Raw genomic sequence first — 56270 nt, forward strand, 5'->3', positions numbered from 1 at the left:
TCTCCCGCGCGGTCACCCCGGCACTGTCCAGCGGTACGACAAAACCGCGCACCCCGTCGTCGGTCCGGGCCCAGACCACCGCCAGGTCGGCCAGCGGGGCGTTGGTGATCCACATCTTGGTGCCGGTGAGCACCCAGTCGGTGCCGTCGCGGCGGGCCGTGGTCGCCATCGAGGCCGGATCCGAGCCGTGGTCGGGTTCGGTCAGGCCGAAGCAGCCGATCGTCTCGCCCGTCGCCATCGTCGGCAGCCAGGACTGCTTCTGCTCCTCGCTGCCGTACCGCCAGATCGCGTACATGGCGAGCGAGCCCTGCACCGACACCAGGGACCGCAGCCCGGAGTCGCCCGCCTCCAATTCCAGGCAGGCCAGCCCGTACGCGACCGCCGAGGCGCCGGCGCAGCCGTACCCGGTCAGGTGCATGCCGAGCAGGCCCAGTTTGCCGAACTCGACCGCCAGCTCGCGGATCGGCGCCTCGCCGGACTCGTACCACCCGGCGACGTGCGGGCGGACCCGGTCGTCGACCAGCCGGCGTACGACCGAACGGATCTGCCGCTCCTCCTCGGACAGCAGCGCGTCCAGGTCGAGCAGGTCCAGGGGCGGGGCGGGCGCGTTCACTGGGTCGCCCCGAGCACGAGCACCCGGGCGTGGATCTGGTTGCGCTGCTGCAACGCCGCACGGAGCGCCCGGTGCAGGCCGTCCTCCAGGTAGAGGCCGTTGTTCCACTGCACGACGTGCGGGAACAGGTCGCCGTAGAAGGTGGAGTCCTCGGCCAGCAGCTTGTCCAGAGCCAGCTCCCGCTTGGTGGTGATGAGCTGGTCGAGCCGGATCGGACGCGGCGGGATCTCCGCCCACTGCTTCAGAGTGAACTCGTGGTCCGGGTAGGGACGTCCGTCCCGAACCGCTTTGAAGATCACGACGGTACGCTCCCCTCCCCGTGGCCGAGCCGGCCCTGCCATGTGACCGTGCCAGTCTGACCGTGCCTCACCACGCCCGGTGACACCGGCACCAAACCGAAGGCCGGTGTCAGCCTAGCGACCGACAACGACATTGCGGTTTGTTCCCGGATGTCGATTTCGTTACTGCCCGTCCGGCAACTGCCGACCAACCGGTCAACTCCATTGACCGCGATGCACGACCTGTTCAACCGGGCGACGACCTCGATCCAACGACGGCGACCGATGGTCCGGAGCGCGATAACCGATGGTGATCGCCCCGATGGGAACAAATTCCTCCGGTACGCCGAACGCCTCCCGGTACGACGAAAGCCGCTCCGGCGGGATGCCGAAGAAACACGCACCGAGCCCTTCGTCAACCGCGGTGAGCAGCATCAAAAGAGCGGCGAAACCGGTGTCGACATACCAGTACGGCACCGGCCACCGGTTCTCGTCCCGATCGGCCCAGCCCTTGTCCGGTTCGGCGTACCGGTCCAGGTAGGCCGAGCGGTTGGCGTGCGGGACCACGATCAGCGGCGCCCGCCGCATCCCGTCGAGCCACCGCCCCCGCCCCGCCCGCGCCGGAGTCGCCGCGGCCCAGAACCGGTCCCGGTCCGGGGCGTCGGACAACACCAGGAAGCCCCAGCCCTGGGAGAACCCGGCCGACGGTGCCCGTACCGCGTGGTCCAGCAGTCGGTCGACCACCTCCGGCGGGACCGGTCGGTCCGGGTCGTAGTTGCGCACCATCCGCCGTCGCCGTACGACCTCCGCGAATTCCATCCGAGCGACCCGATGCCTATTCGGCGGCAGGGCGGATGCCCCAGCTCGCCCGCCAGGTCGCGCCGGGTGCCAGCACGATCACGTCCCGGCCGGACCGGAACGCGTCCGGCGGGCAGGTCATCGGCTCCACCGCGACCGAACGGCGGTACCGGTCCCCGATCAGGGTGTCGCCGGTGAACACCTGCCACCAGCCGAACGCCGGGTCCGCCCAGATGCTGACCGCCGGCTCACCGGCCGGGCCCGCGAGCGTCACGCTGGAGCCGTCCGGCCCCTGGTCGATGTCGCCGAAGGTGACGTCGAGCACCGCCTCGCCGATCCGCTGGGGCTCGGTGAAGTCGTACTCACTGCCGGTCACCTTCACCGCCCCGATCGGCAGCATCCGACCGTCGACGAGCAGCCGGCTGCGCCCCGGCACCCGCAGCCGCACCTCCTCGACCGGCACCCCCGGCAGCCGGAAGTACGGATGTACGGAGAGCCCGAACGGGCACTCCTGCGCGCCCAGGTTGGTCACCTCGTGCTCGGCGCGCAGCCCGTCCGGGCCGATCGACCACCGGGTGCTCAGCCGCAGCGGCCACGGGTAGCCGATCTGGGCCGGCAGCTCGCAGGCGACCGTGATCGCGTCCGGGGCCTGCTCGACCAGGTGCCAGGGCAGCCAGTTGACCAGCCCGTGGATGGCGGTGTGCTTGTCCGGCTCGGTCAGCGAGAGCTGGTACGCCCGCCCGCCGAAGCTGTACCGGCCGTCCCGGATCCGGTTCGGCCACGGGGCGAGCACATGCCCGGCACTGCCCGGCGAGACCTCGTCGTCGGCGTACCCGTCGAGGTAGTCCACCCCGCCGACCCGGTAGGCGCGCAGTCCACCGCCCACCTCCACCACGACGGCCTGCTGGTCGCCACCCGTGATCGTCCACTGTGTTCCGGACAGCGGGCGGGGCCCGGTCTCGACGTTGTCCATGCCGGGACGATATCGGTTGTCCCCGGCCACCGCCCGGTCACCCGCCGACCCGGCCACCAGCGAGTCAGTCCGCCGGGGTGGCCGGGGCCCGGTAGCGCAGCAGTGCAGGGAAGGCGAGCGCGAGCAGCGGGGCCAGCACGACAACCGCCAGCCCACCGCCGACCCAGGCGAACCCGACCCCGAGCGAGGAGGCCATCAGCCCGGCCCGCAGGTCACCGAGCCGGGGCCCACCGGCCACCACGGTGATGTTGACACCCTGCAACCGGCCGCGCATCCGGTCCGGTACGTAGACCTGCAGCATCGACTGCCGGAACACCGAGCTGACCAGGTCGGCGGCGCCGGCCAGGGCGAGCAGCCCGACCACCAGCCAGAGCTGGTGCGCCAGACCGGCCAGCGCGATGCTGATCCCCCAGCCGACCACCGCGACAACCAGGGCCAGGCCCTGGCGCTGGATCCGCCCGATCCAGCCCGAGGTGAGCCCGCCGAGCACCGATCCGATCGCGATCGCGCTGTAGAGCAGGCCGATCGCCGCACCGCCGCCGAACCGTTCCTCCGCCACCTCGGGGAAGAGGCTGCGGGGCATGGCCAGGACCATCGCGATCAGGTCGATGGCGAAGGAGAGCAGGAGCAGGGGCGTGGTGGCCAGGTAGTGGAAGCCGTCCGCGATGGTGCGCAGGCCGGACCGGCGGGCGGGCGGCGCGGCGGCGTCACCCTCGGTCGCGTCCTCGACCAGGGGCGCCAGCGACGGCAGCCGGTAGGTGGCCCAGAGCGAGACGGTGAACAGCACCGCGTCCACCCCGTACGCCAGCGGCAGGCCGGTCGCCGGGGCCCAGGCGGAGAAGATCAGGCCGGCGGTGAGCGGACCGGCGACCCCGGCGGCCTGCGAGGTGGTGAAGCCGAGGGTCAACGCGGCCGGCACCAGCCGGGTCGGCACCAGCCGGGTGATGATCGCCTGGCGGGCCGGTGAGCTGATCCCGAACGCGGCCGACTGGACCGCGACCAGGGCGAGCAGCAGCACCGGACTGCCCACCCGGAACACCGCCTGGAGCAGCAGGCCGAGGGTGGTGGCCCAGAGCAGGGTGGTGCTGACCAGCAGCAGCTTGCGCCGGTCGACCAGGTCGGCGACGGCTCCGCCCCAGATGCCGAAGATCACCAACGGCACCAGGGTGGCGACCCCGAGCAGGCCGACCCAGAGCGAGTCGCGGGTCAGGCTGTACATCTCCACCGGTACGGCGACCGCGGTGAACTGCATGCCGTACATCGACACGCCGTTGCCGATCCACAACCGGCGGTACGCGGGCACCCGGAGCGGGCGTACGTCGATCGCCCACCGCGACGGTGTCTTCTCGCTCTTGTCCGCCGCGAGCGTTTGCTTGTCTGCTGCGAGTTTCCGGTCTTCGAGGCTCTGCTGACCGCTTTGCGGGTCTTCGACGAGCTGCCCGGAGTCCTGCGCGGAGCCCGGTTCGGAACTCATGGTGCCAGTCGTTCGATGATCCACCCCTGTTCGTCGCCTCGACGGTAGCGCAGCCGATCGTGCAGCCTGCTGGTCCGTCCCTGCCAGAACTCCACCGTCTCCGGCAGCACCCGCAGGCCGCCCCAGTTCGGCGGCGGTGGAATCGGGTCATCGTCGCCGAACCGGTCCACAACCGCCCGGTAGCCGGCGTCGAGGGTCTCCCGGTCCGGGAGAACCCGCGACTGTGGGCTCGCCCACGCCCCGAGCCGGGAACCGCGTGGCCGGCTGTCGAAGTACGCCTCGGTCTCGGCCCGGTCCACCGGCTCCACCGCCCCGCAGACCACCACCTGGCGTTGCATCGGGAACCACGGAAAAACCAGGCTCGCGTACGGATTCGCGAACGCTTCGAGGCCCTTGCGCGACCCGTAGTTGGTGAAGAACACCAACCCGCGCTCGTCGTACCCCTTGAGCAGTACGGTCCGCCCGCTCGGCCGACCGGCGGCATCCGCGGTGGCGACCACCATCGCGTTCGGCTCGGGCAGGCCGGCGGCGACCGCGTCGACGAACCAGCGGTCGAACTGGGTGTACCAGTCGGCTGCCAGATCGGCGCGGTGCAGGCCGCGTTCGCCGGAATAATCGCGGCGAATACCCGCTGGTGGAACTGTGTCTCCCGTCACCCCGCCATCTTGCTGTACCCGCTTCGACCTGCGCGAACCGGCATCGGCCAGGTAATTTGCCGGCAGTCGATGGATCCGCGCCGGGTGCCCGGCCACACCTGTGTTGTGCGTAGCACAACCCGTTCGGGTCGCAAAGTTAGTTACTCACCAGGCAAGATGGCACGAAATACATCCCTGAGGGTCGCCTAAGGAGCTCCGGTTACGCCGATGAGCCCCGGGTGTACGGACGATGCAGATCCAGGAGAGCGAAATGTCCGACTTCAAGCCGGGGCTGGAAGGCGTGATCGCCTTCGAGACCGAGATTGCCGAGCCCGACAAAGCGGGTGGCTCGCTGCGCTATCGAGGCGTTGACATCGAGGATCTGATCGGACAGGTCTCCTTCGGCAACGTGTGGGCGTTGCTGGTGGACGGCCGGTTCGGCCCCGGTCTGCCGCCGGCCGAGCCGTTCCCGGTGCCGGTGCACTCCGGCGACATCCGGGTGGACGTGCAGTCCGCGGTCGCGATGCTCGCCCCGTACTGGGGTCTCGACCAGCTCCTCGACATCAACGACGAGCAGGTACGCGAGGACCTCGCCCGGGTCTCCGTCACCGCCCTGTCCTTCGTCGCCCAGTCGGCCCGTGGCCTGGGCCTGCCGGCGGTGCCGCAGAAGGAGATCGACAAGGCCCAGACGATCGTCGAGCGGTTCATGAAGCGCTGGCGCGGCGAGCCGGACCCCCGGCACGTCAAGGCGGTCGACGCGTACTTCATCTCCGCCGCCGAGCACGGCCTGAACGCCTCCACCTTCACCGCCCGGATCGTCGCCTCCACCGGCGCCGACGCGGCGGCCTGCATCTCCTCCGGCATCGGGGCGCTCTCCGGCCCGCTGCACGGCGGTGCGCCGTCCCGGGTGCTGCACATGATCGAGGCGGTGGAGCGCAGCGGCGACGCCGAGGGGTACGTCAAGGGCGTACTCGACCGGGGCGAGCGGCTGATGGGCTTCGGCCACCGGATCTACCGGGCCGAGGACCCGCGGGCGCGCGTGCTGCGACGTACCGCCAAGGAACTGGGCGCCCCCCGGTTCGAGATCGCCGAGGCGCTGGAGAAGGCCGCCCTCGCCGAGTTGCAGGCCCGCAAGCCGGACCGGGTGCTCGCCACCAACGTCGAGTTCTGGTCCGCGGTCGTGCTCGACTTCGCCGAGGTGCCGGCGCACATGTTCACCTCGATGTTCACCTGCGCCCGGATGGGCGGGTGGAGCGCGCACATCCTGGAGCAGAAGAAGCTCGGCCGGCTGGTCCGCCCGGCCGCCCGGTACACCGGTCCGGGCACCCGCAAGCCGGCCGACGTCGAGGGCTGGGACGCGGTCGTCCACAACGTGTGATCCCGACCACGCTGGTGGCCCATCCGACTCCGGTCGGGTGGGCCACCGCCGTTTCCGCCCCACGGTTGTGGCGGACGACTCACCGGGGCGGTGGGACTGCACCGGGTCAGGGGCTCGGGTAGTGCGAGGATGAGGGCTCGGCAGCGTCGCCGGACATCCATGGATCCGGCTCGCGGCGCCCCCGCTGCCCGTGCACCCGGAGCCCCCGCCTCCCAGGTCGGGCCGCGCCGGCCCATCGGAAGGATCGTCGATAACCGTGGCTGACCCATCGACCATCAGGATCCCCGACGAGTTGAAACCCGCCGACGGCCGGTTCGGTGCCGGCCCGTCCAAGATCCGCCCGGCGGCCGTCTCCGCGCTCGCCGACGTGGCGACGACGTTCCTCGGCACCTCCCACCGGCAGCGGACCGTACGCGACCAGGTCGCCCGGCTGCGCCAGGGCCTCGCCGACTTCTTCTCCCTGCCCGAGGGATACGAGGTCGTCCTCAGCAACGGCGGCACCACCGCCTTCTGGGACGTCGCCACCTTCGGTCTGGTCCGCGACCGGGCCCAGTTCGCCAACTTCGGCGAGTTCGGCGCCAAGTTCGCCAAGGCGGTCGGTGACGCACCGTTCCTCGGTACGCCGACCGTCCGCAAGGCCGAGGCCGGCTCCGCCCCGGCGCTGGTCGCCGAGGCCGGTGTGGACGTCTACGCCACCCCGCAGAACGAGACCTCGACCGGCGTGGCGGTGCCGGTCCGCCGGGTGGCCGGCGCCGACCCGGACTCGCTCCTGCTGGTCGACGCGACCTCCGGCGCGGGCGGGCTCGACGTCGACGTACGCGAGACCGACGTCTACTACTTCGCCCCGCAGAAGTGCTTCGCCTCCGACGGCGGCATCTGGATCGCGCTGATGTCCCCGGCCGCGCTGGCCCGCGCCACCGAGATCAAGGAGTCGGGGCGCTACATCCCGGCCTTCCTCGACCTGGTCACCGCGGTCGACAACTCCCGGCTGGAGCAGACCTACAACACCCCGGCGCTGGCGACCATCTTCCTGGCCGCGGAGCAGACCGACTGGATGAACAAACAGGGCGGGCTGGCCTGGGCTGCCAAGCGCACCGCCGAGAGCGCCGCCATCCTGTACGGCTGGGCCGAACGCTCCGAAGTGGCGACACCGTACGTGATCGACCCGGCGCTGCGCTCGAACGTGGTCGCCACGATCGACTTCACCGATCGGGTGGACGCCGCCGCGATCGCCAAGGTGTTGCGGGCCAACGGGATCGTGGACACCGAGCCGTACCGGAAGCTGGGCCGCAACCAGCTCCGGGTGGCGCTCTACCCGGCGGTCGAGCCGGCCGACGTGGAGGCGCTGACCGCCTGCATCGACCACGTGGTCGCCGCGCTCTAGCACCCGCCGGACCCCCACCGACGGTTCCCGTGGTCCAACCCGGAGTGCCCGGACGCGTACCCTACGAACGCGTCCGGGCCACCCGGTCGGCCGGGCGGGTGTCGGATGCCCGGCTGCACGGGGTGTTCATTGATCATTCGTGCAGCTCACCCACGACATGCGGGCGTGGCATCCCCCACGCGCGGGCGGACCGGCGTACCGTGTGGCGAGGACGCCCGGGTGGCTGGCTCGTGGCGTGGGCCGAGCAAGCGGGACGGAGGCAACGCGATGCGACCGGTACGCTTCGTCGCCCTCTCCGAGGACGGCCAGGCTTTGGTGCTCGCCGACGAGGTGGGCCGCCTGCTCGCGCTCCCCATCGACGAGCGGGTTGCCACGGTTCTGCACGCCGAACCGGGTGGCACTCCCCTGACGGTGGTCTCCCCGGCACAGGACCCGGTGGCCTCACTGTCGCCACGGGACATCCAGGCCCGGATTCGCGCCGGCGAGTCCGCCGAGGACGTCGCCCGGATCGCCGGGGTCCCGGTCGACCGGGTGCTGCGTTACGCCGGCCCGGTCCTGCAGGAGCGGGCGATGGTGGCCCAGCACGCGCGGCGTACCCGGCTGAAGAACTCGGAGAAGAGCGTTCCGCTCGCCGAGGTGGTCGACGGCCGGTTGGCCCAGCACAGCATCGACACCGAGAAGATCTCCTGGGACGCGTACCGGCGCGACGACGGCACCTGGCGGATCATCGCGAGCTGGCCGTCCGGCAAGGCCACCGCGCAGGCCGTCTGGGACCTCGACAAGACCCGGCAGATGGTGTCCCCGCACGACGACATGGCGCAGTACCTGTGCGCCGAGCGGCCGACGCCGATCCTCGGCCAGGAGCCGTCGCCGGAGCGGGGCGGACACGGGCTGCCCGGCCCGACGCGGGTCGAGCCGACCCGTGGTGGGCACGGTCTGCCGGCCGCCACCGGCGACCAGCACGCCCCCCGCCCGACCCGGGACCCGATCCGGGCCGGCCGGGACGCGCTGCTCGCCTCGCTCGACCGTCCACTCGGGTCAAGTGCCGGTCGCGGGCTCGAGCCGGTCTCCCCCGCCGCCCACACCAACTACGAGGCGCCCCGGCCACGGCCGGTCGCCGGTGGTGCCGCGGCACTGCTCGGCGGGGGCCAGGGTTCGGCCTTCGACGACGACGCGGACCTGCCCAAGGAGGTCCCCGCGGTACCGTCGCTGGCGGTGCTCCGGCCCCGTCGGACCACCGCACCGGCGGCCACGAACGAGACCACCGACCAGTCCGGCAAGCCCCGCAAGCGGCTCCCGAGCTGGGACGACGTCCTGTTCGGCAGCGGTCCCGCACAACGCGAAACCTCCTGACGGCACTCCCCGCCGCGCGCCGATCTTCTTGATCGACATCTACCGTTGGCGCGTGGCAGGGTAGGGAGATGGAATACACGACACTCGGCCGTACCGGCCTGTCCGTGAGCCGCCTCTGCCTGGGCACGATGAACTTCGGGCCACAAACCAGCGAACCCGACAGCTTCGAGATCATGGATCGGGCGCTGGAGCACGGCATCAACTTCTTCGACACCGCGAACGTCTACGGTCAGCGGCTCGGCGAGGGCTGGACCGAGCAGATCATCGGTCGCTGGCTGGCCCAGGGTGACGGCCGACGGGACAAGATCGTGCTGGCCACCAAGGTCTACGGCCGGATGGGTGACTGGCCCAACGAGCGCGGGCTCTCCGCCCGGCACATCATCCGCTCCTGCGAGGAGTCGCTGCGCCGGCTCCAGACCGACTGGATCGACCTGCTCCAGATGCACCACGTGGACCGGACCACCCCGTGGGAGGAGATCTGGCAGGCGATGGAGACGCTGGTCGCCCAGGGCAAGGTCCAGTACGTCGGCTCCTCGAACTTCGCCGGGTGGCACCTGGCCGCCGCCCAGGAATCGGCCACCCGGCGGCACTTCCTCGGGCTGGTCTCCGAGCAGAGCATCTACAACCTGTTCACCCGGGCGGTCGAACTCGAGGTCATCCCCGCGGCCCAGCACTACGGCATCGGGATCATCCCCTGGTCGCCGTTGCAGGGCGGGCTGCTCAGCGGGGCGATCCGCAAGCTGGCCGAGGGTGGGGCCGAGCGGTCCAGGGCCGAGCGGGTCACCGAGGTCCTGGCCCAGCACCGTACGACCATCGAGGCGTACGAGAAGCTCTGCGCGGACCTGGGCAGCGACCCGGCCGACGTCGCGCTCGGCTGGCTGCTCTCCCGTCCCGGGGTGACCTCGCCGATCATCGGCCCGCGTACCGTGCAGCAGCTCGACGCGAGCCTCGGTGCGCTGGAGGTCGACCTCTCCGAGGAGACCCTGGCCCGGCTGGACGAGCTGTTCCCGCCGGTCGGCAAGGGTGGCGCCGGCCCGGAGGCCTGGGCCTGGTAACGACGCCCACGGTGGCCTGGCCCTACAGCGACCAGGCCGCCAGGCGTTCGTAGACCGGCCGGGGGCCGGGGTGGCTGCGTACCAGCACCATCTCGGTCACCGGCCAGGTCGGGCCGAGGTAGCCGTCCAGCACCGCCCGGTCCGCCTCGACGGCCTCCGGGGAGACCCGCCTTCCCGGCCGGGCCAGGGTGAGGTGCGGGACGTACGGCCGGGGGTCGGACGGCAGCCCGATGGTGGCGAGTTCCCGTCGGGTGGCCAGGCTCACCGCGTGCAGGGCGTCGACGTCTCCGCGCACCCCCACCCAGAGCACGGTGTCCGGCGCCACCCCGAACAGACCGCCCCCGCCCAGCGACAACCGGGGTACGCCGACGATCTCCACCGAGCCGTCGGTGCCGAGTGGAGGCCGCCAGGTCCGGGCCGCCCGGTCCAGCGCCGACCGCACCTCGGATAGCCGGGTGTCGGCCACCTCGCCGATGAAGACCACGGTCAGGTGCAGTTTGTCCGGCGGAGTCAGCCGTACGTCGACACCGGACGCGTGTGCCGTACCGACCCGCAGCCGGGCCAGTTCCCCGGTCAGGTCGGCCAGCGCCTCCGGCGACGGGTAGATCGCTACGAACAGGCGCACCGGCGCACCCCGCTCGGTGCCGGCGCGCTCATGGCCGGGAGGGTCGGTCGGCGGTGGACAGGACCAGGCCGGCGGCCTGCAACTCGCCCTCGACCCGTACCCGTTCGATCTCCCGGTCCAGCCCGTCGAGGTCGGCCAGGTGCTCGGCCACCCCCAGGTAGCGGCTGGCCACCCGCAACTGCTCGTCGTACGCCCGCAGCAGCTCGCCGTGCGCCGACCGGGACCGGGGCGGCCGTCCCAGCCGCTCACCGCCGAGCCGGCGCAGGTCGGCGGCGACCTGCTCGATCGCGGGCCCGCCCGGCCGGTCCAACTCGGACGGATCGAGGTGATTCGGCCCCGCCCCGGCCCGGAACGTACGGTCGAGGCGGTCGAGTTCGCGCCGCTGCCGCCGCCCGGTACGCCGGTTGACCGCCTCAGCCGCCAGCCAGGTGACCAGTTCGTCGGCGAAGAGGACCCCGGCGACGAGCGCCGGAAGGCAGACCAGTGACAGGAGTGCCAGGGCCAGCACGAAAACCTGCACGACGGCCATCCTCCGACGCTAGGCCCCACGATCGGGGCACGCCACCGATTTGCAAAGTGAGCCGGGTCGCTACTGGGTTGCCGCGCCCAGGACGGCGCGGAAAGTGTCTGCCGCGTGGCGGTCACCGGTGCGGCGTACGGCGTGGTCGGGGGTGCGGCGCCAGAGCCAGAGCAGCAGCTCCTGCGGAGCGCCGCTGATCGTGGTGTGCACCGGTTGGTCCGCCGAACCCGGCTCGACCGTCGCACCGGTGGCGTCGAGACCAAGCAGCCAGCTCTGCTCGCCGGTGGTCACCAGCACCCGCAGCGCCGAGTCGGGCAGCACCTCGGCGAAGCCCTCCGGCCAGCGCCGGATGCCGTAGGCCAGCATCACCCGGAGCATCTCGTCGATCCCGTCGTGGGCGAGGTCGTCGGGGATGTCGGCGATGGAGGTCCCGGCGGCAAGCTCCGCGTCGACGCGGTGCACCACGGTCTCCTGCGCCATCCGGCGGATCCAGAACGCCACCGTCTGGTCCGGTTCGTACCAGGTGTACGCGGGCGAGCCGGGGCTGCGGGTGGCGAACTCGCCGCGCAGTTCCGCGTACGCCCGGTCGAGAAGGTCCAGTGGCGACTCGCCGGACAGGTCCGGCGGCCAGGCCTGCGGCGCGGACCCGGTCCGCATGCAGGCGACCTTGTGCAGGTAGACCTGGGCCACGTGGCGGGTCAGGTCCTCGACGCTCCAGTCCGGGCAGGTCGGCACCTTCTCGGCCAACCCGCTCGCCGCGACCTCGGCCAACCGCGCATGGTCGATCGCGAGACGCTCCAGATAGCGCGACGTTTCCATCACACCAACCAATCAGACACCTACGACAGTTCCCACCACCATGACGGTCGGGAAGGGCCCCTTCCGGTCCGGAATTCGGGAACCAGGGGCCCTTCCCCGATCAGTTGGCGTCGGCGGGTACGACGTAGAAACGGGGCAGCGGGGCGATCCGCAGCCGGAGCCGGGAACCGTCGTGACGCAACTGCCAGAGCACCGCCAGCAGGGCGGCGGCCAGCGAGATGAGCCCGCCGATCCAGATCGCGGCGTTGGCACCGGCGTGCTCGGCGACCCACCCGATCACCGGTGCGCCGACCGGGTTGGTGCCGAGGAAGACCAGCACCCACAGGGCCATCACCCGGCCCCGGAACGCGGCGTCGACACCGAGCTGGACCCGCTGGTTGGACGCCTGGGCGAAGTAGACCATCAGGAAGCCGGCCGGCACCAGCAGCACCAGGACCAGCCAGTACGTGGTCGCCACCCCGACCAGGGTGCCGGCGATGGCGCAGGCCACGGCGGCACCGAGGACCACCCAGACCGACGGGCGGCTACGCCGGCCGCTCCCGGCCAGGGCGCCGCCGAGCGCGCCGACGGCCAGTGCCGTGGTGAACAGCCCGAACGAGGCCGCCCCGGTGTTGAAGACGGTCTTGGCGAGCGCGGCCAGGGTGATCTGGAAGTTGAACAGGGTCATCCCCATCACCGACATCAGCACCATCGGGAGCACCAGGTCGGGCCGGACCCGGACGTACCGGAGGCCGTCGATGACCTTGGCGGGGGCGCGTTCGTCCATCGGCGGCAGGGCTTCGCGGTGCAGTTCCTCGCCGCGCATCCGGACCAGGCCGATCAGCGGGGCGAGCGCGCCGAAGACGCTGATCAGGAAGACCAGTCCGACGTCGAAGAGGGCGATCGCCACACCGGCGACGGCCGGGCCGATGATCCGGGCGGAGTTGAAGGTCGCGGCGGAGAGGGAGAGCGCGTTCGGCAGCAGCGGGGTGCCGACGAGTTCGGAGACGAAGGACTGGCGTACCGGCGTCTCGACCGCGTTCGCCGTACCGAGCAGGGCGGCGAAGACGAAGACGTGCCAGAGCTCGATCACTCCGGTGACCACCAGCAGGCTCATGCCCAGCGCCAGCACGCACCAGGCGGCGTTGGCGATGAAGAGCAGCAGGCGCTTGTCGTACCGGTCGGCCAGGCGGCCGGAGAAGAGCGTGAGCAGCAGTACGGGGGTGAACTGCAGCGCGGTGACCCAGCCGAGCGCGGTCGCCGAGTTGTCGGAGAGATCGAGTACGAGCCAGTCCTGCGCGGTGAACATCATCCACACGCCGATCAGCTTGGTGAGCTGACCGATCGCGAACAGCCGGTAGTTTCGAACCTGCAGGGACTGGAAGGTGGTACCTAGTTTTGCCCGCACTCGGGGTGCGCCTCCTCGGGTCGTACGCGTCATCCACAGCGGACGAAGCGGACCCGGTGAGCGGCGCCGATCAGGCGCGAGCCACCTTCTGCAGGATCGCCGCGGCCAGCCGCAGCGTTTCCCGTTCCTCCGGGGTCAGCTCGGCGAGCCGGTGGCCCAGCCACTCGTTGCGGGCCCGCTCGAAATCGGCGAACACCGCGCGGCCGGACTCGGTCGTCGAGAGAATGACCTGTCGTCCGTCGGTCGGATGGGGAGTGCGGCGTACCAGGCCACGCTCCTCCAGCTTCGCGACGATCTTGGTCATCGTCGGTGGCTGCACCCGTTCGGTGTCGGCCAACTCACGCGGACTCAGCGCACCCGCCAGCTCGAGGCTGGTCAGGGCGGACAACTGGGTCAGCGTCAGTTCACCGACCGGCCGGGACTGCCGGACCCGTCGATTGAGCCGGGTGATCGCATCGCGCAGCAAACTTGCCAGCTGCGCAGGTGGCACACGTTGCGCCATCACCGTCCGCTCCGTCACGATAGTTAGCCTAACTAATAAGCCTTGCTAACGACCACTGTTATGACCACGGTCACCGAACCCGCGAACGGGCGGGGGACCCGGTGACCACCAGTTTCCCCCGCCCGTGCCAGGTACCCGCAACCGGTCAGCCGATCAGCGTCTCGATCGGGCCACGCAGGAAGTACAGGACGAAGAGCACGGCCACGCCGTACAGGAGCGGGTGCACCTCGCGGGCCTTGCCCCGGGCCAGCTTCAGTACGACGAAGGTGATCACACCCGCACCGATCCCGTTCGAGATCGAGTACGTGAACGGCATCAGCACGATGGTCAGGAAGGCCGGTACGGCGATCTCGTAGTCGGTCCAGTCGATGCTCCGTACGCCGGTCATCATCAGGAAGCCGACCACCACCAGCGCGGTCGAGGCGGCCTCGAACGGCACCACCACGACCAGCGGGGCCAGGAACATGGCCAGCAGGAACAGCGCGCCGGTGACCAGGTTCGCCACCCCGGTACGGGCACCCTCGGCCACCCCGGCCGCGCTCTCGATGTACGAGGTGTTGCTCGACGTGCTCGCCGCCCCGCCGGCCGCCGCCGCGATCGAGTCGACCAGCAGGATCTCCCGCGTACGCGGGGGTGTCTGGTTCTCGTCCAGCAGGTCGCCCTCCTGCGCGACCGCCACCATCGTGCCCATGGTGTCGAAGAAGTCGGTGACCAGGAGGGTGAAGACGAACATCAGCGCGACCAGCCAACCGGCGGTCGACCACGAGCCGAGCACGTTGAAGTTGCCCAGCAGGGAGAGGTCCGGGGTGTCCAGCACGGTGGACGGCAACTCCGGCACGTTCAGCGACCAACCCGAGGGGTTCGGCTTGCCGTCGACGAACGACGGGCCCACGTTGGCGATCGCCTCCACCACGAGAGCCAGCACGGTCGAGGCGACGATGCCGATCAGGATCGCGCCCCGCACCTTGCGTACCACCAGCACCAGGGTGATCAGCAGACCGAGCACGAAGACCAGCGCCGGCCAGGTGACCAGCTTGCCGTTGATGCCCAGGCCGACCGGGACGGTGGTGCCGGCGGCGTCCGGGATCCGCCGGACGAACCCGGCGTCGACCAGCCCGATGATGGTCAGGAACAGGCCGATGCCCACCCCGATCGCGGTCTTGAGCTGGGTCGGCACCGAGTGGAACACGGCCGTACGCAACCCGGTCAGCACCAGGATCGCGATGATCACACCCTCGATCACCACCAGGCCCATCGCGTCGGCCCAGGTCATCTGCGGGGCGATCTCGTACGCGACCAGGGCGTTCACGCCGAGGCCGGCGGCCAGGGCCAGCGGGAACCGGCCGACCACCCCCATCAGGATCGTCATCACCCCGGCGACCAGGGCGGTTGCGGCGGCCACCGCCGGAATGGCCAGCCGCTGCCCGTTCCCGTCGACCGCGTTGCCGAGGATCAACGGGTTGAGCACCACGATGTAGGCCATCGTGAAGAAGGTGGCGAGGCCGCCCCGGATCTCGCGGCTGATCGTCGAGCCACGGGCGGAGATCTCGAAGTACCGGTCGAAGCCGTTCGGTGGGGGTGTGGTCGCCGGCGGGGCGCCGGCTTCCGTGGAGGTGGTCGTCATATGGGTACCTCGCATGCAGCGATCAAGGGGGTTTGATCCGCGCATCGTCCCAGACGACCGGTTACCGGGAAAGTACGTTCCGGTTACGAAGTTCGATCCCTGCCCACGGGTACGCTGATCACGTGCCGGAGCAGCAGCAACCGCGGCCGGAGCCGCTCGACCCACCGATGGTCCCGTTCGCCGTCGGCGGCATCGTGATCTGGGCGGTGGTCGGGCTGGTCCTGCTGATCTTCTTCAACGACTGGCTGACCGAGCACGGTCACCGGGACTGGCTCTGGACCTGCCTGGCCGGTTTCCTGGTCGGCTTCCCCGGACTGGCCGTGATGCTGCGGCACGACGCCAACCGCCGTCGCCGCCGGGCCGGCCAGCAGCACTGACCGGCACCCGGTCCGGTCAGCCGTGGCCGTACGGCTCGGCGGGCTCCTCGCTGGCCACCGAACCGGGCGCCCGGCTCACCGAGACCGCCTCGACCTCGTTGTCGTCGTAGATCGTCGGCAGCTCGTCCACCGGCGTCTCGACCGTGTCGAGCATGGTCTCCGAATGCGCCCCGCACCCGTGGTCCGCACTGACCGCCCGGCCGTCGTCGGGGGCGTAGAAGTTGCCGCAGACACCGAAGGCCTGGCGCATGGCGCCGGCCAGGGGCAGGTAGAAGCCGCACGTCCCGCACCGGGCGGTACGGGGAGCGGCGGCGGAGATCGGCGCGGTCGGGCCGTGGTCGCCGTCGTACCAGCGCTGCGCGGTCTCCTCCCGGCCCTCCTTGGACATCACCCTGGACCGGCCGAGCCCGAGTTCCCAGACGGTCTCCTCGACCGCCGGGTCGTCGGAGAGGACGTAACCGGGTACGAGCCGGTCGTCGTCGGCCGGGGCCGGGAGCAGGTCGCCAACACCCAGGTCACCCGGCTGGAGCCGTTCCTGCCAGGGCAGCCAGCTCGGCGCCAGCAGGGCGTCCGGGCCGGGGAGCAGGACCGTCTCGCAGATGGTCACCTGCTTGCTGCGCGAGACCCGGGTGACGGTCACCGCCCAACGCCAACCCCGGTAGCCGTCGAGCAGACATTCGAAGAAATGGGTAACCAGGCGTTCACCCTCGGCAACCACCTCCAGGTGATCGCCGACATCGGTCGGCTCCACCTCGGTGATGCCGGCCCGCGCCACCTCAACGGCAGCGGCACAAACCTGGTCGAGACGGGCTGCGCGAGCGCCGACGGTCCTGGTCACATGCTCATTCTTCCCTATCCCGTCAGCCTGGCGGCAGGGACTCCCCGTACACGTTCTCGCGCCACATCCTCCGGGCGTGCGCCGGATGGGCGAGGATGGTGCACATGCCGCTGTTCAACCGCCCCAAGGGGTCGTTCCTCGGGCGTGCCCTCGGTAGGACGATCCGGGGCACCCGCGCGGTCCTGCGCGGGACATTCCGGGGCGGCGCCTGGATCACCCGAGGCGCCGGGCGGGTACGGACCAGGGGCGCCGGCGGCGAGACCGGCATGGTGCGCCTGTTCGACCTGCACGCCGTCTCGTGTGCCGGGGACGTACTGATCACGATCGGGCTGGCCGGAACGATCTTCTTCAACGCCCCGCTCGGCGAGGCGCGGGGCAAGGTCGCCCTCTACCTGCTGATCACCATGGTCCCGTTCGCGCTGCTCGCCCCCGTGGTCGGCCCGCTGCTCGACCACTTCCGGCACGGCCGCCGGTACGCGCTCGCCGCCACCATGCTCGGCCGCGCCTTCCTGGCCTGGTTGATCTCCGACTACATCCACGGGTTCGGCCTCTACCCGGCCGCGTTCGGCGTACTCGCCCTCTCCCGCGCGTACGGGGTGGCCCGGTCGGCCGCCGTACCCCGGCTGCTTCCCGCGGGGATCGGGCTGTCCCAGGCGGGAGCACGGGCCAGCGTCTACGGCACCATCGCCGGCGCCGTGGTGGCCCCGCTGGGCCTGGCCGCGTTCTGGCTCGGTCCACAGTGGCCCCTCCGGGTCGCCTCGGTGATCTTCCTGGTCGGGATGGTGATCGCGCTCCGGCTGCCGCCACGCGCCGACTCCGAGCCGCCGGAGGCGGTGCCCCGGGCGTGGCGCGGGATCTGGCGGGGCAACGGCACCGGGGCGCTGAGCGGCGGTCCGGGCGGTCGACTGGTGATCGGCACCCTGGTCGGCGGCGCCACCCTGCGCGGCCTGTACGGCTTCCTCCTGCTCTTCCTCGCCTTCGCGATCAAGAGCGGCGACGTGACCACCGTCGTCCTCGGGCGGAACCTCTCCGACCAGGCCGCACTGGGTCTGGTCGGCGGGGCACTGGTGATCGGGACCTTCCTGGCCACCGCGCTCGGCACCCGGCTGCGCATCCACCGGCCGACCGCCATCCAGTCCAGCGGCCTGGTCATCGTCGCCGCCCTGGCGGTGCTGACCACGGTCGAGTTCTCGCTGCTCACGGTCGCCCTGCTCTGCCTGGTCACCGCCCTGGTCAGCGGGATCGCCAAGCTCGCCGTCGACGCCTCGATCCAGGAACGGGTCCGGGAACGATCACGAGCGAGCGCGTTCGCCCACTCCGAGACCGCGCTGATGCTGGCCTTCGTGGCCGGTGGCGCGATCGGCCTGATCCCGTTCGACGGCCGGGTCGGCATCGCGGTGCTGAGCGGGCTCGCCACGCTCTCCGCCGTACGCGCGGTGGTGGTCGCCGGCCGGCTGCGCGGGGAACGGCTGCACGGGCGGGCCATCCCCGACGCCGAGCAGGAAGCCGCCGAGGAACAGGCCGCCGCCGAGCAGCGGGCCGCCGAACAGCAGGCCCGGGACGAGGCCGAACGGCAGCGGGCCACGGCCGCGACGGAAGCCGGGGACCGGTCCGGGATCACCGAACCGGCGACGGCGGCAGCCGCACAGACCGGGAACTCGGGCGGTGGCGACCGGCCGTTGGCCCCGCCCGGCTACCACATCTACCGACCGTCGTCGGCCGTACCCGCACCGGGTTCCGGCGACGACGGTGCGCGCCAACAACGTGAACCCCGGGAGCCGACCACATGAGCGCTGGACTGCTGATCGTCACCGCCGTGCCGGCCGAGGCGGAGGCGGTCCGGGCCGGCCTGTCCAGCACCACGGTGACCGTCGCGCCGGTCGGGGTCGGGCCGGCCGCCGCCGGTGCGGGCACCGCCCGGCTGCTCGCCCTGGCCGAGGCGGGCGGGCAGCCGTACCAGGCGGTGATCAGCGCCGGGATCGGCGGCGGCTTCCCGAACCGGGTCGCGCTCGGCACCATCGTGCTGGCCACCCGGAGCATCGCCGCCGACCTGGGCGCCGAGTCGCCGGAGGGTTTCCTCCCGCTCGACGAACTGGGCTTCGGACCGTCGTCGGCCCCCGCCGACCCGGCCCTGCTGGAGCGGCTGCGCGAGGCCCTGCCCCGGGCCACCGTCGGGGCCGTGATCACGTGCAGCACCGTCACCGGTACGTCCGAGAGCGCCCGCGCGCTCGCCGCCCGCTACCCGGACGCGGTCGCCGAGGCGATGGAGGGGTACGGGGTCGCCACCGCCGCCTCCCAGGCCGGGGTCCCCTTCGCCGAGCTGCGGACCATCTCCAACCCGGTCGGCCCCCGGGACCGGGGTGCGTGGCGGATCACCGAAGCGTTCGAGGCGCTCCGCTCAGCAGCCGCCGCGCTGCGCTGATCCACAGCGGGTTACGGTGGGGGACGTGGCACTCTCGCTGGCGTTCTCCCCCTGCCCCAACGACACCTTCGTCTTCCATGCCCTGGTGCACGGTCTGGTGCCGGGTGCGCCACCGGTCGAGGTGACCTACGCCGACGTGGACGTCACCAACACCGCCGCCCAGCAGGGTGCGTACGACATCGTGAAGGTGAGTTACGCCGCACTCCCGTGGCTGCTCGACGACTACCAGTTGCTGCCCTGCGGCGGTGCGCTGGGCCGGGGCTGCGGGCCGCTGGTGCTGACCCGGGGCGACCGGACCGACCTGGGCGGGGCGACCGTCGCGGTGCCCGGCGACCGGACCACGGCGTACCTGCTGTTCCGGCTCTGGGCGGCGGACCAGCGGCCGGCGACGATCGAGGTCGTGCCGTTCCACGAGATCATGCCGGGGGTGGCGGCCGGTCGCTACGACGCCGGACTGGTCATCCACGAGGCCCGGTTCACGTACCACCGGCACGGGCTGACCGCCCTGGTGGACCTCGGTGAGTGGTGGGAGTCGGACACCGGCCTGCCGATCCCGCTCGGCGCCATCCTGGCCCGCCGCGGCACCGTGGATCCGGTGGCCGCGGCGGACTGGATCCGCGCGTCCGTGAAACAGGCCTGGGCCGACCCGGCCGGCACCCGCGAGTACGTGTTGGCGCACGCGCAGGAGATGGAACCGGACGTGGTCGACCAGCACATCGGGCTCTATGTGAACGAGTTCACCGCGGATCTCGGCGAGGACGGCTATCGCGCGATCGACGCCCTGCTCCGCCGGGCCGCGGCTGCCGGGTTGACCCCGGCGACCCCTCAGACTTCCAGTTCGCTGGCGACCGCGTGGACCAGCTGAGCGACGGTCTGCGCGGTCTTCTTGTCCGGGAACCGGCCGCGTCGCAGATCAGGCTGGATCTTCGCCTCCAGGACCTTGATCATGTCTTCGACCAGACCGTGCAGTTCCTCGGCGGGACGGCGGCGGAGTTCCGCCATGGACGGCGGCGCGTCCAGCAGTTTCGCGGCGTGGGCCTGGGCGCCCTTGCGACTGTCCACGACGCCGAACTCGATCCGCTGACCCCCCTTGAGATCGGTGACGCCAGCGGGCAACGCACTCTTGGGTAGGAACACGTCGCCGCCCTCGTCACTGGTGACGAATCCATAACCCTTGGCCGCGTCGTACCACTTCACTCGACCCGTCGGCACCTGATTGACCTCGACTCCGTATGCGGCTGCTGACCTCACAAGGCTAGCCGCAACAGGCCCGGCAACGCCGCTGGGAATCCGGTCAGGTCATCGAGGACCAGCTCCGCGCCGGCCGTACGCAGCTCATCCACATCGCACGGCCCGGTGGCGACACCGACCCCGGGAACCCCGGCGATCCGGGCGGCGGTCATGTCCGCGACGTGGTCACCGACGTAGACGCGGGCGTCGTACTCCCCCAACGCGATCGCCTTCTGCTCGGCGAACAGGTCACCGGCCACCTCGTCCACCGGCAGCCCCAGGTGCTCCACGTGCAGCCGGGCCAGCCGGCCGAGCTTCGAGGTGACAACCAACACACGCAGACCGGCGTCGCGTACCGCGGCCAGCGTCTCGGCGGCGCCGGGCAGCAGCAGGGCCGGGGTGACCGCGTACGCCGGGTAGAGCGAGCGGAACGTCACCACCGCCTCCTCCACCTGCTCCGGCGGGAACCAGTACGCCAACTCGTGCCGCAGCGGCGGGCCGAGCCGGCTGACCGCGAGATCGGCGTCGACGTGCACCCCCGTTCTGGCCGTCAGCTCGCGGTACGTGGCGGCGATGCCGGGCCGGGAGTCGATCAGGGTCATGTCGAGGTCGAACCCGACCGAGGGGGTGGTCGCCATCCGATCATCGTCGCACGCCGACCGAGTCGAGGAGTCCAGCCGGCCGACCGAGGGGCGCCACTGGCACTCGGCCGGATAGCGTGGAATGACGATGACCACCTCACTCGCCGATCACCTCCGGTCGCTGCCGGACGAAGCCCTGGCAGCGCTGCTTCAACTGCGCCCCGATCTGGTCCTGCCGGTGCCGGCGGACATCTCCGCGCTCGCCATCCGGGCGCAGTCGCGGGTGTCGGTCGCCCGCGCCCTGGACGGGCTGGACCAGTTCACCCTGCAGATCCTCGACGGCGCCCGGCTCACCCGCGATCCGGCGGACGGCACCACCTCCGTCGACGCGATCCTGGCCGTCGCGGCGGTGCCCACGCACGGCGCCGACCCGGCCGCCGTACGGGCCGCGCTCAATCGGCTCCGCGCCCTCTTCCTGCTGTACGGCCCGGAGCACGCGCTGCGGGTCGTGCAGGGGGTGGACGAGGTCAGTTCGCCGTACCCGGCCGGTCTGGGGCGGAGCGCGACGGACCTGGACCCGGCCGCGGCGGCCCTCTGCGCCGACCCGGCCCGGTTGCGCCGTACGGTGCTGGCGGCGCCGCCGGCCGCCCGCGCGATCCTGGACCGGCTCGCGGCCGGTCCTCCGGTGGGCACGCTCCCGCCGAAGGCGCTTGACGCCCCGCCGGCCGACGACCCGGACGCACCCGGTGCCGGTTCACCGGTGCGTTGGCTGGTGGAGAACGCCCTGCTCGTCCCGATCTCGGACGCCGATTCCGGGTCGGGCGGGAGCGCGGTGGAACTGCCCCGCGAGATCGGACTGCTGCTGCGCCGCGACTCCGGCCCGCTCGGGCCGATGCAGCCGCTGCCACCGGCGCTCGGCACCGCCGCTCTGCGGGAGCCGAAGGCCGTCGACTCGGCCGGCGCCGGGCAGGCGATGGAGGTCGTCCGGCAGGCCGAGACGGTGCTGGAGGCGCTCGCCGCCGAACCGCCCCCGGTGCTGCGCTCCGGCGGTCTGGGCGTACGTGACCTGCGGCGTATCGCCCGCGGTGTCGGGTTGGACGAGCCGACCACCGGGCTGCTGCTGGAGGTCGTCTACGCCGCCGGGCTGGCCGGGGAGGTCGACCTGGCCGGGGCCACCACCACCCGGGCCGGCGCCGACCAGCAGGTGCTGCCGACCGCCGGCTACGAGGCGTGGCGGGCCGGAACGCTGGCCCGGCGCTGGGAGCAGTTGGCCCAGGCGTGGCTGGCCATGACCCGCCAGCCGGGGCTGATCGGCCAGCGCGACGAGCGGGACCGGTTGATCACCGTCCTCTCACCGGAACTGGAACGGGCCGGTACGCCGACCGCCCGGCGGGCGCTGCTCGGCGTACTCGCCGGGCTGGATCCGGGGACGGCGCCCGGCCCCGACGAGGTGCTGGCGCTGCTCGCCTGGCGCTCGCCCCGGCGGCTGCGGGGCCGCGAGGCCGCCCAGCGGGAGGTGCTCGCCGAGGCGGCGAAGCTCGGCCTGACCGGTCTCGGGGCGATCACCTCGTACGGGCGGCTGCTGCTGACCGACTCGGCCGGCGCCGAGGACCGGCTGACCGCCGGGACCGACGACCCGCTGGGCGTACGGCTGGGCGCGGACGAGTCCGCCGGTGAGGCGTCGACGGCGGTCCGGGCGCTGGACGAACTGCTCCCGGCACCGGTGGACCACTTCCTGCTCCAGGCCGATCTGAGCCTGGTGGTGCCCGGCCCGCCCGAGCCGACCCTGGCGGCGGAGTTGGAGGCGCTCGCCGACCCGGAGTCGGCCGGTGGGGCCAGCGTGTACCGGGTGACCTCGACCAGCCTGCGTCGCGCCCTGGACGCCGGGTACGCCGCCGAGGACCTGCACGCGCTCTTCCAGCGCCGGTCCCGTACGCCGGTGCCGCAGGGGTTGACGTACCTGGTCGACGACGTGGCCCGCAAGCACGGTGGGCTGCGGGTCGGCTCCGCCGGTGCGTACGTCCGCAGTGACGACGAGGCGCTGCTCGCCGAGGTGGTCGCCGACCGCCGGCTGAGCACCATGTCGCTCCGGCGGCTGGCCCCGACGGTCCTGGCCACCCCGTTCCAGGTGGGTCGGCTGCTCACCATGTTGCGCGAGGCCGGGTACGCGCCGGTGCCGGAGGACGCGAGCGGCGCGGTGGTGCTCAGCCGGACGAAGGTGCGTCGGGCCCCGGCCCGGGTGCCGGTCACGAACCGGGTCGGCGATCCGCTCGCCACGCCCCGGCTGACCACGCCCCGGGTCCTCGGCATCGTCGAGCAGATGCGCCGGGGTGACGCCGCCGCGCGGGCCGCCAGACGGGCTCCGGATCCCGTCCGGGGCACGGCCGGGCGGGCCGGCGGGAGCGCGACTCCGGCACACGCGCACACCCAGGCACTCGCGGTGCTCCAGCAGGCCATCCGGGACAAGGCGCCGGTCTGGGTCGGTTACGTCGACGCCCACGGGGCGACGACGTCCCGCCTGGTCCGGCCGGTCTCGATCGGCGCCGGGTACCTGCGTGCCGAGGACGAGCGGACCGAGATGCTGCACACGTTCGCGTTGCACCGGATCACGGCGGCGGTGCTGGACGAGTAGCCGACGGGTCGGAGCGGCTGCGGCGTACGGTGCCGACGATCGCGATGACCAGCAGGAGCGTGAACGCGCTGCCGGCCGCCTCACCGACGGAGTTGACGAAGCCCTGGCGTTCCACCAGCCAGCCGAACAGGAACCAGCCGACCAGGCCGACGGCGACCGTCGCGTACCCGATCAGGGTGGCCCGGGAGACCGGGGCGTCCCGGTCCGGCGGGGCGACGGGCTTGTCCACGGGCAGTTGCGGTCCGGTTCTCAGCTCACGGTCCAGTGACATCGCTGCCTCCCCACCCGGGCCCGTCGTGTCCGTCAAGACTCGCACCCGGACGCCCGTGGTGACAGGGGCGCGGAAGCTGGTCGGGCGCCGGCGAGCCGTTCGCCCCCGTTGCCTTCCGCCGCGGTGACCGGCTGGTGCCCCCGCACCCACCCCGGTCGCCCGGCGGATCGAACGCGCGTACACCGGCGCCGACCAGCATGACCACCACGCGGGGCGGCCACCGGATGGATTCCTCCGGCGCCCTGACCCAGAGCGGTCGTCGTCTGCTAGACGCCGGGAGGGTGGTCAGGGTTGCCTGAGATGAAGGATTTTTTTATTACCGACCGTGCAACACTTGAGGGTCTTGTTCCGCGCTGTCGAGAGGAACTGAGCGTGAGCAGTGGCCCATTGATCGTGCAATCCGACAAAACGCTGCTGCTGGAGGTCGACCATCCGGACGCGCTCGCCTGCCGGATGGCCATCGCACCCTTCGCCGAGCTGGAGCGCTCGCCGGAACACGTGCACACCTACCGGCTGACCCCGTTGGGGCTCTGGAACGCGCGGGCCGCCGGGCACGACGCCGAGGGCGTGGTCGACGCGCTGCTGAAGTTCTCCCGCTATCCGGTGCCGCACGCGCTGCTGGTCGACATCGCCGAGACCATGGACCGGTACGGCCGGTTGCAGCTGATGAACCACCCGAACCACGGGTTGGTCCTGCACGCGCTCGACCGGATGGTGCTGATCGAGGTCGCGAAGAGCAAGAAACTGGCCGGGATGCTCGGCGCGAAGGTCGACGACGACACCATGGTCGTCCACCCGTCCGAGCGCGGCCGGCTCAAGCAGGGGCTGCTCAAGCTGGGCTGGCCGGCGGAGGACCTGGCCGGTTACGTCGACGGCGAGGCGCACCCGATCGAGCTGGCCGAGGCGGGCAAGGACGTGCCGGCGGACGGCCGGCACCCGGCCCGGCACCAGGCGCCCTGGACGCTGCGGTCGTACCAGCGGGAGGCGGTGCAGCACTTCTGGGCCGGTGGGTCGGGGGTGGTGGTGCTCCCCTGCGGGGCGGGCAAGACCATGGTCGGCGCCGCGGCGATGGCCGAGGCGAAGGCGACCACCCTGATCCTGGTGACGAACACGGTCGCCGGCCGGCAGTGGAAGCGCGAGCTGATCGCCCGTACGTCGTTGACCGAGGAGGAGATCGGCGAGTACTCGGGTGAGCGCAAGGAGATCCGCCCGGTCACGATCGCGACGTACCAGGTGCTCACCGCGCGCCGCAACGGCGCCTTCACCCACCTGGACCTGTTCGGTGCCCGCGACTGGGGCCTGGTCATCTACGACGAGGTGCACCTGCTGCCGGCGCCGATCTTCCGGTTCACCGCGGACCTCCAGGCCCGCCGCCGGCTGGGCCTGACCGCGACCCTGGTACGCGAGGACGGCCGCGAGGGCGACGTCTTCTCCCTGATCGGCCCGAAGCGGTACGACGCGCCGTGGAAGGACATCGAGGCGCAGGGCTGGATCGCCCCGGCCGACTGCACCGAGGTACGGGTGACGCTGACCGACGCCGAGCGGATGGCGTACGCGACCGCCGAGCCGGAGGAGCGTTACCGGATGGCGGCGACCGCGCGTACGAAGCTGCCGGTGGTGAAGGCGCTGATCGAACGGCACCGGGGCGACCAGGTGCTGGTGATCGGCGGTTACATCGACCAGTTGCACCAGTTGGGCGAGTTCCTGGACGCGCCGATCGTGGAGGGTTCCACCACGAACAAGGAACGCGAGCGACTCTTCGACGCGTTCCGTTCGGGCGAGGTGCCGACCCTGGTCATCTCGAAGGTGGGCAACTTCTCCATCGACCTGCCCGAGGCCGGGATCGCGATCCAGGTTTCCGGCACGTTCGGTTCCCGGCAGGAGGAGGCGCAGCGGCTCGGCCGGGTGCTCCGCCCGAAGGCCGACCGCAGGCAGGCACACTTCTACACGGTGGTGTCCCGGGACACCATCGACACCGAGTACGCCGCACACCGGCAGCGTTTCCTCGCCGAGCAGGGTTACGCCTACCGGATCGTGGACGCCGACGACGTACTCGGGCCGCCGCTGCCCAGCGTCGACTGAGCAGGTCCTACCGGCTCGCCGTCCGGGCTCTGACCCGGGCGGCGATCCGGGCGATCTGCGGGTCGTCCCGCTCGACCTCGACCAGCGGCCGGACCGCCAACTCCCGGTCCCGCGACCGGATCGGCACCGCGTCCGGCAGCCGGGGCAGCAGCCGTACGCACAGTTCGCCGCTGGTGGACGCCCAGCGCAGGGGGCCGGGTCGCAGTGGGCTGATGTCGTACCCGCTGAAGTCCCGCCAGCGTTCCACCCAGCGCCGACAGTTGGGGATCGCGTAGATCCACTCGTCCAGCCGGGGCAGGTCGTCCTCGGCGATCGCCACCTCGACCCTGGTGGGCCGGATCGGCACCCCCTGCAGCACCGCCGCGAGCCGACCGTCGATCAGGTAGACCAACCCGTCCGGCGCCCGCCGGTGCATCATGTTCAGGTCGTCGAGGCACATTTCGACGTGGTCCGACTCGATCCCCTCGTACTCGCTGATCGCGTCGATCGCCGCGTCCAGGTCGGCGTCGCGTTCCTCGACCTCCAGCCGGAGCTGCTTGCCGAGCGCGTCGAAGAGCCGTTCCACCACGGTTGTGGTGGGTGCCAGGCGGCCACTCTCGAATCGCGACAGGGACTGCTGGGAGACCCCGGCCCGGACGGCGAGCCTCGCCTGGGTGAGTCCGGCCGCTTCCCGCTCGGTCCGGAGCAGGTGACCGAGTTGACCGGCGAGTGGTCTGTTCGACATCCGCCGATGGTGCCCGCCTCGCCCGCAGGTCGCCACCCCGCCCGGTAATCCTGTGGATAACCCTGTGGACAACCAAATTTGTGGTGTAACTCGATTTCTTCTTACATCTTCTTTAATGTACGTACATCAAAGAAGATGTAAGAAAATTTTCGCATGTGTTGGTTCCGCGCGGACCGGCTGCCCGGCCTCCCGGAATCAGCGCCAGCCAGCGGAAGCCAGCAAGAGTCAGCGCGGGAGTTTGGGGCCGGCGACGAGCAGGTCCGCCATCAGGTCGCCGTACTCCTCGGCCCTGGCCAGCACCTCGGCGGCGGTGAACGGGCGGACGGCGCCCAACTCCCCCGAGCTTGCCGCCTCCACCTCGGTCCAGGTCAGCGGCGTCGACGCGGCCGGGACCGCCTGGGCCCGCAGCGAGTACGGCGCCACCGTCGTCTTCGCCGAGTTGTTCTGACTCCAGTCGATGAAGATCTTGCCTGGTCGCAGCCGCTTCGCCATCTTCGCCGTGACCAGCTTCGGGTCGCCCTGCTCCAACTCCTCGGCGATCCGTCGGGCGTAACCGGAGACCTCCTCGGCGGACTGTTTGCCGGCGATCGGGCAGCAGAGCTGCATCCCCTTCTTGCCCGAGGTCTTCGGGTAGCTGGCGATGCCGTCCTCGGCCAGCCGGTCGCGCATCCGTACCGCCACCACGCAGCACTCCGGCAGCCCGGCCGGAGAGCCGGGGTCGAGGTCGACCACCATCAGGTCCGGTCGGGGCTCCCCACGGCTGCGGGTGCCCACCCGCCACTGCGGGGTGTGCATTTCGAGCGCGGCCAGGTTCGCCAGCCAGACCAGGGTGGGCAGGTCGTCGCAGACCACATAGTCCAGTTCGTCGCGGTCCTTGGACGAGCCGGGGGCGGGGAGCCGCTCCAGGCGTACCCATTCCGGAGTGCTGGCCGGGGCGTTCTTCTCGAAGAAGAAGGACGAGTCCACCCCGTTCGGGTAGCGGATCCGGGTCAGGGGCCGGTCCCGCAGGTGCGGCAGCAGCACCGGGGCGATCCGGGTGTAGTAGTCGATCACCTCACCCTTGGTGAAACCGACCTCCGGATAGAGCACCTTGTCCAGGTTGGAGACCTCGAGCGTGCGTTCCTCGACCTCGACCCTGATCTTCTCAGCCGGCATCGTCGACTTCCTCCGCCGTCTTGTCGGGACGCAACCGGCGCAGGCGCGGGAACCGCAGCCGCCCGTCCGGGGTGCGCTGGCCGTACTTCACCTCGACCACGATCTCGGGACGTACCCAGATTGCGCCCTTGGCATCCTCGCGGGGCACGGTGTCGACGAACGGGGCCGTGTCGACCCGGAGCGGTTCCAGTACGGCCAGGAGTTCACGTTCGGCAGCCGCGCCGATCCCGCCACCGACCCGACCCCGGAAGATCAGCCGGCCGTCCGGCGCCGGCACCCCGACCAGCAGTCCGCCGAGCCGGCGGGCGCCGGGACGCCAGGCGCCGATGACGAAGTCCCCGGTCACCTCCAGTTTGACCTTGAGCCAGTCCGGTGACCGGATACCCGGTCGGTAGACCGACTCGAGCCGCTTGGCGACCACGCCCTCCAGCCCGTGCTCACCGGCGGCCTCGTAGGTGGCCGGGCCGTCCGGGAAGACCGGCGGGGCGGCCCACCGTGCGCCGCCCAGGCCGAGGCCGTCGAGGGTCGCCCGGCGCTGCTCGTACGGCTGCCGGGTCAGGTCCGCGCCGGCAAGTCGCAACACGTCGAAGATCATGTACGTCACCGGTACGGTCGCCGCCAGTCGCGCCGCCCGGCCCGGTTCGCGTACGTGCATCCGCTCGGCGAGTGCGGTGAACGAGGGCTGTCCCGTGTCGGTCAGCACCACCACCTCGCCGTCGAGCAGGGCGTCGGGCACCTGTGCACCCAGGGGCACCAGCTCCGGATAGGCGGCGGTGATCTCGGAACCGGAACGGGCGAACAGGCGTACCGCACCGTCGTTGATCTGGGCGAGGGCGCGTACTCCGTCCCACTTGAACTCATACGCCCAGCCGGGGCCGCTGGGCAGCTCCCCGGTCATGGCGAGCATCGGTTTGAGCGGTGCGCCCGGCACGACATCACTCTAGGTCCGCAAGGAAACACTCGCCCCACCTTCTATCAGATGCAATCCTGGTCAATACCGGGGAAAGGAGCGGGGGAATGCGGGCTATCTGGCGAGGTGCGGTCTCATTCGGTCTGGTGTCCATCGGTGTGCGGCTATATTCGGCCACCGAGGAAAAGGACATACGGTTTCATCAGGTGCACCGAACCGACGGCGGGCGGATCAAATACAAGCGCACCTGCTCGATCGACGGTGAGGAGGTCAGCTACGACGACATCGCCAAGGGGTACGACCTCGGCGGTGGCGAGATGGTGATCCTCACCGACGACGACTTCGCCGAGCTGCCGCTGACCACCTCGCACGCGATCGACGTGCTGGAGTTCGTACCGGCCGAGCAGGTCGACCCGATCCTCTACAACAAGGCGTACTTCCTGGAGCCGGACGGTGCGGCGACCAAGCCGTACGTGCTGCTGCGGGACGCGCTGACCGACTCGGACCGGGTGGCGATCGTGAAGGTGGCCCTGCGCCAGCGCGAACAGCTCGCCACCCTGCGCGTACGCGAGGGAGTGCTGCTGCTCAACACCATGCTCTGGCCGGACGAGGTACGCGTACCCGATTTCGGGTTCCTCGACGAGGACATCAGCGTCCGCCCGCCGGAGCTGGCAATGGCCAGCTCGTTGATCGACTCGATGGCCGGCGAGTTCGAGCCGTCCGTCTTCACCGACGACTACCGGACGGCGTTGCAGGAAGTGATCAACGCCAAGGTCGAGGGTCGGGAGGTGGTGCAACCGGAGGAGGCGGAGGAGGCGCCGCCGGCCGCCGTGGACCTGATGGCGGCGTTGCGCGCCTCGGTGGACCGGGCCAGGGCGGCCCGAGGTGAGGAGCCGTCCGGCGGCCGTGGGGTGGCCAAGGCGACGCCGATCTCGGCGGCGAAATCCGCCCAGCAGGCGGCCAAGGCGGCAACGGCAGCGAAGGCCCCGGCGAAGAAGACCGCCCAGAAGAAGACGGCCGAGAAGAAGGCCACCAAGTCCGCCGCCACGAAATCCGCCGCCGAGAAATCGACCGGCACCAAGTCCACGGGCACCAAGTCGGCCGGCGCGAAGGCCACCGGGGCGAAGAAGAGCACCCCGGCGAAGAAGACCGCCCGCAAGTCGGCGTGACGAGGGGGGCCGCTGTGGCGGGTGGGGCTTGTGATCATCGGACCGGCCCCAACCGGCGGTTGGCCGAGTACCGTATGCAAGGCCCTTCGGTCGGAACACATCCGGGCGAGGCCGCCCCGCCCCGATCTCTTCCTGCAGGAGCCGACACCTATGAGCGACCAGGTCCAGAGCCACTCCTCCTACGTCCCGAGTGAGCAGCCGCCGCCGCTGACCAAGTCCGAGAAGCGTGCCCTGGCGAAGGCCGCCAAGGCGAAGGCCGCCGCGAGGAAGCGCCGCAACCAGGCGCTCGCCGGTGCGTTCGCCGGGCTGGCCGTGGTCGCCGTGATCGTCGTCGCGTTCGTCGCCCTGGACGACACCGGCAAGGAGCCGGCCGACAACAGCGCCGCCTCGGTCCCGAGCGCCACCGCCCCGGCGGATCCGGCCGCTCCCCCGGCGGATCCCGCCGCTCCACCGGCCGACGCGGAGTTCCCGCCGCTGCCGGAGGGCGCGGACCCGGCCCTGGGCAAGGAGCCGGTCGTGACCAAGGGCGAGGGTGAGCTGACGAAGCTGACCTCGAAGGCCCTGATCGAGGGGACCGGCCCGGTGGTCCAGGCCGGTCAGCAGATCACCGTGAACTACGTCGGCGTCACCTACAAGGACGGGCAGGAGTTCGACTCGTCCTGGAAGCAGTCCCAGGCCGTCCCGTTCCAGATCGGCACCGGTCAGGTCATCCCCGGCTGGGACCAGGGCCTGGTCGGCGTCAAGGTCGGCAGCCGGATCCAGCTCGACATCCCGCCCGCGCTCGCGTACGGCGACAACCCGGGCAACGGCGCTCCGGCCGGCGCGCTCCGCTTCGTGGTCGACGTACTCGCGGCGCAGTAGACCTCGCGGCGGCGCACCTGCCGCAACCGTCGAAACGGCGAACCCCCGTGCACGATCGCGGGGGTTCGCCGTTTCCGCATTCCGGCTTAGCGGGCCCGGCCCCGCCCTAGGGTCGGAAGCAGGATCCCGGGCTCGGACAGGGAGCGGACATGAGGGCGGTTGTCTACCACGGTGCCAACAACGTCTCGGTCGAGAACGTCGAGGACCCGCGGATCGAGGCTCCGAACGACGTCATCATCAAGATCACGACTACCGCGATCTGCGGGTCCGACCTGCACATGTACGAGGGGCGGACCAAGGCGCAACCGGGCATGGTGTTCGGCCACGAGAACATGGGCATCGTCACCGAGGTCGGCCCCGGTGTCGCCCGGGTCCGCAAGGGCGACCGGGTGTCCATCCCCTTCAACGTGGCCTGCGGGTTCTGCAAGAACTGCTTCGCCGGCAACACCGCGTTCTGCCTGACGGTCAACACCGACTTCGCCGGCGGCGCGTACGGCTACGCCGCGATGGGGCCGTACCGGGGTGGTCAGGCGGAGTACCTCCGGGTTCCGTTCGCCGACTTCAACTGCCTGGACCTGCCGCCCGGTGACGAGCACGAGGACGACTTCGCCATGCTCGCCGACGTCTTCCCCACCGGCTACCACGGCGTCGCCCTCGCCGACGTACAGCCGGGCGAGACGGTGGCGGTGATGGGCGGCGGACCGGTCGGGCTGATGGCCGCGTACTCGGCGATGCTCATCGGGGCGGCGAAGGTCTTCGTGGTCGACCGGGTAGCCTCCCGGCTCCGGTTGGCCGAGTCGATCGGGGCGATCCCGATCGACTTCAGCAACGCCGACCCGGTGATGCAGATCCTGGACCAGACCGACGGCCACGGGACCGACAAGGGCGTCGACGCGGTCGGCTACCAGGCACACGGTACGGGCGGGAAGGAACAGCCCGCACTCGTGCTGAACAACCTGGTCGAGATCGTCCGGGCCACCGGGCGGATCGGGGTCGTCGGCCTCTACCTGCCTCACGATCCGGGTGCACCCGACGAGCACTCCGCCCACGGGGAACTGCTGTTCAAGGTCGGCAAGTTCTTCGAGAAGGGGCAGCGGATGGGTACCGGGCAGGCGAACGTGAAGGCGTACAACGAGCAGTTGCGGGACCTGATCATCGCCGGCCGGGCGACGCCGAGTTTCGTGGTCAGCAAGCGGCTGCCGCTGGACGGAGCACCGGACGCGTACGCCCGGTTCGACCGCCGGGAGGACGGCTACTCGAAGGTCGTGCTGAAGCCTGCCGCCTGAACCGGGCGGTGATTCCCACTCTCGTCGAAGGAGCGCCCATGTCCATGCTGAAGCTTGCCGACGCCCGCAAGGTGATCGCCGCCGCCGAGGCCCGCGCGAACGAGATCGGCCAGCCGGAGAACATCGCGGTGGTCGATGCCGGTGGCAACCTGATCGCCCACGTCCGGATGGACGGGGCCTGGTTCGGCAGCGTCGATGTCAGCATCAACAAGGCCTGGACCGCGCGGGCGTTCGACATCCAGACCAAGGACCTGGCCACGAACACCCAACCCGGTCAGCAGTTCTTCGGTTTCAACACCACGAACCAGGGCCGGGTGGTCATCTTCGCCGGTGGGATCCCGCTGGTCCGCGACGGCAAGGTGATCGGCGGAATCGGCGTCAGCGGCGGCATGGGCGAGCAGGACCAGACCGTGGCCGAGGCGGGCGCCGGCGCCCTCTAGCCGGACGTCCCGGCGCGCTAGCCGGAGGTCCCGTACGCGGGGGTCAGCACGACCTTGCCGCGTACGCCGCCGGCCTCCACGATTCGGTGCGCCTCGGCGGCGCTGGTCAGTGGCAACGTGGTCGCGACCCTGGTCCGCAGCCGCCCCTGGGCGACCTCGACGATCAGCTCACCCAGCAGCGACCGGTCGAACTGGATCAGGACAACCTGCTGGCGGACGCCCCGCGCCGGGTCGACCGGCGGGGTGGGGCGGGTGGTGACCAGGGTGCCGCCGTCGGTGACCGCCACCGCGGCGGACTCGGCCAGTGGCACCGCGTCCAGGACCGCCGGCACCGGTCCGACTTCGGCCAGGTCGACCTCCTTCGGTACGACCTGCGCCACCCCCAGGTCACGTACCCAGTCCTCGTCGTCGCGGCCGGCGTGGGCGAGCACCCGGTGGCCTGCCCGTACCGCCAGTTGGGCGGCGAAGCCGCCGACCCCGCCGCTCGCCCCGGTGATGAGCACAGTGGACATCGGCGGTAGGGCCAGCAGGTCGAGTGCCTGACGTGCGGTCAGCGCGTTCAGCGGCACGGTGGAGGCAACCGCCGGATCCAGCCCTTCGGGAAGCGGCACCACCCAGTCGCTGTCGGCGGCGATCAGTTCGGCGTACGCCCCGACCGCGCCTCGGGTCCGGTACCAGGGGACCATCCCGACGACCCGGTCACCGGGCCGGTATTCGCCGCCCCCGTCGCCGATCTCGACGACCTCACCGGCGAAGTCCCAGCCGGGCAGGAACGGCGGTTCGATCGGCCCACCGGGGATGAGCCCGAGCCGGGCGGCCACGTCGGCCGGATGGACCACCGCCGCCAGCACCCGGACCAGCACCTGTCCCGGACCGGGAACCGGGTCCGGCCGCTCGATAACCTGCAAAACCTCCGGACCGCCCTGCGCGGTCACCGCTACCGCCTGCATCGCTCGGCCTCCTCGTGGCTCAGAGGTATCGTCGGCAATCAACGTGTGAATGGCAATGGGCATCAGCCACCACCGGACCCGATGTGCGGCCGGCGGCACCATCCAAGAAAACGCGCTCGCAGCTCCTTCGTGGGCACGGTGGGCAAATCGAGCACCGCCTGCTCGAAAATCGGATGCATGAACACGATCATTCCCACCACATCCGGTCCATAGTGGTGCCGAAATCGGCGCCGGTAGACCTGACACGGCCACTCGTCACCGTCGTCCCGGCACCGCCAACCCGCATCACCGAACACGTGTAGCGCCGCCGGGTCGTCGTCGGTCACCGCTCACTTCCTTCCGGGTACGACCGCTGGTTGGCCCGTCGCGGGTCGTCGCGCCCTTGAGAGTGCTGGCTGTGCCAGGCCCGAAGGTTGGCCTTCAGCCGCTCGTTCTCGGCGATTTCGCTGCGTACCTGGGTAACGAGACGGGCCATTTCGTCCGCAAGCCGGTAAACCATGGCGTAGACGGCCTCCGGATCGAGCCCACGTCGGCCGACCCGGGTGTACGGGAACTCGGTTCGTCGGATCGTGTCCGGCGTCAACTCGGGCGCCTCCACGCTCCGGTAGACCCGACCAGCCGGCCTTCGGTGTTGCATTCCGGACCTCCCGTCCTCCCAGTGGCACCAGCGTGTTGAGACGTACTCCGGTGACGTGCGACGGCGGATTGGCCGCACGTCACCCGAGCCGTGAGCCGACTCGTCCGCCTCAAGTCGGTTCGAGTCGATGCGCACCCGCGACACCCACCAACGCGGTCTGTGACGCCCGTCAGCGGGGACTTGGAGCACGATCCGACGAGACTCACTATCCAACATCACATGATGCTGGACAAGAGCTAAAAGAGATGATGATGTAACGGAGAGGATTTGGAGCAAGAGGTCAACATCATTCACGATCGCGGCTACCAGGATGGACGGCAGATGAGGGAAGATCTGAGCGTGCCCGCACGCTTCACGCCACCGACACCACGTTCCCGTCGCCTCGGACGAGAGCTGCGCAGCCTGCGCGACAGCGCCGGCCTGAAGGTCGAGGAGACAGCCGCCAAGCTGCACTGTTCGCCGTCTCGGATCAGTCGGATCGAGTCGGGCGACATCAAGGTACGGCCGGGCGACGTGATGGAGATGCTCGTCGCGTACGGCCACTCCCTGGACAGCGAGCCGGGACGGTCGTTGCTCTCCCTCGCCGAGGGACTGCGCGAGATGGGCTGGTGGCAACGGCAGAACGTGCTGTCGAGCCGGTATGCCACCTTCATCGCGTACGAGGCCGAGGCGACCGACCTGCGCAACTTCGAGCCGACGCTGATCCCCGGCCTGCTCCAGACCGAGGCGTACGCCCGCGAGGTCAACAGTGTCGGCCGCGAGACCGACCCCGAGACGATCGAGCAGCTCGTCCAGGTCCGGCTCACCCGTCAGGAAGTGCTGCGCCGCGAGCACAATCCGCTACGGATGCACGCGATCCTGTCCGAGGCATCGCTGCTGGTCGAGGTCGGCGAACCGGAAGTCCTGCGCAACCAACTCAGCCACATCGTCCGACTCAGCAAGCGCCCGAACATCACCGTCCAGGTCCTCCGCTTCGCCGCCGGTGCACACCTGGCAGACCGAGGCAACCTCGCAGTGCTCACCTTCGATGGCGGCGATCCCCCGCTCGGCTACGTAGAATCACTTGGCGGCGAACTGTTCCTGGAGTCAGCCGCCGACACGAATCGCCTGATTACGATCTTCGACCACCTGAAGTCGCTGGCGATGTCACCAGCCGAGTCGATCAGGTTCATCAAGGAGCGGGCCAGTGGAACGTAACGTGTGGTGCAAGTCGAGCCGGTCGGGCAGCAACGGTCAGTGTGTGGAAGCCATGGACCAGGGGCACGCCGTGGCCGTACGCGACAGCAAGGACAAGACCGGACCGACCCTCACTCTCAGCCCAGCGGGTTGGCAGGCATTTGTCGACGGCGTCAAGGCGGTGAGCTTCGTAGCCTGAACTTCAGGCAGCGCCGAAAGTGGGGTAATTCGCGGATATCGGGACTTGGCCGGCAACCAACCCGATACTGGCGAACATGATCCCTGTGCATCACCGGACCGCGAAGGTCGACGGTTTCGAGGTGTTCTACCGCGAGGCGGGCGCACCGACCTCGCCGACACTGGTCCTGCTGCACGGCTTCCCGACCAGCTCGCACATGTTCCGAGAGCTGATCCCGGCACTGGCCGACCGCTACCACCTGGTGGCTCCGGACCACCTCGGCTTCGGCTACTCCTCCGACCCGAGTCCGGCCGAGTTCCCGTACAGCTTCGACTCGCTCACCGACGTCACGGCCAAGCTGCTGGACCAGCTCAAGATCCGCCGGTACGCGGTCTACATGCACGACTACGGCGCACCCATCGCCCTGCGGCTGTTCCTGCGCAAGCCCGATCAGATCAGCGCGATCATCAGCCAGAGCGGGAACGCGTACATGGAGGGTTTCGTGGACGCGTTCTGGACACCGCTGTTCGCGTACGGGAAGGCTCCCGGTCCGGAGACGGAGAAGACGGTTCGGGCGGCCTTCACTCCCGACGAGGTCCGGTGGCAGTGGGAGAACGGCGTACCGGATGCGAGCCTGATCAGCCCGGACGCGTACCTGCACGCCCAGTCGAGGCTCGACCGGCCGGGCAACGAAGAGATCCAGCTCCAGCTCTTCCGTGACTACAAGACGAATCTCGACATCTACCCGGCCGCCCAGGACTGTTTCCGGCGTACGAAGGTACCGCTGCTCGCTGTCTGGGGCGGCAACGACGAGATCTTCGGCCCGGACGGGGCACGCGCCTTCCAGCGCGACCTTCCCGACGCGGAGATCCATCTCCTGGACACCGGCCACTTCGCCCTCGAAACCCACCTCGACCCCATCACCGGCTACATCCGAGGCTTCCTCGGCCAGACCCTCAACTGAGTGTTCTCCCGCTCGGCCGCCGACGTACGAGCAGCGTAGGAGCGCAGGGCCCGCAGGAAGTCGACCTTCCGGAAGCCCGGCCAGTAGACGTCGCAGAAGTGCAGCTCGGAGTAGGCCGCCTGCCAGAGCAGGAAGCCTGACATGCGCCGTTCCCCACTGGTACGGATGACCAGCTCCGGATCGGGCTGACCACTGGTGTAGAGGTGGCCGGCGATCGCGTCCGGGGTGAGCCGCTGGGCTATGTCCTCGACGTCGTGGCCGGCCCGTACCTCTTTCTCCAGCAGGGAACGTACGGCGTTGACGATCTCCTCACGGCCGTCGTACCCGATGGCGATGTTGAGGTGGAACTTCGCCCCGGTGTCACGAGTGGATTCCTCGGCGAGTTTCAACGCGTGGCGGGTCGAGTCCGGCAGGACGTCCAACCGTCCTGCGAGGTGCAGCCGCCAAAGACTCGTCGGCTGGGAGAGTCGACGGACGATGACCTCCTCGATCATCCGCATGAGGTTGTCGACCTCGTCGGACTCGCGCTTGCGCATGTTGTCCACCGAGGCGAGGAAGACCGTGACGTGTCTGATGTCGACCTCGACGCACCAGCCCAGCACCTCGGCGAGGTGCTCCGCGCCGTACCGGTGGCCGATTTTCGGATCTTCGAAGCCCATCTGCCGAGCCCACCGACGGTTGCCGTCCATCACCATCGCCACATGCCGTGGCAGCCTAGCGCCGCCCAGTCGCACACGAAGGCCCCGGCCGTAAACCGCGTAAACCACCCGCCCCAATGACTGCAACATGATCAGATCCAACCACCGACCCAAATCTGGGCGTTGATCATGAAGTTAGCGACGCCAATTCGGCGCTCGGGCGTCGCTAACTTCATGATCAACGGCTAATGGGCGGCGGTCAGGGGAGGAGGAGGGTGGTGCAGGCGGCGCAGGCTCCGATCAGGGTGGCTAGGGTTCCGATGATTGTTGCTGCCAGGAGCAGCCACCGTTCTCCGCGCGGCGGCAGGGAGTTGGGGGTGTGGCTCATCGCCGGGAGGTGCCCCTTTCGATCTGGTCAGGCAAGACCCCTACCGCCAGCAAGCAGGGGGCCGCTGGTCAGGTAGGGGCCTTACGTACGTGGGCGTACCGAATGGTCGTCCTCGTGAGAAACGAACGTGAATGTCGTGAGTGACGGGGCGTCAGGCGCCCTGACCCTGGTTCTGCATCAGGCCGCCGTCGATGAAGTAGGTGGAGCCGGTGACGTAGTCGGAATCCGGGCTGGCAAGGAAGACGGCCAGCCGGCCGATCTCGGACGGTTCGGCGGCCCGCCGGAACGGGATGCTCTGCACCTGTTCCTCCAGGTAGCGGGGGTTGTCGATCGCCTCCTGGTTGAACGGGGTGAGCACCATCCCCGGCCCGATGTTGTTCACGTTGATCTTCAGTGGGGCGACTTCGAGGGCGAGGCTGTTGGTCAGGTTGCGCAGCGCGCCCTTGCAGACGTCGTAGTCGGTGCCGCCGACCCGGGGAGTCTCCTGGTGCACCGAGCTGATGTTGATGATTTTGCCGTTTCCGCCCTGCTCCTTGCGGTGCTGGACGAACCGGCGGCAACAGAAGAAGGCCCCGTAGACGTTGGTCCGGATCGCGGTATCCCAGGTCGCCGTGTCCATTTCGGACACCGGGATGCCGGAGGCGTCGATGCCGGCGTCGTTCATCAGCACGTCCAGGCTGCCGAACTCGATCAGCGCCTGGTCGAACATCGCCTCGACCTGGTTCTCGTCGGTGATGTCCCCCTGGACGATGATCGCCCGCTGGCCGGCCTGCTCGACCATGTCCCGGGTGTGCATCGCGCCGTCGTGGTCGTGCAGGTAGTGCACCACCACGTCGGCGCCCTCCTTGGCGAACTCGATCGCGGTGGCCTGACCGATTCCCGAATCAGAGCCGGTGATGAGCGCCTGCCGGCCGTCCAGTCGTCCACTCACTTTTTCTCCCCCTCGGTCGATGTGTAGACACCGGCGGGAACACCGCCGGGTGCGGTCTCGGTGAGGCGCCAGGCCGTATTGATCAGTGCCATGTGGGAAAGCGCCTGTGGGAAATTGCCCAACTGTTCCCCCGTACGCGGGTCGAACTGCTCGGCGAACAGGCCGAGGTCGTTGCCCCTGCCGACGAGGCTCTCGAACATCCGGGTCGCCCGCTCGTGTTCCCCCGCCAACGCCAGACAGTCCACCAACCAGAACGAACAGGGCAGGAAGGCGGCCGGATCCCCGTCCCACCGCCGGACGAGTCCGTCCTCGGTCAGGTCCTGCTCGATCCGGTCGATGGTGGCCCGCATCCGCGGATCGGTGGCGGGCAGGAAACCCCAGAGCGGCAGGGTGAGCACCGACGCGTCGAGCTTGTCGGACCCGAAAGCCCCCGTGTACGCACCGACGTCGGCATTCCAGCCCTGCTCCAGGATCGCCTCGCGGACGTCGGATCGGGCTCCCGCCCAGCGGGCGACATCCGCCCGGCTGCCGATCCGCTCGCCGAACCGGACCGCCCGGTCGAGCGCCACCCAGCAGCACGCCTTGGAAGAGACGTACTGCCGCTCCGTGTCCCGGAACTCCCACATGCCGGAGTCCGGCAACCGCCAGGTGGCCGCCGCCTGGTCCGCCAACGAGTGCAGCAACCGACACACCGACTCGTCCATCGGGTTCAGGTAGTCACGCAGCAGCCAGGCCGAGTCGAGCACCTCACCGAGTACGTCCGACTGCCGCTGCCGCCACGCCGCGTTGCCGAGCAGCACCGGCTTGCTGCCGGCGTACCCGCCGAGGGTGTCGACCGAGCGCTCGGTCAGGTCCCGTTCGCCCTCCAGGCCGTACATGATCGGCACCGGTGCCATGGTGACCCGCCCGACGGACTTGGCGACCCAGTCGAAGAGTCGGCTCGTCTCGTCGGGGCAGGCCGCCACCCAGAGCGCCCGCATGGTCAGGGAGAAGTCGCGCAGCCAGGCGTAGCGGTAGTCGTAGTTGCGGTCACCACCGATCCGCTCCGGCAGCGAGGTGGTGGCGGCGGCCACGACCGCGCCACCGGGTGCGTACGTCAGTCCCTGTAGGACGAGGGAGTTTCGGCGTACCAGGTCCCGGTACCGTCCCCGGTAGTCGTGGTTCGCCAACCAGGAACGCCACCCCGCCACGGCGTCCAGCAACGCCGCCGGCACGTCCGTGTCGGCCGGGCGCCGGTCCCTGTCGCCGTAGGTGGACGAGTAGGCCAGGGCGAAGCTCTCTCGCTGACCGGCCTCGACGGTGAACCGCGCCGAGACGTCGATGTGGTCGCGGTGGACCGGTGCACTGGAGGTGAGGGTGAGCGTGGCGGCACCGGCCGTCGCCGTGACCTCCTGACCGTCCACCGTCAGGTACGCGGTCACCCGGCCGTACTCGAAGCGCGGGGCGAAGGACATCATCATCGGTACGCGCCCGGACAGCGCCTCGACCGTACGGAGCAGCATGCCGGGTGAGCGCCGACCGATCTGGTGACCTCGGGCGCCCGGCTCCAGCGCGAGCGCGTCGGTCACCGCGACCGCCCCGTCCCCGGTGGTGAAGACCGTACGCAGCACCAACGTCTCGTCCAGGTACGCCCGTTCGACCTCGAAGTCGGCTTCGGGGCGGATCGACCAGTGCCCGCCCCCGTCGTCCAGCAGCCGGGCGAAGACCGACGGGCTGTCGAACCGCAACGGGCACCACCAGTCGACCGAGCCGTCCCGACCGACGAGTGCACCGGTGAGGCCGTCGGCCAGGAAGCCGTAGTCGCTGATCCGGTTGCCGTTCACCGGCGCACCGTCCGGGACTGCCCGTCCCCCGATGTCCGGTACGCCACCAGCCGTCATCCCGCAGCCCAGCGCCACGACACCTCCCCCGGACCGGAAGAACCTCGGGTACCCGTGCACGGACAGCGATAACCGATCCGGCACCGGCCTCGGCACCGACGACCCGTCGGGCAAAGCCGGAACCGCCACGAAGCTTCCTATAAGTGGGGAAAATGGGGCTAACCGCGCCAGTCAGGGAGACCACCATGAAGGCAGCCGTCTACACCCGTACCGGTGATCCGGGCGTGCTGGAGCTGGCCGACCAGCCCATCCCCGAGCCGGAGGCGGGCGAGGTGCTGGTACGGATGGCCTTCGCCGGGGTCAACCCGACGGACGTGAAGTCCCGCTCCGGCGACGGCAGCCCACCCCCGTACGGCTGGCAGATCCCCGGCCAGGATGGTGCGGGCGTGATCGAGGCAACCGGTCACGGGGTGGACTCGACCCTGGTCGGCGAGCGGGTGTGGGTGTGGGAAGCGGCCGGAACCCGCCCCTGGGGTACGGCAGCCGAGTACACCCTCGTACCGTCCCGCCAGATCGTCCTGCTCGGCCCGGCCCCGTTCGAGGTCGGCGCGGTGCTCGGCATCCCGTTCCTGACCGCGCACCGCTGCCTGACGGTCGGCGAGATGGTGCCCCGACACCTCGACCTCGGCAGCCTGGCCGACCACGTCGTGCTGGTACAGGGCGGCGCGGGCGCGGTCGGGAACGCGGCGATCCAGCTCGCCCGGTGGGCCGAGGCCACCGTGATAGCCACGGTCAGCAGTTCGGAGAAGGCGCAACTCGCCGCTGCCGCCGGCGCCTCACACGTGATTAACTACCGGCAGCAGGACGTGGTCGCCGAGGTGAAGAAGATCGCCCCGCACGGGGTCGACACCATCGTCGAGGTGGCCGGGGACCAGAACGCGCCGATCGACGCGCAGGTGATCGGACACGGCGGAGTCGTCTCCGTCTATTCGTACCGGGGCGACGGCGAACTGAGCCTGCCCGGGACGCGGTTCATGTCCCCGAACGCCCGCTGGCAGTTCGTGTCGGTCTTCCAGGTGCCCGCGACGGCGAAGGCGCAGGCCGTACAGGATGTGGCCACGGCCGCGACGCAGGGCGGCGTCCGGGTCGGCGCGGACGCCGGCCTGCCGCTGCACTTCTACCCGCTCGCCGAGGCCGCCGACGCGCACGCGGCGGTGGAGGCCTCGGCGGTCGGCAAGGTCCTGATCAGCACCAGCCAGGAAGAACCGGCACCGTAGCTCAGCCGCTGCGGCGGTTGCCCCACTGGCGCGGCCCCTGGACCGAGCCCCGGCCACCGAAGCTCTTGCCCTTGCCCTGCGGCGTCTGCTGCGAGGCGCCCTTGCCCCGGCGGGCGGCCCGGTTCAGAAAGGTCGGTTCGGCGTCCTCGGCCGGCTCTTCACCCTCGGCCGGGTCGGAACCCTCGGTCAGTTCGGGGGCCTCGGTGACATCGTCGGTGTTCTCGGGGCCACTCGGATCCGGCATCGTTCTCTCCCTGCAGCTCGTGGGTACGGGTCACACGACAGCGCCGGGCTCCGCACTGGAAATCCCCTGAAGCTTACGGCCACACGGGAACACCCCCGCAGCCGACCAACCGGTACGCCCCCGACCGGGACGGAAACATATGGCAGATCATCGATTAATTTAACCTCCGCCCCCTTCCGGGGCAGGCATCCACTACCGAGGATGGATCACGACCCGCACACCCCCGCGGGCTCCCACCGGCACTGGAGGCCACCATGACCGTCCTCGCCCCGCCCGCCGCCGTCGCCCGATCGCGACCGCAGCGTCTGCTCGCCAGCTTCGCCCTGCTCGCCGCCATGATCGCGGCGATGCTGGTCGGTCCGGCGGTGGTGGCGCCCTCGCACACCAGCTCGGCTTCGGCCGCCGTCTACAGCTCCTGCACCATCTCCCGGTGCGCCGACGCCCGTACCGCGCGCAGCGGCTGGGCCAGCCGGAGCTTCCCCACCGCGCGTGGCTGGGTCTCCTGGAGCGGCGGGCTCTCCAACTACGCCGGTGGTCGGCACATGAACTACGAGGGCCAGCTCCCGACGAACGCCACCTACTACGAGTACGACGTCTACCCCCGCCGCCAGGGTGCCGCCCGCGACGCGTACCGGATCGTGGTCAACAAGGCCACCGGGGCGACCTGGTTCACCCCGAACCACTACGCCGACTTCTACCGGCTCTGAACCAGTAGAGCCCGAGTCAGGACGTACCGTCGGGCCGGGCGGCAGTCGCCCGGCCCGACAGCTCCGCCCAAGCGAGGGAACCAGATGGCAGAACCGACCGATCCGCACCTACCGCCGTGGCTGAGTCTGTCCACCGAGCCGGCCGTACCGTCGAGCGCGTCGGTGGTGAGCGGTGCCGCCAGTCGTACCCGGGACGGCCTGTTCACCGAATGGGCGGCGGCGCTGGATTTCCCGCCCTACTTCGGCCGGAACTGGGACGCCCTCCTGGACGCGCTGCGGGACCTGGCCGAGGCGCGCCCGTACCCACTGGTCGTGACCGACGCCGCCGAGTTGCTCGCCGACGAGCCGCCCGCGCAGCTCGCGACCCTGCTGGCCGTGATCGGTTCGGTCGGTGGTGAGTCGGTGCCGGCGTTGCGGGTGGTGCTGACCACCGGACCGGGCGAATTGTCGGCCCTGCACGAGCGGCTCGCCGCCGCGCTGGCCTGACCAGCCAGGGCCTGACCAGCCTGCCCCGGACCGGCGAGGTCCTGACCGGCCTGCCCCGGACCGGCGAGGGCCTGACCGGGCAGGGTCAGGGCAGCTCGTTGGTCTGGACGACGAAAATCTCGGCCAGCGACGCGTCGAGGTAGTCGGCGAGCGGCCGGCGGGTGACCGCGAGCAGGTCGGCGACGAGCAGCGGCGCGTGCCGGGCCATCGCCGCCGGCTCGACCCGCGGCGCCTCCTCCTCCGAGGGGTGTACGCCGAGAGCGGCCGTCAACAGCAGCACCAGCACGGTCGGGTCCAACTCGGGGAACCAGCCGATGTTGTCGACGGCGCACCGCTTCAGCACCACCTGGAGGTCGTCGCTGTCCAGCCCGTCCGGGTGCACCTCCTCCAGCAGCATCCGTACCACCCCGCCGAGCACCAGCCCGACCTGTTCGGGGTTGCGGGCCGCCAACTCCACCGCAGCCCCCTCGTACGCCTCCGCGTCCCGCGCCGCGACCGCCGCGACACTCCGCTGCGCCGCCCGCCCGATCACCCGCCCCACCGCCACCCCTGAGTCCATGCACCCATTCAACTCGCTGTGGCGTTCCACTGCCCCTATGGGGGCAGCAGACCGCCGCAGCCAACCGTCATGCTTCCCAGCCGGCGGCTGTCAGGGCGGCCCGGAGTTGGGCGACCACCTCGGCAGGACGGTCGCGGACCACCCAGGCGGGGAACCGGAGTACGCGCACACCACTGATCCACAGGTCGTTCTGCCGGCGCATGTCCGCCCACCAGTGGCGTACCTCCAGGTGCTGGCTGCCGTCGATCTCCACGTGCACCCGCCACTCGTCGAAGTGGACGTCGAGATAGCGGCGCCGCCCCCGAGCGTCCGTACGCCGTACCTGCCGGCTCGGCTCTGGCAGCCGCGCCCGGCGGCAGAGCCGGAGGAAGTCGGATTCGGCGATCGAGCCGGCACCGTCGCGGGCGTCGGCAGCGGCGGCGGCGGCGGCGATCAGGCCACGCCGGTACGCGTTCGGCATCCGGTCCAGCACCTCGTCCAACTCGCCCCCACTGATCAGCCGTTGCTGGAACCCGGCGGCGATCACGGCTCTGGCCCGGTCGTCCGTCGGCGCCCACTGGGCGGCGTCGACGAGCGATCGGGCGGGCATGGTGCAGGGTGGTTGCCCGAGCCGGTGCACGTCGGCCTCGGGCAAGTGCCGGGTCCGGTGCACCACGACGCCGTACGGCGGGTCGAGGTCCCGGCGGGTGGCGGAGATCAGTACGTGCAGGGCTTCGCTGTGGTATCCGCGCAGGCCGAGCAACTCCAGGGCGGAGGGTCCGGCGAGGACCGCCCGGCGTACCCCGAGCACCGCCACCCACCGGCGCTGCTCCCGGGTGATCGGGCCGGTGTGGGCGAGGTAGATCCCACGTCCGGCCGCCTGCCAGCGTCCGGAGGCGAGCCGGTGGCGCACCGCCTTGGGCGAGAGGTGCCGGAGCGCCTGACGCCGGTTGACCACGTCCGACTGAAGGTCGAGCAGGTGGGTCAACGCGTCGGCGTCGGGCGGTGGTGGTGGACGCAGGCCCGGTACGGGGTCGCGGCGCAACATCCGCCCACCCTCTCGACTCACCCCCTCCGCCGCCACCCCCACCCACCAACCTGTGGATAACCGGGGCTGGTCCCGCAGCGCTGTGGCGTTCCACTGCCCCTATGGGGGCAGCGGACCCGCCGCAGCCCACGGGCAGACCGGGTCAGGCGTCGAGGGTTTCGACGGTGAGGGCGTTGCTGGCGTGGGTGGCCCGGAGCTGTTTCTTGTCGAACTTGCCGACGCTGGTCTTCGGGATCGCGTCGACGAAGGTCCAGTGCTCGGGGAGCTGCCACTTCGCGATCCGCTCACCGAGGAAGTCGCGCAGTTCGGTCGCGCTCGCGGAGGCGCCCTCGCGGAGTACGACGGCGGCGAGCGGGCGTTCGTCCCAGCGTTCGTCGGGTACACCGACGACACACGCCTCGTGCACGGCAGGGTGGGCCATCAGGTGGTTCTCCAACTCCACCGACGAGATCCACTCCCCGCCGGACTTGATCACGTCCTTGGCCCGGTCGGTGAGGACCAGGTAGCCGTCCGGGGAGAGGGTGCCGACGTCGCCCGTACGCAGCCAGCCGTCGCGGAACTTCTCCGGGTCGGGGTCGTCGTCCCCGACGTACCGCGAGGTGACCCAGGGGCCGCGGACCTCCAGCTCTCCGACGGCCCGGCCGTCGGTGGGCATCGGCTCACCTGCGGGGCCGACGATCCGGGCGCGGACCGCCGCCGGGAGCCGCCCCTGGGTGTAGCGGTAGGACCAGGCGTCGTCGCCTTCGGCACCGGCCGGTGGGCGGGCCACCGAACCGAGCGGCGACATCTCGGTCATGCCCCAGGCGTGGATCACGTCGATCCTGTGCCGGTCGTCGAAGGCGTGCATCAGCGCCGGTGGGCAGGCCGAGCCGCCGACGATCACCTCGGTCAGCGACGAGGTGTCGACCGGGTTGCCGTCCAGGTGGGCGAGCAGGTCGTTCCAGATGGTCGGCACCGCCCCGGCCAGGGTCGGGCGCTCGGCGGCGATCATCTCGGCGATCGGGGCGCCCTGGAGGAACCGGTCCGGCATGATCAGCGAGGCGCCGGACATCAGCGCCGCGTACGGGATGCCCCAGGACATGGCGTGGAACATCGGCACGATGGCGAGTTCCCTGGTGGTCGGGCCGAGCCCGAAGCCCTCCGCCATGCAGATCTGCATCGAGTGCAGCCAGATCGACCGGTGCGAGTAGGCCACGCCCTTCGGGTGGCCGGTGGTGCCGGAGGTGTAGCAGAGGGCGGCGGCGTCGCGCTCGTCCACGTCCGGCCAGTCGTACCGCTGCGGCTTGTCCCGCAGCAGGTCGTCCCAACGGTGTACGCCGACCGTCCGGCCACCGGCGGCAGCGGCCTCGACCAGCGGGGTCGGGTCGCCGCCACCGACCACCACCAGGTGCTCGACCGTGGTCAGCTCCGGCAGCACCCGCGCCAGCAACGGGATCAGCGTGCTGTCGACCAGGATCACCCGGTCCTGCGCGTGGTTGGCGATGTACGCGACCTGGTCGGGGAAGAGGCGCAGGTTGAGGGTGTGCAGCACGGCGCCCATGCTCGGTACGGCGAGGTAGGCGACCAGGTGCTCGTTGTTGTTCCACATGAAGGTGGCGACCCGCTGGTCCCCGGTGACCCCGAGGTCGTCGCGGAGCGCGTACGCGAGTTGCGCGGCGGCGGCACCGACCTCGGCGTACGTCATCCGCCGGCTGGGCCCACCGGCGGACGGATCGGCTCCGGTCCAGGTGACCACCTCGGAGCCGCCGTGCACCGTGCTGCCATGTTCGAGGATCCGGGAGATCTGGAGGGGAACATCCATCATGGTGCTGCGCATGCGAAACAAACTAGTGGCCCAGTTCACACTTTGGAAACCCTTGTGACCCTCGCCGGGGGGCGATCCGGGAAGCCCGGAGCAGCGGCCTCGGTGGGCCGGTCCGCTGCCCTAGAGTGATCGGATGAGCAGCATTTCGTGGGCGGAGTCCTACCTCGGGCAGCTTCGTACGCTCGCCGGTGACCGAACCCTGATGTTCGTCGGCGCCCGGGGCGTGGTCCGGGACGCGGCCGGTCAGGTCCTGCTGATCGAACGCTCCGACAACGGCGACTGGGCGATGCCGGCCGGGGCGATGGAACTGGGCGAGTCGATCAGCGACTGCGTGGTCCGGGAGGTGTGGGAGGAGACCGGGCTGCGGGCGCAGGCGGTGACCCCGTTCGCGTTCTACACCGGCCCGGACCGCACCTTCACCAACATGTACGGCGACACGTACCAGCTCTTCGTGGTCGCGTTCCGGATCGAGACCTGGTCCGGTGAGCTGTTGACGGTCACCGACGAGACCACCAACGCGGGCTTCTTCCCGCCCCGGGGCCTGCCGACGCCGACCTCCCCGACGGTCCTGGAGACCCTGGACGACCTGGCGGTCTTCGAGCGCACCAACCAACTCGTACTCAAGTAGGCCGGTGCGCCCGTAACGGCAACCGCGGCTAGATCATCGTCTGGGCGTTGGCTTCCATGTCGGTCGCGGCGTCGTCGTGCGACTCCTTGTCCAGGGGCGTACCGGCGCTACCGGCACCGCGCAGTTCCGCGTTCGGCATCAGGACGGTGAGCACCACCGCCACGACCGCGATCAGGCCGGCGACCAGGAAGACCAGGTGCAGCCCGCTGACGAAGCTCTGCTGTACGGCGTCGCGGAGCGGGTCCGGCAGCGCCATGATCTTCGCCGGTTCGTTGATGGAGAACGAACTCGGGTCGATCGGGGCCTGCTGCTCCGGCGGCAGCTTGGACAGTGCCGTCGGCAGCCGGTCGGTGAGTCCACCGGTCAGCCGGGTGGAGAGCAGGGTGCCGAGGATGGCCACCCCGAACGAACCGCCGAGCGAGCGGAAGAAGGTGACGGTTGACGTACCGGCGCCGAGGTCGCGTACCTCGACCGAGTTCTGCACCCCGAGGATCAGCGACTGCATGCAAAGGCCGAGCCCGATGCCGATGATCACCATGTAGAGGAACGCCAGCCAGAGCGTGGAGCGGACCTGGAGCTGGGTGAAGAGCAGCATGCCGAGCACCAGCAGCACCGCGCCGGCCACCGGGAACCACTTGTACCGGCCGATCCGGCTGATCGCCCGACCGGTGAGGACCGAGGTGACGATGATCCCGGCCATCATCGGCAGCATCAGCAGACCGCTGTTGGTCGGCGACGCGCCCTTGACGATCTGCAGGTACAGCGGGATGAAGATGATCGACCCGAACATCACCAGGCCGAGGATGAACGAGGCGGCGTTGCCGAGCGCGAAGGTACGGCGGCGGAACAGCCCGAGCGGCAGGATCGGCTCGGAGACCCGCGACTCCTGCCACAGGAAGACCACCGCGAGCAGCGCACCGACCGCGAACAGGGCGAGGATGAGCGGCGAGGCCCAGGCGTACTCGTTGCCGCCCCAGCTCAGTGCGAGCAGGAGCGAGCTGACCGAGGCCACCAGCAGGCCGGCACCGAGCCAGTCGACGGTGTGCTGCCGCTTGGTGAACGGGATCAGCCGCATCACGTAGAAGCTGACGATGATCGCCACGATCGCGAGCGGGACGTTGATGTAGAAGATCCAGCGCCAGTTGTGCTCGGCGAAGTAACCGCCGACCAGCGGGCCGGCGACCGAGGCGATGCCGAAGACCGCACCGAACAACCCCTGGTAGCGACCGCGCTCGCGGGGTGCCACCACGTCCGAGATGATGGTGAAGGCCAGGGTCAGCAGACCACCGGCGCCGATGCCCTGGATCGCCCTCGTGATGATGAGCTGGGTCATGTCCTGGGAGAGTCCGGCAAGCGCCGAGCCGACCAGGAACGTGCCGATCGAGAAGAGGAAGACCGGGCGGCGCCCGTACAGGTCGGCCATCTTGCCGTACAGCGGGGTGGAGGCGGTCGACGCCAACAGGTACGCGGTCACCACCCACGAGTAGTGGTTGATCCCGCCCAGCTCACCCACGATCGTCGGCAGTGCCGTACCGACGATCGTCTGGTCCAGGGCGGCCAGCAGCATGCCGGTCATCAGGCCGCTCATCAGGAGCAGGATCTGCCGGTGACTCAGCGTCGGCCGGGTGTTTTCGGCGGTCGTCATCGTGCTTTCTCCCCCCGCCGGCACGGAACATGCCTGGCGGGTGGCGACTCTTCCATCCGTACCCGCCGACCTACTTACCGGCCGGCAAGTATGTGATCCCTGACATCCCAAAGATCAGCGAATCCTGGGAGCACGCTGTACCGGCGGAAACCCGCTCGACGGCGACGCGTCGATCCGGGACGATCCGCGGGGTGAAGACCGGCCTGCTCCGGCGCCTGGCGCTGGACCTCACCCCGCTGCGTACGTCCAGGGACTTCCGGCTGGTCTTCTCGGCCGCCGGCATCTCCGGCTTCGGGTCGTTCATCACGTACGTCACCGTCCCGTACCAGGTGTACGAGATGACGAAGGATCCGCTGCTGGTCGGCCTGCTCGGGGTGGTGGAACTCGTACCCCTGCTCCTGATGGGTTTTGTCGGCGGCGCGCTCGCCGACTACCTGGACCGGCGCCGGCTGGTGCTCGGCGGCGAGATCGGGCTGACCCTGCTCTGCGGGGTGCTGCTGGTGAACTCGCTGTCCGACCGGCCGCACCTGTGGCTGCTCTACCTGGTCGCCGGGCTGACCGCGGCGGTCGACGGGCTGCAACGCCCGGCGATGGAGGGGCTGACCCCACGGTTGGTCACCCCGGCCGAGATCCCGGCGGCGAGCGCCCTCAACTCGCTGCGGATGCAGGTCGCCCAGCTCGCCGGGCCGGCACTGGCCGGGGTCCTGATCGCCTCGGTCGACCTGGCCTGGGTGTACGCCATCGACCTGGCCACCTTCGCCGCCTCGCTCGCCTGCCTGGCCCTGGTACGGGCGGTCCCGCCACCACCGGCCGCCGACCGCCCGTCGGTACGTTCGGTCCGCACCGGCCTGCGGTACGCCCGCAGCCGCCCCGAACTGCTCGGCACCTACCTGGTCGACATCAACGCGATGTTGTTCGGCATGCCGCAGGCGCTCTACCCGTTCATGGCCGACAAGCTCGGCGGCCCGGCCGTACTCGGGCTGCTCTACGCCGCCCCGGCGGTCGGTTCGCTGCTCGCCACGCTCGGCTCGGGCTGGACCCGGCAGGTGCACCGGCACGGGCTGATGGTGGTGCTCGCCGCCGGGGCCTGGGGGCTGGCCATCCTCGCCTTCGGGCTGGTCGACTCGCTCTGGCTGGCCCTGGTCCTGCTCGCCCTGGCCGGCGCCGCCGACATGGTCTCCGGGCTGTTCCGGATGATCATCTGGAACCAGACCATCCCCGACCACCTGCGCGGTCGGCTGGCCGGGATCGAGATGCTGTCCTACTCCACCGGTCCGCTGCTCGGCCAGTTGCGCTCCGGGCTGGCCGCCCGGTGGCTCGGCGTGAACGGCTCGATCGTCTCCGGCGGCCTGCTCTGCGTGGTCGGCACGATCGCCCTGGCCGCCGCGCTGCCGAAGTTCCTCCGCTACGACGGGCGCGACGGCCTGGCCCGCAAGGAGGCCGAGGACGCCGCCTGGGCCGCCGCCGCGACCACGCCGGCCAGCACCGTCGGATAACCCCGATCGGGTACGAACACCACCGGAACCCCCCGGCGTCGCCGGGCTACCGGTTTGGTGCTGGCGACAGCGGGGACCCGCCGGCATGGTGACCGGAGCAGAGGAAGATCGGCGACTTGCCGATGTGGTCGAGAGCTGGCTCGGGCGTGGCGTGCTGGTGGTCGGCGACGCGATGCTCGACGAGTGGCGGTTCGCCGATTCCGACCGGCTCTGCCGGGAGGCGCCCGCCCCCGTACTCACCCTGCGACGGCGGATCACCGCCGCCGGTGGCGCCGCGAACACCGCGGTGAACCTGAGCGCGCTCGGTGGCCGGGCGTCCCTGGTCGCACCGGTCGGCGCCGACGTGGCCGGCGACGAACTCCACGACTGCCTGGACCGGGCCGGGGTCTGGGACCGTACGGTCTCCCAGACCGGCCGCAGGACACCGGTCAAACGACGGATCCTCGCCGCCGACCAGATCCTGGTACGCGAGGACGAGGGCGACCGGGACGACCGGCTCTGCGACGACGGGGTGCAGCGACTGCTCGGCACCCTGGCCAGCGCCACCGAGGAACTGCGTGAGGTGACCGGCCAGCCGCCGACGCTGGTGATCTGCGACTACGGTCTCGGCGCCCTGCCCGAACCGATCCGCGCCTGGCTGGTCGAGCACCGGGACCTGTTCGGCACCGTGGCCCTCGACGCGCACGACCTGGCCTACTGGCGCGGACTCGCCCCGACCGTGGTGACGCCGAGCTTCGCCGAGGCCACCCGCCTGCTCAACTCCTCCGGCACGACCGCTGCCGCCCCTGCCGACCCTCCCGCCGAAGCACCGGCGGTGCGGCTGGCGGCGGGGCAGACGCCGACGGTGGAGATGCCGACGGTGGTGACGGAGGTTGTACCGCCGCTGCCGGAACGGCCGCGCGGGTTCACCGAGAGCACCGTCCACTCCGGCACCGATCGGGCCGGAGTGGCCCGGTCCCACCTCGCCGAGATCCGGGAACGTACCGGGGCGGACGTGGTGGCGGTGACCCTGGACACCGACGGGGCGGTGGTCGGCGGCCCCGACGGCGAGCCCCGGCGCAGCCACGCCACCCCGGTCCCGGCCAGCTACGCGGTCGGCGCGGGAGACGCGTACCTGGCCGCGATGACCCTGGCCCTGGCCGCGGGCGCACCACTGCCGACGGCCGCCCGACTCGCCCAACTCGCCGCCACCAGCACCGTCGCCGGGATGGGCACCTGTGTCTGCGTACGCGAGGATCTGCTTGCCGCTCTGGGGTCGACCGACGGCGACGGCGAACGGGCGCCGGCGGTGGTCGACCACGGCGGACTCGACGCGCTGATCGCCCGGCACCGCCGCGACGGCCGGTCGGTGGTCTTCACCAACGGCTGCTTCGACGTCCTGCACCGGGGTCACGTGCGCTACCTCGACCAGGCCCGCCAACTCGGCGACGTGCTGGTGGTGGCGGTCAACTCGGATGACAGCGTGCGCCGGCTCAAGGGCGCCGACCGGCCGGTGAACCCGGTCGAGGACCGGGTCGCGGTGCTCGCCGCGCTCGCCTGCGTGGACCACGTGGTGGTCTTCGAGGAGGACTCCCCGGCCGCGCTGATCGAGACGGTCCGGCCCGACGTGTACGTCAAGGGCGGCGACTACCCGCCCGAGATGGTCCCCGAGGCCCCGCTGGTACGCCGCCTCGGCGGCCAGGTCCGCACCCTCGGTTACGTGCCCGACCGTTCCACCTCGGCGATCATCGACCGCATCCGCTCCCAGACCGTGAACGGGCGGGCTCCCGCCACGAGCGACGCCCAGGAGCCGTCCCTCGCCGACAGCCCGACCGGCAGTACGCCGTGAGCCGCCCGCCCGTCGTGAACCGGCCGCTGGCCTCGGACGACGCGGCGGAGTTCCGTACCGACCGGCTGCTGGACGTGCTCGTACCGACCCGGAACCGCCCGGCCGAACTGGCCGTCACCCTGGCCGGGCTGGCCGCCCAGAGCGGGCCCGACGGGTTCGGGGTGGTGGTCAGCGACCAGTCCGGGGGCAGCCCCCCGTGGGCCCAACCCGCCGTCGCGGCGACCGTACGCGTGCTCCGGCACCTGGGGCACCCGGTGCTGCTCACCCGGCGGCTGCCCCGGCGTGGGCTGGCCGAACACCGCGCCTACCTGCTCGACCAGTCACTCGCCCGGTACGTCCTCTTCCTCGACGACGACGTCTGGCTCGAACCGAACGCGGTGCAGCGGCTGGTCGACGCCATCGGGGAGCTGGACTGCGGGTTCGTCGGCAACGCCGTACACGGGTTGTCCTATGTGGACGACGTACGGCCGGAGACGCACCGGCACTACCAGGAGTGGGACGGGCAGCCGGTCCCGGAGGAGATCCGTCCCGGCACCCCGGAATGGGACCGGGCCAGGATCCACCCCGCCGCGAACCTCCTGCACGTCACCGAGGCGGTGGGCCTGGCACCCGGCCAGTGGCGGGCGTACAAGGTCTCCTGGATCGGCGGGTGCGTGCTCTACGACCGGCTCCGGCTGCACGCCTCGGGCGGCTTCGACTTCTGGCGCCGGCTACCGGAGAAGCACCAGGGCGAGGACGTGGCCGCCCAGCTCGCCGTGATGAGCCGGTACGGCGGAGCCGGCATCCTGCCCAGCGGGGCCTACCACCTGGAGGCACCGACCACGGTCACCGACCGCCCGGTCGAGGCGTGGGAGATCGTCCTCGCCGAGCAGTCCACCGACCAGCCGCTGGACCGGTCAGCCGATCGGTCCGCCGAGCTGCCGGTGGAGGCGACGGAGACCCAACCGGCCTCGCTGGAGCCGCAGGCCGCGTCGCTCGAAACCCAGGCCGCCCTCGAACCGATGTAAGCAAGCCGCCCTCGAACCGGGGTGGGCAAGCCGCCCTCGAACCGGTGTGCGGCAGGGTCACTCGGCGTCGGTCAGGTCGGTGACCGCCTCCAGCACCTCCACCACGGGTACGTCGGTGACGAAGGAAACCCGGTGCGGACAGTCCCCGGCACCGGGGCGGGCCGGATAGATCCCCCGGCTGCAGTCGACCCCGCACTCCGGGCAGTTGATCGTCCAGGAGCCGATCGGCCGGTGCCGGGCCCGCAACGGGGTGGCGCAGTTGATCAGGTTGCCGACCCAGAAGATGCCGACGGTCGGCGTACCGACCGCCGCCGCGACGTGCACCGGACCGGTGTCGTTCGCGATCACCACGGCGCAGCCACTGTAGAACCCGAGCAGCCCGCCGAGCGACAACTCCCCGGCCAGCGACCGCACCGGTACGCGCGCCGCGTCGACCACCTGTCCGGCCAGCTCCCGCTCCTGTGGCGTACCGGTCACGAACACCTCGTACCCGTCGGCGACCAACCGATCGGCCACCTCGGCGAACCGCTCCGCCGGCCACCGTCGGCGCGGATCACTGGCACCCGGATGCAGGGCGATCCGTGGGCGGCTCGGCTCACCGAGGAGCGACCGGACCTCGGCCAGGTCCGACGGAGTCACGTGCAGTCGCGGGCTCACCGTCGCCGGGCTCACCCCGACCAGGCCGGCGACCTCCAGGTAGCGGAAGACCTCGGGCTGGTAGAACACGTACCGCAGCCACCGGTCCAGCTCCGGCGCACCCTCGGCGCGCAGTCCGGCGGTGACCCGGGCACCGAGCCCGGTGACGATCGGGTTCGAGTTCCCCCCACCGCCGTGCATCTGGAGGGCCAGGTCGAACCGTTCCTCGCGGGCAGCGGCCAGGAACTCCGCCATCGCGGTCGCGGAGGGTGCCGGCTCGTCCGGCCCGGCGGTCCGGATCCCCTCGGCCGGCGGCACCACCAGCACCCGGTCCACCGGTCCCGGCCGGTCGGCGAGCAGGCCGACGTGCCAGGGTGCCCCGATCAGGACCAGTTCGGCGTCCGGGTAACCGGCCCGCAGGGCCTCCAGGGCGGGCAGCGCGAAAATGAAGTCACCCAGAGCGTTCGCCCGGAGTACGGCGATCCGCTCGACATCCGGCACCAGGTCCCGTACCCGGCCGATCATCAGCGCGGACGCCGCTCAGCCGAAGTGACGTCGGGCCGGCTGGCTCGTACCCGCCTCGGGCTGGTGCAGTTCCCGGTCGGCCGCCGGATCGTCGGTGCTCCCGGTCATCCCGCCACCGGAACGGGCCGAACTGCCCGCGGTCAACGCCGCCTCACCGACCCGGCGGGCGGCCGCACCGGCGGGCAGGGCCGAACTGCCGCCACCCGTCGTCGCACCGGTTGTCGCGGCACCGCTGGTCCCGGCGGTGGTGGACCGGCTCGACGGGTAGCGCCGGCCGACGGTGATCGTACGGCGACCGGACCGGCCCGCCTTCGGCAACGCCACCGTGAGCAGCCCGTGGTCCATCACCGCGTCGATCCGGTCCAGGTCGACCTCACCCGGCAGCCGGACCCGGTGCTCGAACGCCCGTACCCGCGAACCGGCACCGGGCATCCCGCTGTCGGCGTTCACCTCTTCCTCGGACCGGGCCCGTACGCACAGGTCCCGCCCGTCGACCTCGAGCGCCACCTCTTCCGGCGCCACCCCCGGCAGCCGGGCGACCACGTACCAGCCGTCGTCGCTGTCCACCAGCTCCACCTCCGGCGGGCCGCCGCCGACACCGGCCAGCGCCGAGTTCACCATCCGGCCCAGCTCGGCGCGGAACGCCCGCAGCCCGGTCACCGCCTCCCGGCCACGATCGATCCCGGCCTGCACGGGTTGGCTCATCGGGCATCCCCCATCCGGCCCATGCCGTCCGCCGGGGCCGGACTCAACGAGCTGGAGGCGTTCAGCCCCGCATCCCGGTCGATCCCGACCCCGAGCCGGTCGACCAGTTCACCGCCGAACCAGGCACCGAGTCCGACCGCGCCGAGCGCCACCACCTCGATCGCGAAGATGGCGCCACCGGCACCGCGCTGGTCGGCGGTGAGCCGTACGGTCCAGATCGCGGCGAAGAGCAGGAGCACGGCGATGTTGACCGCCGCGTGACTCAACCCGATCCGCTTGGCCCGGGTGCCGGCCGGGATCGCCAGCAGGTCGACCGCGCCGGCCGCCGCGGCTAGGACGCCGCCGATCAACCCGACCAGGATGTTCCAGTACGCCACCTCGCCGAGGTACCTCGGGCCACCGACGATGTCGGCGAAGTCGAAGATCACCGCGGTCACGAAGAGCGCCACCGGGAACATGACCAACATCGGGTGCACCGGGTGACCCAGCGACTTGATCCGGCTCTCCATGGACGCCTCCCAGCTCCGCGGGCTGTCCCGCGCTGGGCCCGTACCCGGCTGTGACCTGGACAAACCCGATCGTTGCCGGATATCCGGCCGGTCCGGGGCACGCCCAGCGCGTCCTCGCGACGCGCCGCCCGACCGGTGGCGGGATGCCACCGGCCGGGCAGGCTGTCAGGCTGCGCCCTCGGCACCGGTCACGGTCGTTCCCGGCGGATCAGGACAGTGACGACCAGCCGCTCTCGGCGGGCCAGGACCGGTACGCGAGCGCCCCCGCCCGAGCGGCGAACACCTGTGGCCCGGTACCGGTGACCACAACCGCCGGGGTTTCGACGGTCCCGCCGAGGCTGGTCCAGGCCCCGGGCACGCTGTCGGCCCCGAGTTGGGCGACGGACACCCCGGAGGCGGCGTCGCGCGCGAAGGCGTACATCTGGTTGCCGTGCACGACGGTGGCGAGTTGCCCGACGCCACCGGGACCGGGCGCGGCCACCGGCGGCAGCCAACCGCCGCCGGGCGAGGCCTGGACGCTGACCGCGACGTCGGTACCGCCCCCGCGGCGGTAGACGACCCGGACCCGTCCGTCGGCACCGACCACCGCGCTCGGCGCGCTCGCCGGGACCATCGACGGCAGGACCTCGTTGCGGATCAGCGGGCCGTTCGGTACCGACTGGTACCAGTGCAGGACCTTGGCCCGGGTGGCGGCGAACACCTCGAGACAACCGGTCGGATTCAGTACGGCGCTGATCCCGTCCTGTACGTCGGTGCCACCCAGGTCGACCCAGGCACCCCAGCCGTCGCCGGGTGCGGGTTGGGACTTCACGCTGACCCCGCCACCGCCGTTCTTGACGAACAGGCACAGCCGCCCGTCGGCGTGCCGGGCGGCGGTCGGCGCGCCCATCTGGTTCGCGTTCGGCAGGGCCGCGTTGTGGTTGCCCAGGTCGGCCCAGGCGCTCGACCACGCGCTGTTCACGGCGGTCTGCCAGAGGACCACGATCCGGTGGTCCGACAGGCGCCGGGCGAACAGCTCCATCCGGCCGTCCACGTTGTGACCGACGGTGAGGGTCGGCGCCAGGGGGCCGCCCGCGTTGGCCAGGAAAACCGGCTGCGACCAGCCCCCG

57 protein-coding genes and 1 pseudogene (2 of these 58 only partly in view) are annotated in these 56270 nt (G+C 70.9%); 24 read left to right on the forward strand and 34 right to left on the reverse strand.

Going from position 1 to position 56270, the window contains the following annotated elements; all coding sequences use genetic code 11:
- The 6 genes from OIE47_RS10460 to pdxH all read right to left on the reverse strand — a co-directional run.
- Positions 1-613 carry the 5' portion of an acyl-CoA dehydrogenase family protein gene (locus OIE47_RS10460; RefSeq protein ID WP_326561297.1) on the reverse strand. 560 nt of this gene lie to the left of the window's left edge, so 613 of the gene's 1173 nt are visible here — the first part of the coding sequence; the start codon lies at positions 611-613; the stop codon falls past the left edge of the window.
- Positions 610-912 carry a type II toxin-antitoxin system VapB family antitoxin gene (locus tag OIE47_RS10465; protein ID WP_326561298.1) on the reverse strand — a complete coding sequence of 101 codons (303 nt, stop codon included), beginning with the start codon at positions 910-912 and terminating at the stop codon, positions 610-612. The genes OIE47_RS10460 and OIE47_RS10465 overlap by 4 nt, the downstream gene beginning before the upstream one ends.
- A gap of 195 nt (positions 913-1107) precedes the next feature.
- The gene (locus OIE47_RS10470; RefSeq protein ID WP_326561299.1) at positions 1108-1710 is read right to left on the reverse strand and encodes a nitroreductase family protein; all 603 of its coding nucleotides are present in this window, start codon (positions 1708-1710) and stop codon (positions 1108-1110) included.
- A 16-nt stretch (positions 1711-1726) separates the two neighbouring features.
- Positions 1727-2662: an aldose 1-epimerase family protein gene (locus OIE47_RS10475; RefSeq protein WP_326561300.1), complete on the reverse strand. Its 936-nt coding sequence runs from the start codon at positions 2660-2662 to the stop codon at positions 1727-1729.
- Positions 2663-2726: 64 nt separating this feature from the next.
- Positions 2727-4136 carry an MFS transporter gene (locus OIE47_RS10480; RefSeq protein ID WP_326561301.1) on the reverse strand — a complete coding sequence of 470 codons (1410 nt, stop codon included), beginning with the start codon at positions 4134-4136 and terminating at the stop codon, positions 2727-2729.
- Positions 4133-4792: a pyridoxamine 5'-phosphate oxidase gene (gene pdxH, locus OIE47_RS10485; RefSeq protein WP_326561302.1), complete on the reverse strand. Its 660-nt coding sequence runs from the start codon at positions 4790-4792 to the stop codon at positions 4133-4135. The genes OIE47_RS10480 and pdxH overlap by 4 nt, the downstream gene beginning before the upstream one ends.
- Positions 4793-5042: 250 nt before the next feature.
- Here pdxH and OIE47_RS10490 point away from each other — a divergent pair, with 250 nt between their 5' ends.
- From OIE47_RS10490 to OIE47_RS10505, 4 genes are all read left to right on the forward strand, one after another.
- Positions 5043-6149 carry a citrate synthase 2 gene (locus tag OIE47_RS10490; protein ID WP_326561303.1) on the forward strand — a complete coding sequence of 369 codons (1107 nt, stop codon included), beginning with the start codon at positions 5043-5045 and terminating at the stop codon, positions 6147-6149.
- A gap of 256 nt (positions 6150-6405) precedes the next feature.
- Positions 6406-7533, forward strand: a complete 1128-nt coding sequence (gene serC, locus OIE47_RS10495; RefSeq protein WP_326561304.1) for a phosphoserine transaminase — start codon at positions 6406-6408, stop codon at positions 7531-7533.
- Positions 7534-7800: 267 nt separating this feature from the next.
- Positions 7801-8886 carry a septation protein SepH gene (gene sepH, locus OIE47_RS10500; RefSeq protein ID WP_326561305.1) on the forward strand — a complete coding sequence of 362 codons (1086 nt, stop codon included), beginning with the start codon at positions 7801-7803 and terminating at the stop codon, positions 8884-8886.
- A 68-nt stretch (positions 8887-8954) separates the two neighbouring features.
- On the forward strand, positions 8955-9941 hold the full coding sequence (locus OIE47_RS10505; RefSeq protein ID WP_326561306.1) for an aldo/keto reductase: 987 nt from the start codon (positions 8955-8957) through the stop codon (positions 9939-9941).
- 22 nt (positions 9942-9963) lie between these two features.
- Here OIE47_RS10505 and thpR read toward each other — a convergent pair whose 3' ends face one another.
- The 6 genes from thpR to OIE47_RS10535 form a co-directional block, all read right to left on the reverse strand.
- Entirely contained in the window at positions 9964-10566 is a 603-nt protein-coding gene (gene thpR, locus OIE47_RS10510; protein ID WP_326561307.1) for an RNA 2',3'-cyclic phosphodiesterase, read from the reverse strand.
- Between the two features lie 28 nt (positions 10567-10594).
- Positions 10595-11095, reverse strand: coding sequence for a hypothetical protein (locus tag OIE47_RS10515; protein WP_326561308.1), 501 nt, complete (start codon positions 11093-11095; stop codon positions 10595-10597).
- A 60-nt stretch (positions 11096-11155) separates the two neighbouring features.
- On the reverse strand, positions 11156-11905 hold the full coding sequence (locus OIE47_RS10520) for a maleylpyruvate isomerase family mycothiol-dependent enzyme (RefSeq protein WP_326561309.1): 750 nt from the start codon (positions 11903-11905) through the stop codon (positions 11156-11158).
- 100 nt (positions 11906-12005) lie between these two features.
- Positions 12006-13292 carry an MFS transporter gene (locus tag OIE47_RS10525; RefSeq protein WP_326561310.1) on the reverse strand — a complete coding sequence of 429 codons (1287 nt, stop codon included), beginning with the start codon at positions 13290-13292 and terminating at the stop codon, positions 12006-12008.
- Between the two features lie 70 nt (positions 13293-13362).
- Positions 13363-13812, reverse strand: coding sequence for a MarR family winged helix-turn-helix transcriptional regulator (locus tag OIE47_RS10530; protein WP_326561311.1), 450 nt, complete (start codon positions 13810-13812; stop codon positions 13363-13365).
- 127 nt (positions 13813-13939) lie between these two features.
- Positions 13940-15418: an NCS2 family permease gene (locus tag OIE47_RS10535; protein ID WP_326561312.1), complete on the reverse strand. Its 1479-nt coding sequence runs from the start codon at positions 15416-15418 to the stop codon at positions 13940-13942.
- Positions 15419-15540: 122 nt separating this feature from the next.
- Here OIE47_RS10535 and OIE47_RS10540 point away from each other — a divergent pair, with 122 nt between their 5' ends.
- Positions 15541-15795, forward strand: coding sequence for a DUF2530 domain-containing protein (locus tag OIE47_RS10540; RefSeq protein ID WP_326561313.1), 255 nt, complete (start codon positions 15541-15543; stop codon positions 15793-15795).
- A gap of 16 nt (positions 15796-15811) precedes the next feature.
- Here the strand turns inward: OIE47_RS10540 and OIE47_RS10545 are convergent, their stop codons facing one another.
- Positions 15812-16651, reverse strand: a complete 840-nt coding sequence (locus tag OIE47_RS10545) for a DUF3027 domain-containing protein (protein ID WP_326563049.1) — start codon at positions 16649-16651, stop codon at positions 15812-15814.
- 86 nt (positions 16652-16737) lie between these two features.
- Here OIE47_RS10545 and OIE47_RS10550 point away from each other — a divergent pair, with 86 nt between their 5' ends.
- From OIE47_RS10550 to OIE47_RS10560, 3 genes are read left to right on the forward strand one after another with little or no spacing between them, the layout of a single operon-like run.
- Positions 16738-18423, forward strand: a complete 1686-nt coding sequence (locus tag OIE47_RS10550) for an MFS transporter (protein WP_326561314.1) — start codon at positions 16738-16740, stop codon at positions 18421-18423.
- A complete protein-coding gene (locus tag OIE47_RS10555) occupies positions 18420-19055 on the forward strand; it encodes a futalosine hydrolase (RefSeq protein ID WP_326561315.1) in 636 nt (211 codons plus the stop codon). Before OIE47_RS10550 ends, OIE47_RS10555 begins: the two co-directional genes overlap by 4 nt.
- Before the next feature lie 25 nt (positions 19056-19080).
- Positions 19081-19920, forward strand: coding sequence for a 1,4-dihydroxy-6-naphthoate synthase (locus tag OIE47_RS10560; protein ID WP_326561316.1), 840 nt, complete (start codon positions 19081-19083; stop codon positions 19918-19920).
- Here the strand turns inward: OIE47_RS10560 and OIE47_RS10565 are convergent.
- Both OIE47_RS10565 and OIE47_RS10570 read right to left on the reverse strand, forming a co-directional pair.
- Positions 19881-20267 carry a cold-shock protein gene (locus OIE47_RS10565; protein WP_326561317.1) on the reverse strand — a complete coding sequence of 129 codons (387 nt, stop codon included), beginning with the start codon at positions 20265-20267 and terminating at the stop codon, positions 19881-19883. The genes OIE47_RS10560 and OIE47_RS10565 overlap by 40 nt on opposite strands.
- Before the next feature lie 35 nt (positions 20268-20302).
- Entirely contained in the window at positions 20303-20923 is a 621-nt protein-coding gene (locus OIE47_RS10570; RefSeq protein ID WP_326561318.1) for an HAD family hydrolase, read from the reverse strand.
- 91 nt (positions 20924-21014) lie between these two features.
- Here OIE47_RS10570 and OIE47_RS10575 point away from each other — a divergent pair, with 91 nt between their 5' ends.
- Positions 21015-23498 (forward strand): helicase-associated domain-containing protein, encoded by a 2484-nt coding sequence (locus tag OIE47_RS10575; RefSeq protein WP_326561319.1) that lies wholly within the window; start codon positions 21015-21017, stop codon positions 23496-23498.
- Here the strand turns inward: OIE47_RS10575 and OIE47_RS10580 are convergent.
- The gene (locus OIE47_RS10580; RefSeq protein WP_442792140.1) at positions 23473-23733 is read right to left on the reverse strand and encodes a hypothetical protein; all 261 of its coding nucleotides are present in this window, start codon (positions 23731-23733) and stop codon (positions 23473-23475) included. The two genes, OIE47_RS10575 and OIE47_RS10580, sit on opposite strands and share 26 nt — an antisense overlap.
- A gap of 408 nt (positions 23734-24141) precedes the next feature.
- Between OIE47_RS10580 and OIE47_RS10585 the strand changes: the two genes are divergently transcribed.
- Positions 24142-25851: a DNA repair helicase XPB gene (locus OIE47_RS10585; RefSeq protein WP_326561321.1), complete on the forward strand. Its 1710-nt coding sequence runs from the start codon at positions 24142-24144 to the stop codon at positions 25849-25851.
- Positions 25852-25858: 7 nt separating this feature from the next.
- On the opposite strand, the gene OIE47_RS10590 is transcribed toward OIE47_RS10585, so the two are convergent.
- The 3 genes from OIE47_RS10590 to ligD (OIE47_RS10600) all read right to left on the reverse strand — a co-directional run bounded on the left by OIE47_RS10590 (position 25859) and on the right by ligD (OIE47_RS10600) (position 28661).
- The gene (locus tag OIE47_RS10590) at positions 25859-26575 is read right to left on the reverse strand and encodes a helix-turn-helix domain-containing protein (RefSeq protein ID WP_326561322.1); all 717 of its coding nucleotides are present in this window, start codon (positions 26573-26575) and stop codon (positions 25859-25861) included.
- 225 nt (positions 26576-26800) lie between these two features.
- Positions 26801-27730: a non-homologous end-joining DNA ligase gene (gene ligD, locus OIE47_RS10595; RefSeq protein ID WP_326561323.1), complete on the reverse strand. Its 930-nt coding sequence runs from the start codon at positions 27728-27730 to the stop codon at positions 26801-26803.
- On the reverse strand, positions 27720-28661 hold the full coding sequence (gene ligD, locus OIE47_RS10600) for a non-homologous end-joining DNA ligase (RefSeq protein ID WP_326561324.1): 942 nt from the start codon (positions 28659-28661) through the stop codon (positions 27720-27722). Before ligD (OIE47_RS10600) ends, ligD (OIE47_RS10595) begins: the two co-directional genes overlap by 11 nt.
- Before the next feature lie 86 nt (positions 28662-28747).
- Here ligD (OIE47_RS10600) and ku point away from each other — a divergent pair, with 86 nt between their 5' ends.
- The 4 genes from ku to OIE47_RS10620 all read left to right on the forward strand — a co-directional run bounded on the left by ku (position 28748) and on the right by OIE47_RS10620 (position 32396).
- Entirely contained in the window at positions 28748-29809 is a 1062-nt protein-coding gene (ku, locus tag OIE47_RS10605) for a non-homologous end joining protein Ku (protein WP_326561325.1), read from the forward strand.
- A 150-nt stretch (positions 29810-29959) separates the two neighbouring features.
- On the forward strand, positions 29960-30670 hold the full coding sequence (locus tag OIE47_RS10610; protein ID WP_326561326.1) for an FKBP-type peptidyl-prolyl cis-trans isomerase: 711 nt from the start codon (positions 29960-29962) through the stop codon (positions 30668-30670).
- A gap of 149 nt (positions 30671-30819) precedes the next feature.
- Complete coding sequence (locus OIE47_RS10615; protein WP_326561327.1) at positions 30820-31956, forward strand: glutathione-independent formaldehyde dehydrogenase; 1137 nt, start codon at positions 30820-30822, stop codon at positions 31954-31956.
- 38 nt (positions 31957-31994) lie between these two features.
- Positions 31995-32396: a GlcG/HbpS family heme-binding protein gene (locus OIE47_RS10620; RefSeq protein ID WP_326561328.1), complete on the forward strand. Its 402-nt coding sequence runs from the start codon at positions 31995-31997 to the stop codon at positions 32394-32396.
- A gap of 17 nt (positions 32397-32413) precedes the next feature.
- On the opposite strand, the gene OIE47_RS10625 is transcribed toward OIE47_RS10620, so the two are convergent.
- The 3 genes from OIE47_RS10625 to OIE47_RS10635 form a co-directional block, all read right to left on the reverse strand.
- Entirely contained in the window at positions 32414-33346 is a 933-nt protein-coding gene (locus tag OIE47_RS10625; RefSeq protein ID WP_326561329.1) for an NADP-dependent oxidoreductase, read from the reverse strand.
- A gap of 62 nt (positions 33347-33408) precedes the next feature.
- Entirely contained in the window at positions 33409-33672 is a 264-nt protein-coding gene (locus OIE47_RS10630; protein WP_326561330.1) for a hypothetical protein, read from the reverse strand.
- Positions 33669-33983: a cell division protein DivIVA gene (locus tag OIE47_RS10635; protein ID WP_326561331.1), complete on the reverse strand. Its 315-nt coding sequence runs from the start codon at positions 33981-33983 to the stop codon at positions 33669-33671. Before OIE47_RS10635 ends, OIE47_RS10630 begins: the two co-directional genes overlap by 4 nt.
- A 321-nt stretch (positions 33984-34304) precedes the next feature.
- Here OIE47_RS10635 and OIE47_RS10640 point away from each other — a divergent pair, with 321 nt between their 5' ends.
- From OIE47_RS10640 to OIE47_RS10650, 3 genes are all read left to right on the forward strand, one after another.
- Positions 34305-35180, forward strand: coding sequence for a helix-turn-helix domain-containing protein (locus tag OIE47_RS10640; RefSeq protein WP_326561332.1), 876 nt, complete (start codon positions 34305-34307; stop codon positions 35178-35180).
- Positions 35170-35358, forward strand: a complete 189-nt coding sequence (locus OIE47_RS10645) for a DUF397 domain-containing protein (RefSeq protein WP_326561333.1) — start codon at positions 35170-35172, stop codon at positions 35356-35358. Before OIE47_RS10640 ends, OIE47_RS10645 begins: the two co-directional genes overlap by 11 nt.
- A gap of 76 nt (positions 35359-35434) precedes the next feature.
- Entirely contained in the window at positions 35435-36301 is an 867-nt protein-coding gene (locus OIE47_RS10650) for an alpha/beta fold hydrolase (RefSeq protein ID WP_326561334.1), read from the forward strand.
- On the opposite strand, the gene uppS is transcribed toward OIE47_RS10650, so the two are convergent.
- The 3 genes from uppS to OIE47_RS10665 all read right to left on the reverse strand — a co-directional run bounded on the left by uppS (position 36265) and on the right by OIE47_RS10665 (position 40081).
- A complete protein-coding gene (gene uppS, locus OIE47_RS10655) occupies positions 36265-37089 on the reverse strand; it encodes a polyprenyl diphosphate synthase (RefSeq protein WP_326561335.1) in 825 nt (274 codons plus the stop codon). The two genes, OIE47_RS10650 and uppS, sit on opposite strands and share 37 nt — an antisense overlap.
- A 389-nt stretch (positions 37090-37478) precedes the next feature.
- Complete coding sequence (locus tag OIE47_RS10660; RefSeq protein WP_326561336.1) at positions 37479-38258, reverse strand: glucose 1-dehydrogenase; 780 nt, start codon at positions 38256-38258, stop codon at positions 37479-37481.
- Positions 38255-40081, reverse strand: coding sequence for a glycoside hydrolase family 15 protein (locus OIE47_RS10665; protein WP_326563050.1), 1827 nt, complete (start codon positions 40079-40081; stop codon positions 38255-38257). Before OIE47_RS10665 ends, OIE47_RS10660 begins: the two co-directional genes overlap by 4 nt.
- A 242-nt stretch (positions 40082-40323) precedes the next feature.
- Between OIE47_RS10665 and OIE47_RS10670 the strand changes: the two genes are divergently transcribed.
- On the forward strand, positions 40324-41355 hold the full coding sequence (locus OIE47_RS10670) for an NADPH:quinone reductase (protein WP_326561337.1): 1032 nt from the start codon (positions 40324-40326) through the stop codon (positions 41353-41355).
- 1 nt (position 41356) lies between these two features.
- On the opposite strand, the gene OIE47_RS10675 is transcribed toward OIE47_RS10670, so the two are convergent.
- Positions 41357-41599: a hypothetical protein gene (locus tag OIE47_RS10675; protein WP_326561338.1), complete on the reverse strand. Its 243-nt coding sequence runs from the start codon at positions 41597-41599 to the stop codon at positions 41357-41359.
- A gap of 254 nt (positions 41600-41853) precedes the next feature.
- Here OIE47_RS10675 and OIE47_RS10680 point away from each other — a divergent pair, with 254 nt between their 5' ends.
- Positions 41854-42306 carry a ribonuclease domain-containing protein gene (locus tag OIE47_RS10680; protein ID WP_326561339.1) on the forward strand — a complete coding sequence of 151 codons (453 nt, stop codon included), beginning with the start codon at positions 41854-41856 and terminating at the stop codon, positions 42304-42306.
- 84 nt (positions 42307-42390) lie between these two features.
- Positions 42391-42792 (forward strand): barstar family protein, encoded by a 402-nt coding sequence (locus tag OIE47_RS10685; RefSeq protein ID WP_326561340.1) that lies wholly within the window; start codon positions 42391-42393, stop codon positions 42790-42792.
- Between the two features lie 85 nt (positions 42793-42877).
- Here OIE47_RS10685 and OIE47_RS10690 read toward each other — a convergent pair whose 3' ends face one another.
- The 3 genes from OIE47_RS10690 to OIE47_RS10700 form a co-directional block, all read right to left on the reverse strand.
- Positions 42878-43351: a hypothetical protein gene (locus OIE47_RS10690; protein ID WP_326561341.1), complete on the reverse strand. Its 474-nt coding sequence runs from the start codon at positions 43349-43351 to the stop codon at positions 42878-42880.
- Between the two features lie 67 nt (positions 43352-43418).
- A complete protein-coding gene (locus OIE47_RS10695; RefSeq protein WP_326561342.1) occupies positions 43419-44378 on the reverse strand; it encodes a DUF559 domain-containing protein in 960 nt (319 codons plus the stop codon).
- Between the two features lie 142 nt (positions 44379-44520).
- A complete protein-coding gene (locus OIE47_RS10700; protein WP_326561343.1) occupies positions 44521-46194 on the reverse strand; it encodes a fatty acid--CoA ligase in 1674 nt (557 codons plus the stop codon).
- Between the two features lie 121 nt (positions 46195-46315).
- Here OIE47_RS10700 and OIE47_RS10705 point away from each other — a divergent pair, with 121 nt between their 5' ends.
- Positions 46316-46810, forward strand: a complete 495-nt coding sequence (locus OIE47_RS10705; RefSeq protein ID WP_326561344.1) for an NUDIX domain-containing protein — start codon at positions 46316-46318, stop codon at positions 46808-46810.
- A gap of 28 nt (positions 46811-46838) precedes the next feature.
- On the opposite strand, the gene OIE47_RS10710 is transcribed toward OIE47_RS10705, so the two are convergent.
- Positions 46839-48455: an MDR family MFS transporter gene (locus tag OIE47_RS10710; protein ID WP_326561345.1), complete on the reverse strand. Its 1617-nt coding sequence runs from the start codon at positions 48453-48455 to the stop codon at positions 46839-46841.
- Between the two features lie 191 nt (positions 48456-48646).
- Between OIE47_RS10710 and OIE47_RS10715 the strand changes: the two genes are divergently transcribed.
- The 3 genes and pseudogenes from OIE47_RS10715 to OIE47_RS10725 form a co-directional block, all read left to right on the forward strand.
- Positions 48647-49951, forward strand: a complete 1305-nt coding sequence (locus OIE47_RS10715) for an MFS transporter (RefSeq protein WP_326561346.1) — start codon at positions 48647-48649, stop codon at positions 49949-49951.
- Between the two features lie 85 nt (positions 49952-50036).
- The gene (gene rfaE2 / locus OIE47_RS10720; RefSeq protein WP_326561347.1) at positions 50037-51779 is read left to right on the forward strand and encodes a D-glycero-beta-D-manno-heptose 1-phosphate adenylyltransferase; all 1743 of its coding nucleotides are present in this window, start codon (positions 50037-50039) and stop codon (positions 51777-51779) included.
- A 14-nt stretch (positions 51780-51793) separates the two neighbouring features.
- Positions 51794-52648 (forward strand): annotated as a pseudogene (locus tag OIE47_RS10725) (glycosyltransferase family 2 protein); the annotation flags it as partial.
- A 195-nt stretch (positions 52649-52843) separates the two neighbouring features.
- On the opposite strand, the gene OIE47_RS10730 reads toward OIE47_RS10725, so the two are convergent.
- The 4 genes from OIE47_RS10730 to OIE47_RS10745 all read right to left on the reverse strand — a co-directional run.
- Positions 52844-53947 (reverse strand): glycosyltransferase family 9 protein, encoded by a 1104-nt coding sequence (locus tag OIE47_RS10730; protein ID WP_326561348.1) that lies wholly within the window; start codon positions 53945-53947, stop codon positions 52844-52846.
- A gap of 15 nt (positions 53948-53962) precedes the next feature.
- Complete coding sequence (locus OIE47_RS10735; protein ID WP_326561349.1) at positions 53963-54652, reverse strand: Hsp20/alpha crystallin family protein; 690 nt, start codon at positions 54650-54652, stop codon at positions 53963-53965.
- Positions 54649-55161, reverse strand: coding sequence for a DUF2231 domain-containing protein (locus OIE47_RS10740; RefSeq protein ID WP_326561350.1), 513 nt, complete (start codon positions 55159-55161; stop codon positions 54649-54651). The genes OIE47_RS10735 and OIE47_RS10740 overlap by 4 nt, the downstream gene beginning before the upstream one ends.
- Before the next feature lie 208 nt (positions 55162-55369).
- A protein-coding gene (locus tag OIE47_RS10745) for a PIG-L family deacetylase (RefSeq protein ID WP_326561351.1) crosses the window boundary here: on the reverse strand, positions 55370-56270 show its 3' portion. 833 nt of this gene lie beyond the right edge of the window; 901 of the gene's 1734 nt are visible here — the last part of the coding sequence; its start codon lies beyond the right edge, outside the window — the gene reads right to left on this strand; the stop codon is at positions 55370-55372.

Origin of the sequence: Micromonospora sp. NBC_01796, assembly GCF_035917455.1 — a bacterium.
GTDB lineage: Bacteria > Actinomycetota > Actinomycetes > Mycobacteriales > Micromonosporaceae > Micromonospora_G.

Bases quoted from the DNA above. Each gene is read 5' to 3' on its own strand.
- OIE47_RS10675 (WP_326561338.1), bottom strand. From the start codon at position 41,599: ATGCCGGATCCGAGTGGCCCCGAGAACACCGACGATGTCACCGAGGCC.
- OIE47_RS10710 (WP_326561345.1), bottom strand. From the start codon at position 48,455: ATGACGACCGCCGAAAACACCCGGCCGACGCTGAGTCACCGGCAGATC.
- OIE47_RS10640 (WP_326561332.1), top strand. From the start codon at position 34,305: ATGAGGGAAGATCTGAGCGTGCCCGCACGCTTCACGCCACCGACACCA.
- OIE47_RS10635 (WP_326561331.1), bottom strand. From the start codon at position 33,983: ATGCAACACCGAAGGCCGGCTGGTCGGGTCTACCGGAGCGTGGAGGCG.
- OIE47_RS10670 (WP_326561337.1), top strand. From the start codon at position 40,324: ATGAAGGCAGCCGTCTACACCCGTACCGGTGATCCGGGCGTGCTGGAG.
- OIE47_RS10575 (WP_326561319.1), top strand. From the start codon at position 21,015: ATGACCACCTCACTCGCCGATCACCTCCGGTCGCTGCCGGACGAAGCC.
- OIE47_RS10590 (WP_326561322.1), bottom strand. From the start codon at position 26,575: ATGTCGAACAGACCACTCGCCGGTCAACTCGGTCACCTGCTCCGGACC.
- OIE47_RS10615 (WP_326561327.1), top strand. From the start codon at position 30,820: ATGAGGGCGGTTGTCTACCACGGTGCCAACAACGTCTCGGTCGAGAAC.
- OIE47_RS10625 (WP_326561329.1), bottom strand. From the start codon at position 33,346: ATGCAGGCGGTAGCGGTGACCGCGCAGGGCGGTCCGGAGGTTTTGCAG.
- OIE47_RS10735 (WP_326561349.1), bottom strand. From the start codon at position 54,652: ATGAGCCAACCCGTGCAGGCCGGGATCGATCGTGGCCGGGAGGCGGTG.
- OIE47_RS10620 (WP_326561328.1), top strand. From the start codon at position 31,995: ATGTCCATGCTGAAGCTTGCCGACGCCCGCAAGGTGATCGCCGCCGCC.
- OIE47_RS10740 (WP_326561350.1), bottom strand. From the start codon at position 55,161: ATGGAGAGCCGGATCAAGTCGCTGGGTCACCCGGTGCACCCGATGTTG.
- sepH (WP_326561305.1), top strand. From the start codon at position 7,801: ATGCGACCGGTACGCTTCGTCGCCCTCTCCGAGGACGGCCAGGCTTTG.
- ku (WP_326561325.1), top strand. From the start codon at position 28,748: ATGCGGGCTATCTGGCGAGGTGCGGTCTCATTCGGTCTGGTGTCCATC.
- uppS (WP_326561335.1), bottom strand. From the start codon at position 37,089: ATGTTGCAGTCATTGGGGCGGGTGGTTTACGCGGTTTACGGCCGGGGC.
- OIE47_RS10730 (WP_326561348.1), bottom strand. From the start codon at position 53,947: ATGATCGGCCGGGTACGGGACCTGGTGCCGGATGTCGAGCGGATCGCC.
- OIE47_RS10520 (WP_326561309.1), bottom strand. From the start codon at position 11,905: ATGGAAACGTCGCGCTATCTGGAGCGTCTCGCGATCGACCATGCGCGG.
- ligD (WP_326561323.1), bottom strand. From the start codon at position 27,730: ATGCCGGCTGAGAAGATCAGGGTCGAGGTCGAGGAACGCACGCTCGAG.
- OIE47_RS10570 (WP_326561318.1), bottom strand. From the start codon at position 20,923: ATGGCGACCACCCCCTCGGTCGGGTTCGACCTCGACATGACCCTGATC.
- OIE47_RS10515 (WP_326561308.1), bottom strand. From the start codon at position 11,095: ATGGCCGTCGTGCAGGTTTTCGTGCTGGCCCTGGCACTCCTGTCACTG.
- rfaE2 (WP_326561347.1), top strand. From the start codon at position 50,037: ATGGTGACCGGAGCAGAGGAAGATCGGCGACTTGCCGATGTGGTCGAG.
- OIE47_RS10680 (WP_326561339.1), top strand. From the start codon at position 41,854: ATGACCGTCCTCGCCCCGCCCGCCGCCGTCGCCCGATCGCGACCGCAG.
- OIE47_RS10690 (WP_326561341.1), bottom strand. From the start codon at position 43,351: ATGGACTCAGGGGTGGCGGTGGGGCGGGTGATCGGGCGGGCGGCGCAG.
- OIE47_RS10695 (WP_326561342.1), bottom strand. From the start codon at position 44,378: ATGTTGCGCCGCGACCCCGTACCGGGCCTGCGTCCACCACCACCGCCC.
- OIE47_RS10505 (WP_326561306.1), top strand. From the start codon at position 8,955: ATGGAATACACGACACTCGGCCGTACCGGCCTGTCCGTGAGCCGCCTC.
- OIE47_RS10705 (WP_326561344.1), top strand. From the start codon at position 46,316: ATGAGCAGCATTTCGTGGGCGGAGTCCTACCTCGGGCAGCTTCGTACG.
- OIE47_RS10475 (WP_326561300.1), bottom strand. From the start codon at position 2,662: ATGGACAACGTCGAGACCGGGCCCCGCCCGCTGTCCGGAACACAGTGG.
- OIE47_RS10550 (WP_326561314.1), top strand. From the start codon at position 16,738: ATGCCGCTGTTCAACCGCCCCAAGGGGTCGTTCCTCGGGCGTGCCCTC.
- OIE47_RS10650 (WP_326561334.1), top strand. From the start codon at position 35,435: ATGATCCCTGTGCATCACCGGACCGCGAAGGTCGACGGTTTCGAGGTG.
- OIE47_RS10490 (WP_326561303.1), top strand. From the start codon at position 5,043: ATGTCCGACTTCAAGCCGGGGCTGGAAGGCGTGATCGCCTTCGAGACC.
- OIE47_RS10610 (WP_326561326.1), top strand. From the start codon at position 29,960: ATGAGCGACCAGGTCCAGAGCCACTCCTCCTACGTCCCGAGTGAGCAG.
- OIE47_RS10700 (WP_326561343.1), bottom strand. From the start codon at position 46,194: ATGCGCAGCACCATGATGGATGTTCCCCTCCAGATCTCCCGGATCCTC.
- OIE47_RS10685 (WP_326561340.1), top strand. From the start codon at position 42,391: ATGGCAGAACCGACCGATCCGCACCTACCGCCGTGGCTGAGTCTGTCC.
- OIE47_RS10555 (WP_326561315.1), top strand. From the start codon at position 18,420: ATGAGCGCTGGACTGCTGATCGTCACCGCCGTGCCGGCCGAGGCGGAG.
- OIE47_RS10480 (WP_326561301.1), bottom strand. From the start codon at position 4,136: ATGAGTTCCGAACCGGGCTCCGCGCAGGACTCCGGGCAGCTCGTCGAA.
- OIE47_RS10470 (WP_326561299.1), bottom strand. From the start codon at position 1,710: ATGGAATTCGCGGAGGTCGTACGGCGACGGCGGATGGTGCGCAACTAC.
- OIE47_RS10535 (WP_326561312.1), bottom strand. From the start codon at position 15,418: ATGACGACCACCTCCACGGAAGCCGGCGCCCCGCCGGCGACCACACCC.